The sequence below is a fragment of the Serinicoccus sediminis genome (genome assembly GCF_004153545.1).
Lineage (GTDB): Bacteria > Actinomycetota > Actinomycetes > Actinomycetales > Dermatophilaceae > Ornithinicoccus > Ornithinicoccus sediminis_A.
Window position 1 is genome coordinate 57672 of the sequence record NZ_SDVA01000011.1, and the last position, 57048, is coordinate 114719.

General features: G+C 73.8%; 53 protein-coding genes (2 of these 53 running past the window's edge). 12 read left to right on the top strand and 41 right to left on the bottom strand.

Annotated elements, in window-relative coordinates; genetic code table 11:
• Window positions 1–751, bottom strand: the beginning of a protein-coding gene (locus tag EUS26_RS11340; protein ID WP_130013953.1) for a glycosyltransferase. 1550 nt of this gene lie to the left of the window's left edge; the window shows 751 of its 2301 coding nt (coding positions 1–751); its start codon is at window positions 749–751; its stop codon lies beyond the left edge, outside the window.
• Window positions 752–815: 64 nt separating this feature from the next.
• Between EUS26_RS11340 and wecB the strand changes: the two genes are divergently transcribed.
• Entirely contained in the window at window positions 816–1886 is a 1071-nt protein-coding gene (gene wecB / locus EUS26_RS11345) for a non-hydrolyzing UDP-N-acetylglucosamine 2-epimerase (RefSeq protein ID WP_130013954.1), read from the top strand.
• A gap of 124 nt (window positions 1887–2010) precedes the next feature.
• On the opposite strand, the gene EUS26_RS11350 is transcribed toward wecB, so the two are convergent.
• Genes EUS26_RS11350 through EUS26_RS11360 form a run of 3 tightly spaced genes read right to left on the bottom strand, consistent with a single transcriptional unit; the run spans window position 2011 to window position 7371 of the window.
• Window positions 2011–3159, bottom strand: coding sequence for a glycosyltransferase family protein (locus EUS26_RS11350; RefSeq protein WP_238148948.1), 1149 nt, complete (start codon window positions 3157–3159; stop codon window positions 2011–2013).
• The gene (locus tag EUS26_RS11355; protein ID WP_130013955.1) at window positions 3152–5599 is read right to left on the bottom strand and encodes a glycosyltransferase; all 2448 of its coding nucleotides are present in this window, start codon (window positions 5597–5599) and stop codon (window positions 3152–3154) included. The genes EUS26_RS11350 and EUS26_RS11355 overlap by 8 nt, the downstream gene beginning before the upstream one ends.
• Entirely contained in the window at window positions 5596–7371 is a 1776-nt protein-coding gene (locus tag EUS26_RS11360) for an ABC transporter ATP-binding protein (RefSeq protein WP_130013956.1), read from the bottom strand. Before EUS26_RS11360 ends, EUS26_RS11355 begins: the two co-directional genes overlap by 4 nt.
• 40 nt (window positions 7372–7411) lie before the next feature.
• Here EUS26_RS11360 and EUS26_RS11365 point away from each other — a divergent pair, with 40 nt between their 5' ends.
• Complete coding sequence (locus tag EUS26_RS11365) at window positions 7412–8629, top strand: hypothetical protein (RefSeq protein ID WP_130013957.1); 1218 nt, start codon at window positions 7412–7414, stop codon at window positions 8627–8629.
• A 108-nt stretch (window positions 8630–8737) separates the two neighbouring features.
• Here EUS26_RS11365 and EUS26_RS11370 read toward each other — a convergent pair whose 3' ends face one another.
• From EUS26_RS11370 to EUS26_RS11390, 5 genes are all read right to left on the bottom strand, one after another.
• Entirely contained in the window at window positions 8738–9280 is a 543-nt protein-coding gene (locus tag EUS26_RS11370; protein ID WP_130013958.1) for a DnaJ family domain-containing protein, read from the bottom strand.
• A 53-nt stretch (window positions 9281–9333) separates the two neighbouring features.
• Window positions 9334–10698 carry a glycosyltransferase gene (locus tag EUS26_RS11375; RefSeq protein ID WP_238148949.1) on the bottom strand — a complete coding sequence of 455 codons (1365 nt, stop codon included), beginning with the start codon at window positions 10696–10698 and terminating at the stop codon, window positions 9334–9336.
• A 124-nt stretch (window positions 10699–10822) separates the two neighbouring features.
• Window positions 10823–11794, bottom strand: coding sequence for a Gfo/Idh/MocA family protein (locus tag EUS26_RS11380; protein WP_202865127.1), 972 nt, complete (start codon window positions 11792–11794; stop codon window positions 10823–10825).
• Window positions 11795–11829: 35 nt separating this feature from the next.
• Window positions 11830–12954, bottom strand: a complete 1125-nt coding sequence (locus tag EUS26_RS11385; RefSeq protein ID WP_130013960.1) for a DegT/DnrJ/EryC1/StrS family aminotransferase — start codon at window positions 12952–12954, stop codon at window positions 11830–11832.
• Window positions 12951–13565: an acyltransferase gene (locus EUS26_RS11390; RefSeq protein ID WP_130013961.1), complete on the bottom strand. Its 615-nt coding sequence runs from the start codon at window positions 13563–13565 to the stop codon at window positions 12951–12953. Before EUS26_RS11390 ends, EUS26_RS11385 begins: the two co-directional genes overlap by 4 nt.
• A 37-nt stretch (window positions 13566–13602) precedes the next feature.
• On the opposite strand from EUS26_RS11390, the gene EUS26_RS11395 reads away from it, so the two are divergent.
• A complete protein-coding gene (locus EUS26_RS11395; RefSeq protein ID WP_130013962.1) occupies window positions 13603–14286 on the top strand; it encodes a glycosyltransferase family 2 protein in 684 nt (227 codons plus the stop codon).
• A 48-nt stretch (window positions 14287–14334) separates the two neighbouring features.
• A complete protein-coding gene (locus EUS26_RS11400) occupies window positions 14335–14802 on the top strand; it encodes a DUF2304 domain-containing protein (RefSeq protein WP_130013963.1) in 468 nt (155 codons plus the stop codon).
• On the opposite strand, the gene EUS26_RS11405 is transcribed toward EUS26_RS11400, so the two are convergent.
• Window positions 14775–15557, bottom strand: a complete 783-nt coding sequence (locus EUS26_RS11405) for an inositol monophosphatase family protein (RefSeq protein WP_238148950.1) — start codon at window positions 15555–15557, stop codon at window positions 14775–14777. The two genes, EUS26_RS11400 and EUS26_RS11405, sit on opposite strands and share 28 nt — an antisense overlap.
• Before the next feature lie 103 nt (window positions 15558–15660).
• On the bottom strand, window positions 15661–16011 hold the full coding sequence (locus EUS26_RS11410) for a universal stress protein (protein WP_130013964.1): 351 nt from the start codon (window positions 16009–16011) through the stop codon (window positions 15661–15663).
• Window positions 16012–16147: 136 nt separating this feature from the next.
• Here EUS26_RS11410 and EUS26_RS11415 point away from each other — a divergent pair, with 136 nt between their 5' ends.
• The gene (locus EUS26_RS11415; protein WP_130013965.1) at window positions 16148–17785 is read left to right on the top strand and encodes a Na+/H+ antiporter NhaC family protein; all 1638 of its coding nucleotides are present in this window, start codon (window positions 16148–16150) and stop codon (window positions 17783–17785) included.
• An 18-nt stretch (window positions 17786–17803) separates the two neighbouring features.
• Here the strand turns inward: EUS26_RS11415 and EUS26_RS11420 are convergent, their stop codons facing one another.
• Window positions 17804–18124 (bottom strand): putative quinol monooxygenase, encoded by a 321-nt coding sequence (locus tag EUS26_RS11420; RefSeq protein WP_130013966.1) that lies wholly within the window; start codon window positions 18122–18124, stop codon window positions 17804–17806.
• 190 nt (window positions 18125–18314) lie between these two features.
• On the opposite strand from EUS26_RS11420, the gene EUS26_RS11425 reads away from it, so the two are divergent.
• Window positions 18315–19178 (top strand): serine protein kinase RIO, encoded by an 864-nt coding sequence (locus tag EUS26_RS11425; protein WP_130013967.1) that lies wholly within the window; start codon window positions 18315–18317, stop codon window positions 19176–19178.
• Window positions 19179–19184: 6 nt separating this feature from the next.
• On the opposite strand, the gene EUS26_RS11430 is transcribed toward EUS26_RS11425, so the two are convergent.
• The 8 genes from EUS26_RS11430 to EUS26_RS11465 all read right to left on the bottom strand — a co-directional run bounded on the left by EUS26_RS11430 (window position 19185) and on the right by EUS26_RS11465 (window position 26563).
• The gene (locus EUS26_RS11430; protein ID WP_130013968.1) at window positions 19185–19622 is read right to left on the bottom strand and encodes an ATP-binding protein; all 438 of its coding nucleotides are present in this window, start codon (window positions 19620–19622) and stop codon (window positions 19185–19187) included.
• Complete coding sequence (locus EUS26_RS11435) at window positions 19612–19938, bottom strand: STAS domain-containing protein (RefSeq protein ID WP_165368599.1); 327 nt, start codon at window positions 19936–19938, stop codon at window positions 19612–19614. The genes EUS26_RS11430 and EUS26_RS11435 overlap by 11 nt, the downstream gene beginning before the upstream one ends.
• Before the next feature lie 5 nt (window positions 19939–19943).
• Window positions 19944–21929, bottom strand: a complete 1986-nt coding sequence (locus EUS26_RS11440; RefSeq protein WP_130013970.1) for a glycosyltransferase family 2 protein — start codon at window positions 21927–21929, stop codon at window positions 19944–19946.
• Window positions 21929–23086 (bottom strand): PP2C family protein-serine/threonine phosphatase, encoded by a 1158-nt coding sequence (locus EUS26_RS11445; RefSeq protein WP_130013971.1) that lies wholly within the window; start codon window positions 23084–23086, stop codon window positions 21929–21931. The genes EUS26_RS11440 and EUS26_RS11445 overlap by 1 nt, the downstream gene beginning before the upstream one ends.
• A gap of 63 nt (window positions 23087–23149) precedes the next feature.
• On the bottom strand, window positions 23150–23569 hold the full coding sequence (locus EUS26_RS11450) for a DUF2256 and DUF3253 domain-containing protein (RefSeq protein WP_238148951.1): 420 nt from the start codon (window positions 23567–23569) through the stop codon (window positions 23150–23152).
• Window positions 23566–24399, bottom strand: a complete 834-nt coding sequence (locus EUS26_RS11455; RefSeq protein ID WP_130013972.1) for a carbohydrate ABC transporter permease — start codon at window positions 24397–24399, stop codon at window positions 23566–23568. Before EUS26_RS11455 ends, EUS26_RS11450 begins: the two co-directional genes overlap by 4 nt.
• Window positions 24396–25271 (bottom strand): carbohydrate ABC transporter permease, encoded by an 876-nt coding sequence (locus tag EUS26_RS11460; protein ID WP_130013973.1) that lies wholly within the window; start codon window positions 25269–25271, stop codon window positions 24396–24398. The genes EUS26_RS11455 and EUS26_RS11460 overlap by 4 nt, the downstream gene beginning before the upstream one ends.
• Window positions 25268–26563 carry an ABC transporter substrate-binding protein gene (locus tag EUS26_RS11465; protein ID WP_130013974.1) on the bottom strand — a complete coding sequence of 432 codons (1296 nt, stop codon included), beginning with the start codon at window positions 26561–26563 and terminating at the stop codon, window positions 25268–25270. The genes EUS26_RS11460 and EUS26_RS11465 overlap by 4 nt, the downstream gene beginning before the upstream one ends.
• A gap of 195 nt (window positions 26564–26758) precedes the next feature.
• On the opposite strand from EUS26_RS11465, the gene EUS26_RS11470 reads away from it, so the two are divergent.
• Window positions 26759–27604, top strand: coding sequence for an aldo/keto reductase (locus EUS26_RS11470; protein ID WP_130013975.1), 846 nt, complete (start codon window positions 26759–26761; stop codon window positions 27602–27604).
• A 51-nt stretch (window positions 27605–27655) separates the two neighbouring features.
• Here EUS26_RS11470 and EUS26_RS11475 read toward each other — a convergent pair whose 3' ends face one another.
• From EUS26_RS11475 to dxs, 3 genes are read right to left on the bottom strand one after another with little or no spacing between them, the layout of a single operon-like run.
• Window positions 27656–28687, bottom strand: coding sequence for a phosphatase domain-containing protein (locus EUS26_RS11475; protein ID WP_130013976.1), 1032 nt, complete (start codon window positions 28685–28687; stop codon window positions 27656–27658).
• Window positions 28630–29541, bottom strand: a complete 912-nt coding sequence (locus EUS26_RS16975) for a diacylglycerol/lipid kinase family protein (protein WP_165368596.1) — start codon at window positions 29539–29541, stop codon at window positions 28630–28632. The genes EUS26_RS11475 and EUS26_RS16975 overlap by 58 nt, the downstream gene beginning before the upstream one ends.
• An 11-nt stretch (window positions 29542–29552) precedes the next feature.
• Window positions 29553–31439, bottom strand: a complete 1887-nt coding sequence (dxs, locus tag EUS26_RS11485) for a 1-deoxy-D-xylulose-5-phosphate synthase (protein ID WP_130013978.1) — start codon at window positions 31437–31439, stop codon at window positions 29553–29555.
• Between the two features lie 135 nt (window positions 31440–31574).
• Between dxs and EUS26_RS11490 the strand changes: the two genes are divergently transcribed.
• Entirely contained in the window at window positions 31575–31958 is a 384-nt protein-coding gene (locus EUS26_RS11490; protein ID WP_130013979.1) for a hypothetical protein, read from the top strand.
• Window positions 31959–31986: 28 nt separating this feature from the next.
• Here the strand turns inward: EUS26_RS11490 and EUS26_RS11495 are convergent, their stop codons facing one another.
• Both EUS26_RS11495 and EUS26_RS11500 read right to left on the bottom strand, forming a co-directional pair.
• Entirely contained in the window at window positions 31987–32805 is an 819-nt protein-coding gene (locus EUS26_RS11495) for a PhzF family phenazine biosynthesis protein (protein ID WP_130013980.1), read from the bottom strand.
• 18 nt (window positions 32806–32823) lie between these two features.
• On the bottom strand, window positions 32824–33183 hold the full coding sequence (locus EUS26_RS11500) for a hypothetical protein (RefSeq protein WP_130013981.1): 360 nt from the start codon (window positions 33181–33183) through the stop codon (window positions 32824–32826).
• A gap of 125 nt (window positions 33184–33308) precedes the next feature.
• Here EUS26_RS11500 and ppk2 point away from each other — a divergent pair, with 125 nt between their 5' ends.
• The gene (gene ppk2 / locus EUS26_RS11505) at window positions 33309–34199 is read left to right on the top strand and encodes a polyphosphate kinase 2 (RefSeq protein ID WP_130013982.1); all 891 of its coding nucleotides are present in this window, start codon (window positions 33309–33311) and stop codon (window positions 34197–34199) included.
• 57 nt (window positions 34200–34256) lie between these two features.
• On the opposite strand, the gene EUS26_RS11510 is transcribed toward ppk2, so the two are convergent.
• The 11 genes from EUS26_RS11510 to EUS26_RS11560 all read right to left on the bottom strand — a co-directional run bounded on the left by EUS26_RS11510 (window position 34257) and on the right by EUS26_RS11560 (window position 47019).
• Window positions 34257–35489 (bottom strand): potassium/proton antiporter, encoded by a 1233-nt coding sequence (locus EUS26_RS11510; RefSeq protein ID WP_130013983.1) that lies wholly within the window; start codon window positions 35487–35489, stop codon window positions 34257–34259.
• 81 nt (window positions 35490–35570) lie between these two features.
• Window positions 35571–38393 carry an aconitate hydratase AcnA gene (gene acnA, locus EUS26_RS11515; protein ID WP_130013984.1) on the bottom strand — a complete coding sequence of 941 codons (2823 nt, stop codon included), beginning with the start codon at window positions 38391–38393 and terminating at the stop codon, window positions 35571–35573.
• Between the two features lie 142 nt (window positions 38394–38535).
• A complete protein-coding gene (locus tag EUS26_RS11520; RefSeq protein ID WP_130013985.1) occupies window positions 38536–40158 on the bottom strand; it encodes an LLM class flavin-dependent oxidoreductase in 1623 nt (540 codons plus the stop codon).
• A gap of 11 nt (window positions 40159–40169) precedes the next feature.
• On the bottom strand, window positions 40170–41567 hold the full coding sequence (locus EUS26_RS11525; protein ID WP_238148952.1) for a class I SAM-dependent RNA methyltransferase: 1398 nt from the start codon (window positions 41565–41567) through the stop codon (window positions 40170–40172).
• 1 nt (window position 41568) lies between these two features.
• Complete coding sequence (locus tag EUS26_RS11530; RefSeq protein ID WP_130013986.1) at window positions 41569–42306, bottom strand: DUF3159 domain-containing protein; 738 nt, start codon at window positions 42304–42306, stop codon at window positions 41569–41571.
• Window positions 42306–43217, bottom strand: a complete 912-nt coding sequence (locus tag EUS26_RS11535; protein WP_130013987.1) for a DUF3710 domain-containing protein — start codon at window positions 43215–43217, stop codon at window positions 42306–42308. Before EUS26_RS11535 ends, EUS26_RS11530 begins: the two co-directional genes overlap by 1 nt.
• Before the next feature lie 7 nt (window positions 43218–43224).
• Window positions 43225–43719, bottom strand: coding sequence for a dUTP diphosphatase (gene dut, locus EUS26_RS11540; protein ID WP_130013988.1), 495 nt, complete (start codon window positions 43717–43719; stop codon window positions 43225–43227).
• A gap of 52 nt (window positions 43720–43771) precedes the next feature.
• Window positions 43772–44071, bottom strand: a complete 300-nt coding sequence (locus EUS26_RS11545; RefSeq protein ID WP_058891338.1) for a DUF4193 domain-containing protein — start codon at window positions 44069–44071, stop codon at window positions 43772–43774.
• 142 nt (window positions 44072–44213) lie between these two features.
• A complete protein-coding gene (locus EUS26_RS11550; RefSeq protein WP_130013989.1) occupies window positions 44214–45101 on the bottom strand; it encodes an inositol monophosphatase family protein in 888 nt (295 codons plus the stop codon).
• A complete protein-coding gene (locus EUS26_RS11555) occupies window positions 45101–46348 on the bottom strand; it encodes a ferrochelatase (protein WP_130013990.1) in 1248 nt (415 codons plus the stop codon). The genes EUS26_RS11550 and EUS26_RS11555 overlap by 1 nt, the downstream gene beginning before the upstream one ends.
• Window positions 46345–47019 carry a trimeric intracellular cation channel family protein gene (locus EUS26_RS11560; RefSeq protein ID WP_130013991.1) on the bottom strand — a complete coding sequence of 225 codons (675 nt, stop codon included), beginning with the start codon at window positions 47017–47019 and terminating at the stop codon, window positions 46345–46347. Before EUS26_RS11560 ends, EUS26_RS11555 begins: the two co-directional genes overlap by 4 nt.
• 72 nt (window positions 47020–47091) lie before the next feature.
• On the opposite strand from EUS26_RS11560, the gene sepH reads away from it, so the two are divergent.
• The gene (gene sepH / locus EUS26_RS11565) at window positions 47092–48912 is read left to right on the top strand and encodes a septation protein SepH (protein ID WP_130013992.1); all 1821 of its coding nucleotides are present in this window, start codon (window positions 47092–47094) and stop codon (window positions 48910–48912) included.
• Between the two features lie 103 nt (window positions 48913–49015).
• Here the strand turns inward: sepH and EUS26_RS11570 are convergent, their stop codons facing one another.
• The 4 genes from EUS26_RS11570 to EUS26_RS11585 form a co-directional block, all read right to left on the bottom strand.
• Window positions 49016–49720 carry a thymidine kinase gene (locus EUS26_RS11570; protein ID WP_130013993.1) on the bottom strand — a complete coding sequence of 235 codons (705 nt, stop codon included), beginning with the start codon at window positions 49718–49720 and terminating at the stop codon, window positions 49016–49018.
• Between the two features lie 109 nt (window positions 49721–49829).
• Window positions 49830–51002 carry an alkaline phosphatase family protein gene (locus EUS26_RS11575; RefSeq protein ID WP_238148953.1) on the bottom strand — a complete coding sequence of 391 codons (1173 nt, stop codon included), beginning with the start codon at window positions 51000–51002 and terminating at the stop codon, window positions 49830–49832.
• Between the two features lie 65 nt (window positions 51003–51067).
• Window positions 51068–51646 (bottom strand): DUF5998 family protein, encoded by a 579-nt coding sequence (locus EUS26_RS11580; RefSeq protein WP_130013994.1) that lies wholly within the window; start codon window positions 51644–51646, stop codon window positions 51068–51070.
• 12 nt (window positions 51647–51658) lie between these two features.
• Complete coding sequence (locus tag EUS26_RS11585) at window positions 51659–54325, bottom strand: bifunctional acetate--CoA ligase family protein/GNAT family N-acetyltransferase (protein WP_130013995.1); 2667 nt, start codon at window positions 54323–54325, stop codon at window positions 51659–51661.
• Window positions 54326–54393: 68 nt separating this feature from the next.
• On the opposite strand from EUS26_RS11585, the gene EUS26_RS11590 reads away from it, so the two are divergent.
• Window positions 54394–55029 carry a nitroreductase family protein gene (locus EUS26_RS11590; RefSeq protein ID WP_130013996.1) on the top strand — a complete coding sequence of 212 codons (636 nt, stop codon included), beginning with the start codon at window positions 54394–54396 and terminating at the stop codon, window positions 55027–55029.
• A 10-nt stretch (window positions 55030–55039) separates the two neighbouring features.
• Here EUS26_RS11590 and EUS26_RS11595 read toward each other — a convergent pair whose 3' ends face one another.
• Entirely contained in the window at window positions 55040–56035 is a 996-nt protein-coding gene (locus EUS26_RS11595; protein WP_130013997.1) for a PfkB family carbohydrate kinase, read from the bottom strand.
• A 43-nt stretch (window positions 56036–56078) separates the two neighbouring features.
• On the opposite strand from EUS26_RS11595, the gene EUS26_RS11600 reads away from it, so the two are divergent.
• Window positions 56079–57048 carry the 5' portion of an amidohydrolase gene (locus EUS26_RS11600; RefSeq protein ID WP_165368597.1) on the top strand. The gene runs 299 nt beyond the window's last position, so 970 of the gene's 1269 nt are visible here — the first part of the coding sequence; its start codon is at window positions 56079–56081; the stop codon falls past the right edge of the window.

Consider the following 57048-nt stretch of genomic DNA (forward strand, 5'->3'; position numbering starts at 1 on the left):
CCAGCGGTACGCCGTGCGCCCGCGCCTCACGCTCGACCTCGTCCCGCAGCACCCCCGACCCCACCCAGGTGAGCCGGGCGTCGACGCCCCGTGCCCGCAGCTCGGCGGCCGCCCGCACCGCAGTCACCGGGTCCTTGCGCGGGATGAGCCCGCCCACGCCCACGAGCCGCAGCGGACCGCGGTCGCGCAGGTCGGCCGCCGGGTCGCGACGGGGCGCCAGGACGGCGCCCGGCGACGTGACGATGTTGGGGACGACGCGCACCGGGCCGCGTCGCAGCCGGCGCACCTCCCGGGCCAGGTCGGGCCCGACGACCGCGACGACGTCCGGTCGGGCGAGCGACGGGCGCACCGCGTGCCGGGCCAGCCGCAGCGGAACGGACAGGGTCTCCGGTGCCCCCAGCCCTGACCAGTGCTCGGTGTGCACCCACGGTCGCGCCGGTCGACGGGCGGCCAACGGCAGCAGCGACGAGACGGCCATGGTGTGGACGAGGTCGGCGCCGAGGTCCAGCCTGGCGATGCGTCGTGCGGCCCGGGCGACGTGGTCGGGCCGGCGCGGGTCCATCACCAGCTGCTCGACGGGTATGCCGTCCGGCAGCCCCGGTGCGCTCGCGCCCGCGAGGTGCGGCGCCACGAGGTGGAGCACCCGGACCTCGTGGCGCTCGGCGATTGCCGCGACGTCACGGGCGACGAAGACCCCGGTCGAGGGGGACGCCGCGGTCGGGAACCACGTGGTCACGACCAGGACGCGCATACCTGCACGCTATCCCGACCGGCGGTCACGGGACCCGGGCCGGGCGCTGGCTAGAGTCGACGGGGTGAAGATCCTCTCCGTCGTCGGGGCCCGCCCGCAGTTCGTCAAGCTCGCGCCGATCGCGCAGGAGTGTGCCGCCCGCGGGGTCGAGCACGTCATCGTGCACACCGGGCAGCACTACGACCCGATGCTCTCCGACGTCTTCTTCACCGACCTCGGCATCCCCGACCCGGACGTCCACCTGGGTGTGGGCTCCGGCAGCCACGGCGTGCAGACCGGGTCGATCCTCGGCGCGATGGACGCGGTGCTGGAGGAGCACCACCCGGACTGGGTGCTCGTCTACGGCGACACCAACTCCACCCTGGCCGGGGCGCTGTCGGCGGTGAAGCTGCACGTGCCCGTCGCCCACCTCGAGGCCGGGCTGCGGTCCTTCAACCGGCGCATGCCCGAGGAGCACAACCGGGTCCTCACCGACCACGCCGCCGACCTGCTGCTCGCCCCGACCCAGGTCGCCCGGGAGCACCTGGCCGCCGAGGGCCTCGGCGAGCGCACCGTCGTCGTCGGGGACGTCATGATCGACGTCCTGCACCGCGTGCGCGACGAGCTGGTGGACGCGGACGCGGTGGTGGACGAGCTCGGTATGCCGTCCGCGGGCTTCTCCCTCGCCACGATCCACCGGGCGGAGAACACCGACGACCCGGCGCGGCTCGGCGCGGTGGTCACCGCCCTGCAGGAGGTGGACCACCCGGTCGTGCTGCTCGCTCACCCGCGGCTGCGGGCCCGGGCGGCCGAGCACGGCCTGGACCTGGACGGCGGGTCGCTCACCACCCGCGAGCCCCTGGCCTACCCCCGGCTGGTGGGCGCGGTGAGCCGAGCGCGCGGCGTCATCACCGACTCCGGCGGCCTGCAGAAGGAGGCCTTCGCCCTGCGGACGCCCTGCACCACGGTGCGTACCGAGACCGAGTGGGTCGAGACCGTGGAGCTGGGCTGGAACGTCCTCGTCGAGCCCGGCCCCGCCCTGGCGCAGGCCGCCTCCCGGCCGGCGCCCGAGCCGACCGACGCGGCGCCCTACGGCGACGGCCACGCCGCGGCCGCGGTGCTGGACGCCCTGCTCGCCCCCCGACCCGGTTCGTGACCCCCGGCTCCACGGCCGCGGCGCGGGAGCGGGCGGCGCGCCGTGGGCTGCTGCTGGCGGTCTCCACGACGGACATGTTCGGCACCGGCGACGACGCCGCGCGCCCGGTCGGACGGGGTGCGCCTCAGCCGCCCACCCGGGCCGCGAGGGTGTCGACGGCACGCTCCCAGCCGCGCACCTGCTGCTCGGCGGACAGCTCGCCGGCGGCCGCGTGGGACGCCGCCTTGAAGCCCGCCACCTGCTCGGGGGTCAGCCCGTCGAGGGTGTCGGCCAGCGCCTGCGCGGTGAAGTCCGCGCTCACCACCCCCAGCCGGTGCCGCCGCACGAGCGCGGCCATCTCCGGGCTCGGGCCGACGACGAGCGCGAGCCGCCCCTGCACGAAGTCGAAGACCTTGTTGGGCAGCGCCCACAGGTGGTTGAACGACACCGGCGGCAGTACGTAGACCCCCACGTCGTAGGCGTTGAGCGTCGCGGGCAGCTCGTGCGGCGCGACCGGCGGGTTGATGCGCACCCGGTCCGAGGCGGCATACCGCTCCCGCAGCTGCGCGAGGTAGGCCTCGTCGTTGGGCATGAGGTAGAGGTCGAGGGTCAGCGGGGGGCGCACGAGGTCCATCGCCTCGAGGATGACGTCGAGCCGGTGCCGCTGCGCGTTGCCGGAGTGCACCAGCCGCAGCGGGTCGCCGACCGGCCCGGGCGCCAGGTCGACGTGCTGCGGGGCGTTGACGACGACGCCGGCGCGCAGCCCGAAGCGCAGGCGGTACTCCCGCGCGATGCCGTCGCCGACGGTGGTCACCGAGTCGGCCAGCGGGCCGTAGCGGCGCACGAGGTAGCGGTAGTAGGGCGCGACGAAGGCCCGCCACCGCCACGACTCCTCGTTCTGGCGCGGGTGGTACTCGTGCAGGTCGGCGTGCACGCCACCCGTCGGCGCCAGGTCGAGCGCGAGCGGCAGGGTGTCGATGTCGTCGGCGAGGACGACGGTGAAGCGCGGCTGCCCGGCCAGCAGCTCGGCCGCGGCGAGGGTGACCGGCGCCTGGCGGTATGCCGTCTCGAACCGCCGCTGGACGAGCAGCCGGCGGTCCTTGTGCCAGTGCACGACGTCGTCGGGCAGGCGCAGGTGCTCGACGACACCCTCCGGGGCCTCGCCGTATCCGAGGGTGGTGACCGCATAGCGCTGGGAGAACAGCGAGATCTGCCGCAGCACGCGGGCGTCGGAGCGCAGCGTGCTCCACGCCATGACGAGCAGCCGGGGCCGGGGGTCGCGCACGTCAGCCACGGTCCGCGACCCAGGCGCCGATGGCGTCCACCCACCGCCGGGACTGACGGGCGTCCGACAGCTCCGCGGCGGCGGCGTGCGAGGCCCGTTTCCAGGCCGCCACGTCGGAGCCGACCGCGGCCAGCACCGCGGCGCGCACGGCGGCCGCGTCGAACCCCTCGGTCACGAGGCCCAGACGGTGCTCGCGCACCAGGTCGGCCATGTCGGGGGTGGGGCCGACGACGACGCCGAGCCGGGCCTGGACGAAGTCGAAGATCTTGTTGGGCAGGGCGTTGGCGTAGTTGAAGTTGACCGGCGGCAGGACGAAGATCCCGATGTCGTAGCCGTTGAGCGTCGGCATGAGCTCGGCGTAGGGCACCGGGTCGTGCACCCGGACCACGCCGCCGGACTCCTGGGCCGAGGCCCGGAGCTCGGCCAGGTAGGGAGGGTCGTTCGACGTGAGGTAGAGGTCGAGGGTCACGTCCGCGCCGGACCGGGCGGCGGCCAGGACCCCCTCCACCATGACGTGGATCGCCCGGCTGCGCAGCCCGGCACCGGTGTGCACCAGCCGCAGCGGCGCGCCGACCGGGCCGGGGGCGAGCACGGCGTACGGGGTGGCGTTGGTGACCACCTCGACCCGGACGCCGAAGCGGCGGGCGTACTCCTGCGCGATGCGGTCGCTGACCGTCGTCACCGAGCGCGCCCTCGGCAGCTGGGTGCGGCAGATCCACTCCTGGTAGGGGCCGATGCGCGCCTTCCAGCCCGGGTACTCCTCGCGCCACAGCGGCCAGAACTCGTGGAGGTCGGCGTGCACGCCGAGCCGCGGTCGCAGCGCGTGCGCCAGCGGCAGGGTGTCGGTGTCGTTGGCCACGACGACGTCGGCCGACCCCGGCTCGATACGCCGACGCACCCAGCGCGTCGCCGACTGCGCCCAGTATGCGGCGCGGTAGGCGCGGGCGGTGATGAGCCGCCCGTCCAGCGCGTTCGTCGTCCCGGGAGGCACCTCGACGTGCGCCCTGACCCCGTCCGGCGCCGGCCCGTAGCCGCACGTCACGACCTCGGCCCCGGCCGCGACGAGGTGCCGGACCTGCTTGAGCACCCGCGCGTCGCCGGTGAGCGGGCTGAAGGCCAGCACCAGCACCCGGAGGCCCTCGAGCGGTCGTCCGCCGGTGGCGTCACCGGCGTGCGGCCGGGGGTCGGGCGCCGCGGCCCGGACGGCACGACGGAGGGCCGGGACCGCCCGGGACAGCGCCGCCGCGGCGTGCGCCCGGACGGTGGACTCCCGGTCGAGGTTGGCGAGCGGATCGGAGGTCAGGAGGATGTCGAGGCGGCCGGCCCCGCCGCGGCGCGCGGCGGCCGCCGCCAGGTCGTCGACGTCACGGGCCGCCGCGACGTCGCGCACCAGCGCCTCGTCGGCCCGGTGCAGGGCCCGCCCCACGTCGGGCGCCAGGTCGAGACAGCGGCGGACCAGGCCCTGGACGGTGCTCGCCTCGCCCGGCTCCCACAGCACCGGCGAGGTGCGGCGGCGGACCGCTCCCAGCACGTGGATCCGCAGGACCTTGACCGCCAGTGACCGGCGGACGTCCGCGGGGAGCGCGACCACCCAGGGCTCGTCGAGCAGGTGGGCCAGCGCGGTGAGCTCCACGGCGACCGGCCGGACCGCCTCGGTGATCCGGTCGGCCCCGTCGGTGCCGATGACGTACGCAGGCAGGTCCAGCCCGTAGTCGACCCGCAGCCCCGAGGTGCTCAGCCGCAGCGAGAGCAGGACGTCGCCACCGGTGCGCATGCCCGGGGTCAGCGGACCGGTCCCGTCACCGGGGAGCAGCCCCAGACCCTCGAGCGCCTCCCGTCGCAGGAGCCCGAGCGGCGCCGTGCGGTAGGCCAGCCGGTCGCGCACGAAGTCGAGCTGGGTGGTGCGCCCCGGCCGGACCCGCGGCGTCGCGACGTGCTCGCCGTCCTGGGTCTCCAGCCGGGCCATGAGCCAGTCGGAGCCCAGCCGGTCGGCGCGGGACACCCAGCTGCCGAGCGCTCCGGGGGCGAACCAGTCGTCGCTGCCGATGATGCACACGTACCGCCCGGTGGCGGCGGCGAGCCCCGCGTTGAACGGGCCCGAGGGGCTGCCCATCCCGTCCCGGACCTCGACGAACCGGGTGTGGGCGCCGACCGTGTCGGCGACGTCCTCGTCGAGGCGGCTGAGGACGGCGCGGCGCACCGCGTCGGCCTCGAGCTCGTGGCACATGACGCTCACCCGCACCCGGTGCCCGCCCGGGACCACGCCGGTCAGGTCCGCGCCTCGCAGGGCTGACGCGACGGCGCGCTCCACAGGCCGTGCGAGGTCGTGCACCGCCACCACCACGTCGACGTCGACGGCCGGGAGGGCCGCCGGGGAGGCCGAGACGGACGTGCCCGCCGGGTCGTGGCTCGACGAGGTGGTCGACGTGGCGACGCGGTCCGGGCTCATGCCAGCCCCGACAGCCGCGCCTGGGTGGCGAACTCCGGATGGGCCGCCACGACCTCGTCGAAGCTGCCCCGGGCCACGATGGTGCCGTCCTTCATGAAGCAGACCTGGTCGCTGTGCCGGACGGTGGAGAGCCGGTGCGCCACCGCGACCACCGTCACCTGGCCGTGCAGGTCGCGGATGGCCCGGGCGACGGCGTCCTCGGTGGCGGTGTCCAGCGCCGAGGTCGCCTCGTCGAGGACGAGGACGAGCGGGTCGGCATACAGGGCCCGGGCGATGCCGAGGCGCTGCCGCTGCCCGCCGGAGAGCGCGAGGCCGCGCTCGGCGACCCGGGTGGCGAGCCCGCCCCGCTCGTTCACCACGTCCATGAGCTGGGCCCGCTCCAGCGCGCGCGTCACCGCCGCCTCGTCGATGTCGTCGCCCCAGGTCAGCGCGACGTTCTGGGCGATGGTGCCGTCGAAGAGGTTGACCTCCTGCGGCACGTAGCCCACCCGTGCGCGCCACGCCCCGAGCACCTCCGGCAGCGGCCGGCCGTCGATGCGGATCTCACCCTCGGACGGGGTGAGCAGGCCGAGCAGCACGTCGACCAGCGTCGACTTGCCCGCCCCGGAGGCTCCCACCAGGGCGACCGAGGACCCGAGGGGCACGTCGAGGTCGACGGCCTGCAGCGCCGGCTCGGCCGACCCGGGGTAGGAGAAGGACACGTCGCGCAGCGACAGCAGCCGGGGCGCGTCCGGCAACGGCTCCCGGCCCAGCTGCTCGGCGGCGTCGACGTAGCCCTGCGCGTCCCGGATATCGGTGATGACGGCCTCGGCGTGCGGCAGCGTCGAGGCGGTCTGCGTGATGATCGACTGGAAGCGGTTGACGCTCGGGATCATCCGCATCCCGGCGACGGCGAACAGCGCGATCGCCTCGAAGGCCTGCTGCGCGCCGCCGAGCAGGTAGGCCACGCCGCCGACCAGCGCGAAGCCGAGCACCAGCCCGGTGTCGGTGACGAACTTAGGCACCGTGTTGAGGAACATCAGGTGCGAGCGGGCCCGCGTCGCGTGCACCCGGTTGGCGTGCACCTCGTCGGCGACCTCCTGCGCCTTGCCGCGCAGCGTCACCTCCTTGAGGGCGCCCATCATCTCGGTCATCAGCCCGGCCACGACGAAGGAGTAGTCGCGGCCCACCCGGCCGGCGACAACCGCGCGGGGCGAGATGACGGCATACATGAGCACGGCCAGACCGCCGAGGTAGGCGAAGGTCACGACCGCGGTCACCGGCTGCGCGACGAGGAGCACGACGAGCACCGCGGCGAAGGTCGCGAGCTCGGCCGGCAGAGACGCGGCCGGCAGCAGCAGCCCGGTGGTGGTGTTGGCGATGCCGACGTCGGCCAGGCGGACCAGCTGGGAGGTGTTGCGCTTGAGCCGCTCGGTCCACGGCGCGCGGATGTAGGCGCCGAAGAGCCGGTCGCCGATGACGAGGTCGTAGGCCGCGAGCCGCTTCGCCACCGCCCACTGCAGGGCCACCGTCGCGAGCCCCTTGACGACGACGAGCAGGCAGATGGCCCCGAGGAGCCAGGCGTAGCGGTCCGGGGGGACGGCGCCGACCACCGGCAGCTGCACCGGATCGCCCTGGATCATCGGCGCCAGGGTGAAGGCGAGCAGCGACAGCGCCAGGATGTCGACGACGGCGAGGACGCTGGAGGCCGCGGCATACCCGATGAGGAACCACCGGGTGCTCGGCGGCAGGAGGGGCAGGAGACGACGCAGCGCCCGCAGCAGACGGATCACGCGGGCGGCCTCCTCATGCGCCCCATCGTAGGCTGCGGGCGTGGTCTCCCCCGTCAACCGCCTGCGGCGCCTCGCCTGGCGCGGCCTGGCCGCGATGCCCGCACCGGTGCGCGAGCTGGCGAGCCTGCCGGTGCGGCGACGGGCCGACGCCGAGCTGCGGGCGCTCGCCCCGATGCCGGCGGCCGACCGCCGGCTCTACCTCGGGCCGTGGAACACCGCCGGCCAGGCGTATGCCTGGGCCCGTGCCGCCGAGCGACACCTTCCGGCTGTCGCGGCACAGAACCTGCACGCCCACCGCTCGGCGGCCGCGGGGACGTTCCGCTACCCCGCCGACCACGAGATGTCGCCGCTCGCGCAGCGCGGCCACGTCCGGGAGATCCACGGTGCGCGGGTGCTGCGGGAGGCCACGCACGTGCTCTTCGAGTCGGGGCGGCCGGTGCTCGGCGACCTGCACGCCGGCTCGATGCTGGCCGACGTGCCCGCGCTCGAGGCGGCCGGCATCCGGCACGCGGTGCTCTTCCACGGCAGCGAGATCCGGGACCTGCGGGCGCATGCGCAGGCCTACCCGCACAGCCCGTTCCACGGGCCGTGGGACGACTACCTCAGGACGCTGCAGTCCGTGGTCGACCGCAACGAGCGTGAGCTCGCGGGCTACCGAGGGCCGGTGCTCGTGTCGACCCCGGACCTGCTCGACGTGCTGCCGGGCGCCACGTGGCTGCCGCTGGTGGTCGAGGTCGAGCGTTTCGCGGGGGCGGCCGGGGCGCCGGCGCTGGAGCGCCCGCGCCCGGTGGTGCTGCACGCGCCGTCCAACCCGCGGCTCAAGGGCACCGAGGCGGTCGAACGGGTGCTGGAGGGTATGCAGTCCGCCGGCCTGGTGGAGTACCGACGCCTCACCGGGGTGCCGCACGCGCGGATGGCGTCGTTCGTGGGGGACGCGGACGTCGTCGTGGACCAGGTGGTGCTCGGCAACCCCGGGGTCCTGCTGGCCGAGACCCTCGCCGCGGGGCGGCTGGCGGTGGCGCACCTCTCGCCGGGGGTGCGCGAGCGGATGGCGCAGGCCGACCGGGAGCGGGGTGGTGACGGGGTCGTCCCGGTGCTCGACGCCGACCCCGACACCCTCGAGGACGTCCTCCTCGGGGTGCTCGCCGCGCGCGGGCGGCATACCGAGCTGGCGGCACGGGGTCCCGCCTGGGCACGGCGCCACCACGACGGCGCCCGCGCCGCGGAGGTCCTCGACCGGGTGCTGCTCTCGACCTGACCACCCCGCCGACCGGGGTTCTCACGCCCCGGCAGCAGAACCCCAGTCAGCTCGGGGCTCGGCCACCCCGCCGACCGGCGAATCCTGGCCCCGGCGGCAGGTCCACGGTCATTCGCCCGCGCGGGCGTCCCGCCAGGCCTGCACCATCTCCTCGACGTCGAGGCGCCCGACGACCGGCGGTGAGGTGGGGCCGACGTGCGGGCGCCGCCGGTCGGCGAGGACCCGCTCGTTGAAGTCCTCGACCCGCAGGCGGACCGCGGCCTCGTCGGGCAGGGCGAACAGGGCCTCGGGGTAGGTCGCCTTCTCCCGGCGCAGCTGCATGACCCCGGGCATGGCCCCGGAGAGGTCGAGCTGCTCGCGGCGGATGAGGTCCTTGACCCACCAGTCGGGGTCGGCGCGGGTGTCGACGTCGCGCAGCGGCTTGCCGGCGCCGGGCAGGTTGTCGAAGGCGCCCTGCCGCTGCGCCTGGTCGATGGTCTGGTCCACCCAGGACTGCACGGCGCGGGCGGTGGTCGACGCGGAGGGGCGGCGGCCCCGTCGGCCCTCCGGACCCGGTCGGCCCTGCTCCTCGTGGTCCGTGAGCTGCTCGCGCAGCTCCTCCTCCGCCCGCTGCGCACCCGGCCGCTCCCCCGGCCGACCCCATCTGCTCATCGTCCCGCTCCTTCCTGCGGCCGCCCGTGGGCGTCGCACGGGCGAGGACGACCTCAGCGTCTCACGTCGGTGGACCTCGGACCCACCTCGAGCGACCTCAGCACGACGTCCGCCGCACCCTCACCGGTGGCCGAGAGGCTGCGGTGCTCGTGCACCCACGCCACCCGCCGCTCCCGCTCGTGCTCGTCCGGCCCGGCCCGCAGCGCCCGGACCATCGCCTCGGCCACCGCGCCGGCGTCGTGCTCCACGGCCGCACCCAGCCGGTGCCGTCGCACGTCCTCGGCCGCCGGCCCGGGCCCGGCGAAGACCACCGGCGTCCCGCAGGCCAGGGCGGCGACCACCTTGGTGGGATAGGCGAAGTCGTAGCCGAGCCCCGGCCGGACGCTCACCAGCGCAGCGGCCGCACCGCGCAGCCAGGCGGCCGCCTCCTCCGGGGGGACCAGGGGGCGCAGCTCGAGCGCCCCGTCGGGCAGCTCGTCCGCGACGCGCCGCAGCGCCGGCCAGGACGAGCCCTGGCCGAGGAAGACCAGCCGCGCACCGGGCACCTCCCGCACGACCCGCCGCATCGCCTCGGCGAAGACCTCGGCGCCCTGCCACTCCGAGGCGGTCCCGGCATACACGAGGTATGCCGTGCCCGGCGCCTGCGCCGCGACCTCGCCGTCGGGGGTGAAGACGTCGGTGTCGATCCCGTTGGGCACGACCGTCACCCGGCTGCCCGGCCCGACCAGCGCGCGGACCCGCTCGGCCACGCCGTCGCTGACGGCGACCACGTCGCGGGCACCCCGCAGCGCGAACCGCTCGACGGACCGCATGAGCCGGACCACCGCCGCGGGAGCGCCCGTCGAGGCGGTGGCGTCGGACCAGACGTCCGCCGCGTAGTAGACGTAGGGGGTGCGCTCGCGCAGCAGGGAACGCAGCGCGAGCGCCACCCGGGTGACCGCGCCCGTCGTCGGCGGCGGCTCGACCACGACGACGTCGGGCCGCGGGCCGGCGAGCAGCCGCAGGGCGAGCGGCAGGTCGAAGGAGAGGTAGGGCAGGTAGCCGCGGACGTAGCCGGTCGCGTCCCGCAGCACCGGCCACCGGCGCACGTCGACCCCCTCGCCGGGAACTGCGGAGGACGCCTCCCGCCCGGGCGCCTCCATCCCGACCGAGCTTCGCGAATGGTTCCCCTCCACCCCGACCGAGCGCCGCCTGTGGTTCCCCTCCCCCCCGACCGAGCGTCGCGGATGGTTGCCCAGCACCCCACCGGACGTCGCCCGTGGTGGGCGCAGCGCCGGCGGAGGCGTGGTCGTGAGCACCCGCACGCGGGCGCGGCCGGCCAGGGAGCGCACGAGGGCACCGAGGCGGAAGGTCGCGGCCGCGGCCTCGGGCGCGTAGATCCGCGTGGCCAAGACCACCAGCGGTGGCTGGTTCGTCACCGGGCAACCATCCGCGACGCTCGGTGGGAGCCCGGGCAACCATCCGCGGCGCTCGGTGACGGCCTGGGCAACCATCCGCGACGCCCGGTGGGTCCCTGAGCAACCATCCGCGGCGCTCGGTCGGTCACAGGGTCCGGGTGTGCCCGGTGGCGGCGGAGTCGAGGATGGCCTCGACGACCTCGAGGGTGTGGACGCCCTCGTCCATGGACACGACGTCGGCCTCCCGGCCCCACAGGGCGTCGCGGAAGTTCTCCTGCTCCACCCGCAGCGGCTCGCGGCGGGCGATGGCATACCGGATCGAGTCGCCCTCGGAGACCCCGCGGAAGGTCGCCGCACGCTCCCACTCGCTGCGCACGTCACCGTTGGCGACGAAGGTCAGGTCGCCGTGCAGGGTGTCCGCGACGAACGCGCCCTTCTCCCCCGTCGCGACCGTCTCGCGCACCTTCAGCGGGCTCAACCAGTTCACCGTGTGCGACACGATCGTCCCGTTGCGCAGCCGTCCGGTCGCGACCACCATGTCCTCGTGCTCGCGGCCCGAGCGGTGCGTCACCTGTCCCGACACGCTCGCGTACTCCGACCGGGCGATCCACGCCGTCAGGTCGATGTCGTGCGTGGCCAGGTCCTTGACCACCCCCACGTCCGCGATCCGCGCCGGGAACGGGCCCTGCCGCGACGTCGTGATCTGGAAGACCTCGCCCAGCTCACCGGCCGCGATCCGCCGCCGCATCTCCAGCAGCGCCGGGTTGCACCGCTCCACGTACCCCACCGCACCGACCAGCCCGGCCTGCGCGAACGCCTCCGCGACCCGCCGCCCCGACTCCGCCGTCGCCGCGATCGGCTTCTCCACCATCGTGTGCACCCCGGCCTCCGCCAGCGCCAGCGCGACCTCCTCGTGCAGGTACGTCGGCACCGCGACCATCGCCGCGTCGATGCCCTCGGCGATCAACGCCTCCACGTCCGCCAGCACCGACAACGGACCCGCCACCCCGTGCTTGTCGCCCACCGGGTCGGCCACCGCCACCAGGTCCATCCCCTCCACCTCACGGATCACCCGCGCGTGGTGCCGACCCATCGAGCCCAGCCCGATCAGCCCCATCCGGACCGTCCGGCCCTCCTGCAGCAGCCGGGTGCTCACGCGCCCGCCCCCACCACGGCCGCCACGGCACCCGCGACCCGCTCCAGGTCCTGCGGCGTCAGCGACGGGTGCACCGGCAGGCTGATCACCTCGGCCGCCGCCCGCGCCGTCTGCGGCAGCTCCCAGTCCGGCGCGAACCGCGACAACGACACCAGCTCGTGGTTCGGCGTCGGGTAGTACACCCCGCACCCCACCGCGTGCTCCTCCCGCAGCGCCCGCACGACCTCGTCCCGCTGCGCCCCGGACGCGCCCTCGATCCGCACCGTGTACTGGTGGTACACGTGCGTGCACCCCTCACGCACCACCGGCACCACCACCCCCGGCACGCCCGACAGGTGCTCGTCCAGCCACGCCGCGTTCGCCTGCCGCGCCTGCGTCCACGCCCCGACCTTGCCCAGCTGCACCCGCCCGATCGCCGCGTGGATGTCGGTCATCCGGTTGTTCAACCCGATGACCTCGTTCGCGTACTGCCTCTCCATCCCCTGGTTGCGCAGCAACCGCACCCCCCGCGCGATCTCCTCGTCCGCGCACGCGACCATCCCGCCCTCGCCGGAGGTCATGTTCTTCGTCGGGTACAGGCTGAACATCGCGAACGACCCGAAGCTGCCCACCGGCGCGCCCTGGAACGTCGCCCCGTGCGCCTGCGCCGCGTCCTCGAACAGCTGCACGCCCGCCTCGGACGTCACCGCCCGCAACCCCTCCAGGTCCGCCGGGTGACCGTACAGGTGCACCGGCATCACCGCCGCCGTCCGGTCCGAGAGCACCTCGCGCACCGAGGCCGGGTCCAGGTTGAACGTGTCCGCGCTGATGTCCGCGAACACCGGCCGCGCCCCCGTCAACGCCACCGCGTTGGCCGTCGCCGCGAACGTGAACGACGGCACCACCACCTCGTCCCCCTCCCCGATCCCGCACGCCAGCAACCCCAGGTGCAACCCCGAGGTCCCCGAGTTCACCGCCACGCACGTGCGCCCACCCACCAGCTGCGCGCCGAACTCCTCCTCGAACGCCGCCACCTCCGGCCCCTGCGCCACCATCCCCGAGCGCAGCACCCGGTCCACCGCCGCCCGCTCGTCCTCCCCGATGAGCGGCTTGGCCGCGGGGATCATGGGCTGCTCGGTCATCGCTGTCCTCCGTCGGTCTCGGCACGGCGCAGTCCGCCGTCGCTCTCCCGGTATGTCGTCCCCTCCTGCGGGCAGCGCCACTCACCCGGTGCGCCGGTCGGCTCCAGCGGCCGGCCGGCGTGCCCGACCCAGCCGACCTGGCGGGCCGGGACGCCCACGACGAGGGCGTGGTCGGGGACGTCCTTGGTGACGACGGCACCGGCCGCCACGGTGGCCCAGGCGCCGACCCGCAGGGGCGCCACGCAGACGGCACGGGCGCCGATCGACGCGCCCTCGCCGATGGTGACCCCCACGGACTCCCAGTCGTCGGCCGACTTCAGCGAGCCGTCGGGGTTGACCGCGCGGGGGAAGGTGTCGTTGGTGAGCACCGCGGCCGGCCCGACGAAGACGCCGCGGCCGAGCTCGGCGGGCTCGTAGACCAGCGCGTAGTTCTGGACCTTGCAGTGGTCGCCCATCCGGACCCCCGTGCCCACGTAGGCGCCGCGACCGATGACGCAGCCCTCCCCCAGCACGGCGTCCTCACGCACCTGCGCGAGGTGCCAGACCGAGGTGCCGTCGCCGACGCTGGCGCTGGTCGCGACGTCGGCGCTGTCGACGATGCGTGTCGTCACGGGACTCCCATCAGGGGTGGTGGGGGACAATGCATGCATGACTCTAACGCCCGTGCAGGAGGACGCCTGGCTGGTGATCCCCCTCTTCGAGGAGGCGCGGGTCATCGAGGAGGTCCTGCGGGAGGCCCGGCAGGTCTTCCCCCACGTGGTCTGCGTCGACGACGCCTCGCGGGACGACTCGGCGGCGCGGGCCCGGGCGGCCGGCGCGGTCGTCGTGCAGCACCCGTTCAACCTCGGCCAGGGCGCCGCCCTGCAGACGGGCATGCGCTACGTGCTCGAGGCGACGGACGCGGCATACCTCGTCACCTTCGACGCCGACGGGCAGCACCGGCCGCAGGACGCCGCGGAGATGGTGCAGCGGGCCCGGCAGGAGCACCTGGCGGTGGTCTTCGGCTCCCGCTTCCTCGACCGGCGCACCCGGCCCGGGCTGGTGAAGAAGCTGGTCCTCAAGGCGGCCGTGTGGCTGACCAACCAGCAGACCGGCCTCAAGCTCACCGACGCCCACAACGGGCTGCGGGTCATCCGCCGCGACGCGGCGCAGCGCCTGGACCTGCGGCAGAACCGGATGGCGCACGCGACCGAGATCGTCCTGCAGCTGGGCCGGACCAGGCTGCCGTGGGCCGAGCACCCGGTGCACGTGCTCTACACCGACTACAGCCGCGCCAAGGGGCAGTCCCTCATCAACTCGGTCAACATCCTCGTCGACACCATCCTCAAGTGAGCCCCATGCCCGCGACACCACCGACCCCGCCCGAGCGGAGGCGCTGACGTGCTCGACCAACCCCTCATCAAGGTCGTCCTGCTGGTGAGCGTCGTCGTCGTCACGACGATGCTGACCCGCTCCACGGCCGGTGTCCGCCACCAGGCGGTGCGCCGGCTGCTGCTCGTGGCCTTCGTCCTGCTCGCGGCGATCGCCATCCTCTTCCCCCGGGTGATGACGCAGGTCGCGCAGCTGCTCGGGGTGGGTCGTGGCGCGGACCTGCTGCTCTACGGCCTCACCGTGGTCTTCCTCGGGTATGTCGCGGCGTCCTACCGGCGGATGCGCGAGCTCGAGCAGCAGGTCACCACGCTGGCCCGGGAGCTGGCGCTGCGGGCCGCGGTGCACGACACGACCGAGCACGACCTGACCGAGCCCGGGCAGCCGGGCTCAGGGCCGGTCAGACCGGAGACGCGCGGCGGCGACGACCCGGTCCCTCGACCCGCCCCCGGTCAGAGCTCGCGGCGCAACCCCTCGTAGAGCTCGGGGCCCGCCGTCGCCAGGATCCGGCGGGGGTCGGCCCGCGGGCCGTAGGTCTCGCCGTCACCGGTCCCGACGACCCCGCCGAGCTCGCTGACGATGAGGGCGCCGGGGACGTGGTCCCAGGGCCGGGTGCCCTGGTAGAGCAGGCCCTCGCACTCCCCCTCGGCCAGCTTCGGGTAGTCGATGCCGCAGCTGACCCAGCTCAGCTCCAGCGGCGGCAGAGCGCCCAGCCGGTCGCCCACCCGGCGCCGCGCCGAGGTGCGGACACGCCACCCCGTCGGGTCCGAGCCGGGGTCGAGGCGGTCCAGCGGGTCACCGTTGCGGGTGGCCCCTGCACCGACCTCGGCGACGTAGGCGAGCTCGTGCTGCGGCTGCCAGATCCAGGCCCGGACGGTCTGCCCGCCGCGGGTCTCGGCCACCATCACGGCGTGGTCCGGCGACCCGTGCACGAAGTTGCGGGTGCCGTCGACGGGGTCGACGGTGAAGGCGTGCTCGGCCCGCCGGAAGCCGGCGAGGCTGCTCTCGTCGTCGGCGAAGGCCTCCTCGCCCAGCACGACCGCCCCGGGGTATGCCGTCCGCAGCTCGCGGGTGATGAGCACCTCGGCCTCGCGGTCGGCGACCGTGACGAGGTCGCCGGGGTGGGACTTGGAGGAGATCTCGTCCTCGTCCAAGGACCGGAAGCGGGGGGTGATGACCTCGTCGGCCACCTCCTGGAGGAGGCGCAGGACGCGGTCGGTGGCCAGGCTCGTCACGGGACCAGCCTGTCACGGTCTCGTCCGTCGGGCCGCACCAGGCGGCGTGCTCCCGCGGCGGCAGGGCGTCGGGGCGTGCCCGCCCGGCTCGTGCACCGGTGCGTCAGCGTGGGGCCTTGACCGCCAGCACGGGGGCCGCCGCCTCGAGCAGGACCTGCTGGGCCGAGGAGCCCAGGATGAGCTTGCCGACCGCAGACCGGTGCCTGACGCCGATGACGATGAGGCTGGCGTCCTCCTCCGCGGCGATGTCGAGGAAGTCGCCCACGATGTCGCGGTCCCGCTCGTCGGGCTGGCGCACCCTCACCACCACCCCGTCGGCGGCGCGGACCTCCGGGCGTCCCTGCTGCACGGGCACGACGACCAGGTCGAGGGAGCGGCGACGCGCCTCGGCGACCGCCGCGTCCTGCGCGGCCCGTCCCTCCGGCGTCGACGTCCAGGCGAGCACGACGGTCATGAGGATCCCTCCTGGTGCTCAGGCGACGGTGTCCCGTGATGGTAGCGCCGCCCCCCGGACGGACACTCCGTCCAGGTCGAGGCGCGACCGGGTGGCGTGGGTCTACCCTAATCACCACCGCCGCCGAGGAGACATCATGACCGAGGACCTGCCGATCCTGACCCTCCTGCCGCCGATCATCGCGATCGCCCTCGTCATCGCGACGAAGAAGGTGCTGCTGAGCCTGGGCGCGGGCGTCCTCGCCAGCGCCCTGCTCGTGGCGGACTTCAACCCGCTGGAGACCCTGCGTCTCGTCGGGACCGGCTTCGCCGCCCTCTTCTGGGAGGAGGGAGCGGTCAACACCTACTACGTCTACATCCTGCTGTTCACGCTGGCGCTGGGCGTCATCGCCTCGCTCATCCTCATGTCCGGCGGCAGCCAGGCCTTCTCGGACTGGGCGATCCAGCGGATCCGCACCCGCCGGGGCGCCCAGGGCCTGGCCGCGGGGCTCGGCATCGCCATCTTCATCGACGACTACTTCAACGCCCTCGCCGTCGGTCAGGTGGCGCGCCCGGTCACCGACCGGCACCACGTCGCCCGCGCCAAGCTGGCCTACCTCATCGACTCGACCTCGGCCCCGGTCGCGGTGCTCGTGCCGTTCTCCAGCTGGGGCGCGAGCATCATCGGCATCATGGCCCCTCTCGTCGCCGCCTCGGCGCTGACGGTCAGCGACGTCGGCGCCTTCGTCGGGGCCGCCGGGATGAACTACTACGCCATCACGGCGGTGCTGCTGGTCTGGGTCGTCGTGGTCTTCGGCATCGACTTCGGCCCCATGCGCGGCCAGGAGCGGCGGGCCATCACCGACGGGGAGACCTACGACGCCAGCGAGGAGATCCCCGGGGAGATCGCCGAGGACCTGCCCGTCCACTCCCCCGGTCACAAGCGGGCGCTGGTCGTCCCGTTCCTGCTGCTCGTCATCGGGGTCCTGGGCGGCATCGTCTGGACCGGCTACCGCGGCACCGTCACCGCCGAGGACTACGAGGCGGGCAGCGGGGTCGGCGTCCTGGACGTCATGGCCTCGACGGACGTCACCCAGGCCCTCATCTACGGCGCGGTGCTGGGGCTGGCCTCGGCGTTCTACTACTACGTCCGCTACACGACCTCCAACCCCAAGTTCTCCGCGAGCACGCTGGGGCGCGGGGTCGTCAGCGGGCTGCAGTCGATGCTCCCGGCGGTCTACATCCTGCTGCTGGCCTGGGTCCTCGGGGGGCTTATCAGCGAGCTGGGCACCGGGGAGTACCTCGGCGGTCTGGTGGAGAGCGCCAACATGGCGCCGCAGTGGCTGGTGCCCGTCATGTTCGTGCTGGCCGGGGCCATGGCCTTCTCGACCGGCACCTCCTGGGGCTCCTTCGGCATCCTGCTGCCGATCGCCGGCGACATCATGAACAACGTCAGCGGGGGCGACGAGCTGCTGCTCGCCGCCTTCGGCGCGGTGCTCGCCGGGGCCGTCTGGGGCGACCACTGCTCGCCCATCAGCGACACGACGATCCTGTCGAGCACCGGCGCCAGCTGCAACGTCATCACCCACGTCACCACCCAGCTGCCCTACGCCATCTCCGGTGCGATCATCGCGCTGCTCGGCTACGTCACCTTCGCGGCGACGGGCAGCGGCTGGCTCGGCTTCGGGGTCCTGCTGGTGGGCGTGGTCGCCTTCGCCCTGCTCGGCAAGACGGTGCTGCAGCGGCTCGAGGACGAGATCCCCGACGAGGAGCAGGCCAGCCGCGCCGGCACCTGAGCCGCGGGGGCGACCCGCTCAGTCGATCTGCAGCTCGCCCATCGCGTCCCAGCCCTCGCCCTCGACCTGCCGCGAGATGATCTTCGGCGTCGCGGTCAGGTGGGGGCGCATCGCCTCGATGCCCTCGGTGAAGTGCGGGCTCTCGACGTGGGCGGCGGCCCCGTCGTCGGTGAACCCCTCGACGAGGACGAACTCGTGCGGGTCCTCCAGGCTGCGCGACCACTCGAAGAAGAGGTTGCCCTCCTCGGACCGCACGGCGGCGGTGTAGTCGGACACGATCTGCGGCCACTGCGACGAGGACTCGGCCTTGACGGGGAACTTCACGACGATGAGGTACATCCGCCCAGGCTCACCCTCGCGCCCGACGAGGTCAAGTCAGGAAAACCCGTTGCCGACGAGCACCCGGGGGCGCGATGCTTCCCGTGACGCGCACGACACCGGTCGTGCTCCCCGTGCGAGGAAGGAGGGACGACCATGGCCCGCTCGACCACCGCCGCCACCCCTCCCTCCCTGCGCACCAGGAGCACCAGTGCACTCATCCTCCCCCTCGGGTGACCTCGACCCGTTCTTCGTCTTCGACTACACCCCCCTCGACGCGCTCGACCACCTCCCCGCCGACCAGCGGACCACGACCTACTGGGACGTCGAGGCGGGTCACCGTGGCCCCGCCCCCGTCCCCGCCTGGGTCGTCCAGGACTCCGGCGCCGTCGACACCGAGCTCGGCGTCCTCAAGACCGGCAAGGAGGCCGACGTCTTCCTCCTCGAGCGCGCCGTCGTCCCCCCTGGTGGCAGCCCCGCCTCCTGCCTGCTGGCCGCCAAGCGCTACCGGGACACCGACCACCGCTCCTTCCACCGCAGCGCGGTGTATGCCGAGGGCCGCGGCGTGCGACGGTCCCGCGACCAGCGTGCCCTGGCCCGCGGCAGCGCCTACGGCCGCCAGATCGCGGCCGGACGCTGGGCCGGGGCCGAGTGGGAGGCGATGCGCGGGGCGTGGGAGCACGGCGTACCCGTCCCCTACCCGGTCTCCCTCGACGGCACCGAGCTGCTCATGGAGTTCGTCGGGGACCCCGCGGGGGTGGCCGCACCCCGGCTGGCCCAGACCGTGGCCGACCCGGCGCTCCTGCAGCACCTGTGGGAGCAGGCGGGCACTGTCGTGCTGCAGCTGGCCGAGCTGGGCTGGGCGCACGGCGACCTGTCCGCCTACAACCTGCTGGTGCACCACGAGGCGCTGACGGTCATCGACCTGCCTCAGGTCGTCGATGTGGTGGCCAACCCGCAGGGTCCGGCCCTGCTCCATCGGGACTGCGTCAACCTCGCCACCTGGTTCCGAGGGCACGGGGTCGACGCCGACGCCGAGGCGCTCTTCGCCGAGGCCGTGTCGCTGGCCCTGTGACGCCGGCTACGGCTGGGCGACCTCGCGGCGCAGCCGCACCATCGTCCACGAGTTGATGCCACCGGTGCGCTGGTAGTCGAGCTCGTCCAGGGCCACCGACGCCAGCGCCAGCCCGCGACCGTCCTCGGCGAAGGTGTCCTCGGGCATGGCCCACCGGCCGTCGGCCATCTGCTCCTCGTCGAGGTCGTAGGCCTGCCCGTCGTCGGACAGGACGGCCGCCAGCCGGTCCGGCAGCACCGCCAGGTCGAAGGTCCAGGCGACGTTGCCGTGCGGGCGTCCGTGCTCGACGACGTTGCCGGCGATCTCGATGACGGCGGTCTCGAAGAGCATGAGATCGGTGGCCTCGACGGACTCGTGCTCCTCGGCGACCTGCTGGAGCAGGTCGTGCAGCTGGTCCAGGCTCTCCGGCACGGAGAGCCCTCTCAGGGTGTAGTCACCACTCACGACTGGCGTCCTCCACCGTCGGGAACGGACGCAGCACGCGATGGAGGCTGGTCAGCGTCAGCACCGTCATGACCTGGTCGGAGACGGCGGCGAGCCGCAGGTCGCCGCCGGCCTGACGAGCGGTCTTGAGGCCTCCCACGAGTGCCCCCAGACCGGAGGAGTCCACGAAGGTGGTCCCTCCCAGGTCGACGACGATCTGCGGGGACCCGTGCGCGACGGTCTGCGCGAGGACCTCGCGCAGCTGGGGGGCGGCGGTCATGTTGAGCCGGGGCGGCCCGGTCACCACGGCCTGACGGCCCTCGGTCCGGACCTCGATGGTGCTCACGCGATCTGCTCCTTGCTGTTGGCGGACGAGTCGTGGGTGTCGTCGTCGACGGTGTCGGCGGGACGGTAGAGGGCGGCCTCGAAGATGACGCTGATGATGAGCAGGTCGTAGGCCACCCAGAGGACGTTGACCCCGGTGCCGATCTCGCTGGTCGCCGCACCGGTCCACAGCCGGACCAGCCCGGCCACCACCGCCACGGTCAGCACCACGCAGGCCAGCAGCTGCGGCCACACCAGCCGGAGGGGGAAGCGGCTGAGGCCCTGCTGGCGGGTCTTGGGCGTCACGACGAACCCGAGCGGCCGCTTGCCGAACACGTTCGCCGCGGCGGTGGCGCACGCGCGGATCCACAGCGGGAAGAGCGCCAGGCTGTACTGGTGGCCGCGCCACGTCTTCACCCCGTAGCCCACGACCATGAAGAGGATCTGGTTGGCCAGGAAGTAGGGGATGAAGCGCATGACGAAGTCGAGGCCGTAGGCGTGGACCGGCAGGACGCCGAAGACGAGGTAGAACACGGGCGCGGCCATGAAGACGACGGCCGCGAAGCCGGAGAGGTAGCTCCACATGGTGGCGAAGTACATGAGGCGCTGCCCGGCGGACAGGCCCTTCTGGACGAGCGGGTTCTCCCGCAGCAGCACCTGCAGGGTCCCCTGGGCCCAGCGCAGCCGTTGCTGGAGCATGGTGCCGAGGTCCTCCGGCGCGAGACCGGTCGCCAGGATCTCGTGGTGGTAGACCGAGCGCCACCCCTGCGCGTGCAGGCGCATGCACGTCGCCATGTCCTCGGTCACCGAGACCGTGGCCATCGGCATCATCGGCTGCGCCTCGTCGGCCCGGTCGACGTCCACGGCACGCAGCAGCTGGCGCACCGACTCGATGGCGGCCAGCGGCGACAGCTCGCGCTCGCTGAGCAGGGTCAGCGCCTCGTCGTCGACGAGCAGGGCTCCCGTCTGCTCGTCGACGTCGATGGCGGGCGGCAGCTCGGCCAGGTCGGCCCGGATCTGCTCGAGGTCGCTCTGGACCAGGCTGCGGCTGGCGCGGTCGGCAGCGCTCTGGAAGGCGTAGGTCACCTCGCCCACCGGCTCCCCGCGCCGCAGCGCCACCGACGCCTGCTGGGCGGCTGAGCGCAGCTCGGTGACCGCGGCGACCGCCGCCGGCCCGTGCTGGCGTGCCGAGCGAGCAGCCCTGGCCAGGATGCGGCGCGAGGCACCCAGGGCGTCGCGCACACCGTCCTCGACCTCACGGACGTACCCCACGATGCCGAGCTGCATGAGGGCGTCCCGGCGCAGGACCGCGTTGGAGCCGCAGAAGAACGCGGCGTTCCAGCCGTCCTTGCCCTGCTGGATCGGCCCGTAGAACAAGGGCGCCTGGCTGCCCAGGGGGTCGGAGTCGGTCACGTTGCTGAACCACTGCGGCGTCTGCACCAGCGCGACCTCGGGGTCGCGGAACCAGCCCAGCGTGCGGTCCAGGATCTCCGGCGCCGGGATCTGGTCGGCGTCCAGGATGAGCAGGAACTCACCCTCGGTGAGGAAGAGGGCGTTGTTGAGGTTGCCGGCCTTGGCGTGCCGCGGCCGGTCGGCCCAGTCCTCGGTCCGCGTGAGGTAGCCGACACCCAGCCGGTCGGCCGCCTGGCGCATCTCGGGCCGGTCGCCGTCGTCGAGGATCCAGGTCTGGTGCGGGTGGCGGATGTCGAGGGCGGCGCGGGCGGTGGCGACGACCATCTCCACCGGCTCGTTGTAGGTGGTGATGAGCACGTCGACGGTGGCGTCCTCGGGAGGCTCCGGGGCCTCGCCACGCCGCTTCATCCGCCAGACGGTGGCACCGAACAGGTAGGAGTCGACAAGGGCGTAGGTCTCCGCCATGACGAGCGGGACCGCGATCCACCAGTTCTCCCAGCGGACCGAGAAGAACCACCGCCACCCGACGTAGGACGTGCCGAGCACGAGGGTCAGCACCACGAGCACCCGCACGAGGAGCTGCTTGCCCATCAGAGGTTCCTCCGGACGACGAGAGCGGTCACGTCGTCGCTGACCACGTGGTGGGCCGCGCGGGCGAGGATCTCGTCCACCAGGTCCTGCGCGGTGGCGCAGACACCGGACAGCTCCCGCCCCGTCTCCACCGCGTCCCAGGGCTCGTCGAAGAGGTCGAGGATGCCGTCGCTGACCACGGCCAGCGTCTCCCCCGGGGCGAGCACCTCGTGATGGCTCTGCCAGGTGTCGTCGTCGATCGCCCCGATCGGCAGGTCCTCGGAGTTGAGCTGGCGCGCGGTGGACGCGGTCGCGTCGATGATGACCGCCAGCCCGTGCCCGGCGTCCACCCACTCCAGCGCACCGGTCTCGGGGTCGAGACGGGCGGCGAACATCGTGACGAAGCTGCCGGTCTCGTCGAGGTCGGCGGTCATGCTGGCGGCCACCCGTTGCAAGGCGATGGGGAGCGGGTTGTACCGCGACGCCCCCCGCAGCACCGCTCGCAGGCCCGCCGCCAGGATGGCGGCGGTCAGGCCCTTGCCCATGACGTCGGCGAGGACGACCTGGAACCCGTCGGGGAGCTCGTGCCAGTCGTAGAAGTCACCGCTGACCGAGCGCGCGGGGGCACCGCCCCCGGCGACGTCGTAGCCCTCCAGCCCGAGGGGACGCCGCGGCACGAGGCGGCGCTGCACCTGCTCCGCCTCGAGCCGCTCGTCGGAGCGCACCAGCTCCTCCTCCACCCAGCTCGCCAGGTCCCCGAGCAGGCGCTGCTCCAGCGCCGAGAACTCACGGGGCCGGCTCCCGGCCAGGCACAGGGAGCCGATCGCCTGGCCGCCCGGCGCGTGCAACGGGTGCCCGGCGTAGAAGCGCACGTGCGGATCACCCGCCACCAGGGCGGTGTGCGCGAACCGGGGGTCGAGCGAGGCGTCCGGCACGACGAAGGTCGAGCTCTGCTGCACGGTGTGGGCGCAGAACGAGTCCGCCCGGGGCACCGAGTCGCACTCCATCCCCACGGCGGCGATGGTGTGCTGGGCCCGCGCGTCGACCATGTTCACGGCCACGACCGGGACGTCGAAGAGCTGCTGGGCCAGCCGGATCACCCGGTCGAAGCGGCCCTCGGTCGGCGAGTCGAGGACGTCGAGACGCTGCAACGCCCCCACCCGGTCGTCCTCGGTCACCAGAGTCGATCCCTCCCCATCCACGCGCTGACCTGTCCTTTCCGCGCTCCCGACGATGCGCCCTCAGACTAGCCGGTAACCACCGCCGGCGCGCGAGGCGCGGCGGATGCGGATCGGCCCGCGCGCCGTCGACGGGTCCACCACCCGGCCGCCCTGGACGATCTCGACCTCGCCGGCGGCCACCAGCCGGCGCGCGGCCCGGCGTGCCGGTTCCATGAGGTCGCGCCACTCCTGGAGGTCACGGTCGTCGGCCACCCGGCGAGCCGCCTCCGACGGGCAGATGGTCGCGTCGCGGGCCCGTTGGTCGAGCAGCGCGCCGATGGCCGCCTCCAGGGCCCGGTCGACATCGCCCACCCCTCGTCTCCGGCAGGCCGTGGAGCAGTAGCGCACCTGGTCCCAGTCCCGTTCCCACTTCTTGCGCCAGGTGATGGTCCGGCCGCAGGCCTCGCAGACCTTCTCCGCCGGCCCGCCTCCCCGGCTCACCGCAGCCCGCTGCGGGAGAAGCCCTGCACGAACCAGCGCTGCGCCAGGAGGAAGACCAGCACCATCGGCGTGACGGTGATGAGGGCGAAGGCCATGGTCGCACCGTAGTCCGGGCCGAACTGGCCCTGCAGGAAGAGCAACCCCACCGGCAGCGTGTAGAGCGCGTTCTCCCGCAGCGCGATGAGCGGCCAGGCGAAGTCGTTCCACACCTGCAGCATGCTCATGAAGAAGAGCACCGCGATGAGCGGACGCGACAGCGGCAGCACGATGCGCCAGAAGATCTGCAGGTGCGTCGCGCCGTCGATCCGGGCCGCCTCGATGAGCTCGCGCGGGATGGTGAGGATGAACTGCCGGGCCAGGAAGACGCCGAACGCGGACGCCGCGGTCGGCAGGATGACCGCCCAATAGCTGCCGTAGAGCCCGAGGTCGGTGACGAGGCGGAACAACCCCACCATGATGACCTGCACCGGCAGCATGAGCGTGGACAGCGCGACCAGCAGCAGGACGCCGGAGCCGGGGAAGCGGAGGTGCGCGAAGGCATACCCGGCCAGCAGGTTGATGAGCACGATGATGACCGAGGTCACCAGGGCGATCGCCACCGAGTTGCCGAACCAGGTGAGCACCGGGAAGGAGTCGAGGACACGCCGGAAGTTGTCCAGCGTCGCCTGCTCGGGCCACAGCCGCAGCCCTCCCCCGGACAGCGAGGACCGGGTGGAGAAGGCGACGACCACCATCCAGTAGAGCGGGAAGAGGATGACCCCGGCGGCGAGGACGGCCGCCAGCAGACGCAGCCCCGCGGCCGTGCGGCGGCGGGTGACGTGGCTGCTCACTCGGTCTCCTCCCGCCGGCGCTGCGCTCGCCACCGCAGGGCGGTGACCACGAGGGTGACGGCCAGCAGCACGACGCCGATGGCCGCGGCGTACCCCTGGTCCCGGGTGACGAACCCGGTGTCGTAGGCGTAGGTGACCAGCACCGTCGTGGCGCGCTCCGGGCCGCCGCCGGTCATGACGAAGACGATGTCGAAGACCTGGAAGGAGTAGATGATGTTGAGGATGACCAGGAAGAACGACTGGTTGCTCAGCTGCGGGACGGTGACGTGGCGCAGCCGCTGCCAGGCGTTGGCGCCGTCCAGGCGGGCCGCCTCGTAGAGCTCGTGGGCCACCCCCTGCAGCCCGGCGAGGTAGATGAGCATGTTGAAGCCCACCCGCCACCACAGGGTCATGATGACGACCGAGGCGAACGCGGCCGGTCCGTGGGTCTGCCAGTCGACCTGCGGCAGGCCCATCGCCCGCGCCACCTCGGTGAGGAAGCCGCTGTTCTCGTCGAAGATCAGCACGCCCATCAGCGCGGTCGCCACCCCGGAGATCGCCATCGGCAGGATGAGCACCGAGCGCAGGGCGCCGCGGGCCGGGAGCGCGGAGTCCAGCAGCAGGGCCAGACCCAGGCCGATCGCCATCGCGGCCGGCGTCACCAGCACCGTGTAGAGCGCCGTGTTCAGGGTGGCGCGCCAGAAGACGGGGTCCTGCACGAGGCGCTGGTAGTTGTCCAGGCCGACGAAGGTGCCGTCGCCGAACCCGTTGGTCTCCTGCAGGCTGATGACCATCGCCCCGCCCAGCGGCAGCAGGACGAAGACCCCGAGCAGCAGCAGCGTGGGCGCGGCGAAGGCGTAGCCCGCCCACGCCTCCCGGGCGCGCGCCGTCACTGCGTCGCAGCCTCGATGCCGTCGGAGAGGGTGGCCAGGGTCGTCTCGACGTCGGCGTCCCCGAGGAAGCTGGCCTCCAGCCCGTCCTGCAGCACGGTGATGATGGAGGACATGTCCGGTGAGGCCACCTGACCGGAGTCCTGCGGCAGGACCGCGCTGGACTGCTGCAGGAAGACCGGCGAGAGCTCGGGCCGGACGTCGAACTCGATGCCCTCCTCCACCAGGTCCGCGCGCGTGGGCAGCAGGGAGGACCCGGCGCAGAACTCGCGCATCTGCTCGGCCTCCGTGACGAACTCCAGGAACCGCGCGACCAGCTCGGGCTGCTCGGTCTGGGCGGTGCCCACCAGCGCGTTGCCGCCGAAGTCACCGGCCGATCGCTCGTCGCGGGGCGGGAAGGTGGCCGCCCACTCCCGTTCGTAGGTCGCCTCGGCGTCGGGGATGAGGAAGGCCCCGGCGAAGACCATGGGCACGGTGCCGGCGAACCAGCTGTCCGCGGCATACGTCGAGGAGCTGATCGAGTTGTTGCGCGGCACCAGCCCGTCCCGGAAGAAGCTCGTGGTGAACTCCACCGCCGCCGCCCCGGCGTCGGAGTCGATCGCCGGCGTCACGAGGTCCTCCTCGAGGAACCGCCCGTCCGCCTCGAAGAGCCAGCTGAGCCAGCGGGTCACCCCGTTGCCCTGCCAGTTGTAGGCGAACGGGGACTGGTCCGAGGGCAGCGACTCCTTGAGCCGGCGCGCGACGTCGGCGAACTCCTCCCAGGTCCAGGCCTCCTCCAGGGTCTGCGGCACGGAGTCGATGCCGGCGTCGGCCAGGGCCTGCACGTCGTAGAGGATGACCGAGGTGTCGGTGTGGTGGGGCACGCCGTAGGGCGAGCCGCCGTTCTGCACCGCGGCCCAGGCCTGCGGGGTGAACCGGTCGGCGAACCCGTCGCTCAGGTGCGGCGTCAGGTCGAGCAGCTGGTCGCGTCCGGCGTAGCTGCCGAAGGTGTAGTACGGCACGCGGAAGACGTCCGGCGGGTTGCCCGCCTGCAGCTGGGCGTCGATGTTGGTGAACATCTGCTCGTAGGGCACCGCGTTGAGCTCGACACTCGCGCCGTCGTTGGCGGCCTCGAAGGCCGAGATGGCCGACCGCAGGGCCGCGAGCTCGGCGTCGGTCCCCCAGGTGGTGAAGGACAGCGTGCCCTCCGCCGTGGAGGAGCCGGACCCGGTCGAGAAGCCGGCGCAACCACCGAGGGCCGCAGGGGTCGCGGCTGCCCCCAGGGCAGCGAGGAAAGAACGTCTGGACAGGCGCATGGTGACTCCGTGGGTGAGAAGGGACGTGACGGGTCGCCGTGCGGGGAGCGGCTGCGACGAGCCTAACCGCGCCGGAGGGACCCGTCCTGTCGGCGACGTCTCCGGGGCACGGAGGACGCCCACCTGCCCCGGTGAGTCCGGCCACCCGGGTGCCGACCGGGAATGCCGCGCGGGGGGCTCGTCGCTGGAGGGGGTATGACTGTTCCGACACTCAAGCTCCACGACGGCACGACCATCCCCCAGCTCGGCTTCGGGGTCTTCCAGATCCCGCCGCAGGAGACCAAGCAGGCGGTGCTGCAGGCCTTCGAGTTCGGCTACCGCCACATCGACACCGCGCAGATGTACCAGAACGAGGCGGGTGTCGGGGAGGCGATCGCCGAGTCCGGGCTCTCCCGGGACGAGATCTACGTCACCACCAAGCTCAACAACGGGTTCCACCGTCCCGAGGACGCCCGGCGCTCGCTGGACGAGTCGCTCGACCGCCTCGGCCTGGACCAGGTCGACCTGTTCCTCATCCACTGGCCGCTGCCCACGCGCTACGACGGCGACTACGTCTCCACCTGGGAGACCATGCTGGAGCTGCAGCGGGCCGGCAAGACCCGCTCGGCCGGTGTCTCCAACTTCGAGCCCGACCACCTCCAGCGCATCGTGGACGCCACCGGCAGCGCCCCGGTGGTGAACCAGATCGAGGTGCACCCCTACTTCTCCAACGCCGCGGCCCGGAAGGCCACGCACCAGCACGGGGGTCTGGTCGAGGCCTGGTCGCCCATCGCCCAGGGCGCGATCCTGGACGACGCCGTGCTGCTCGGGATCTCCGAGGCCCACGGGCGCACCCCGGCCCAGGTGGCGCTCCGCTGGCACCTCCAGCGCGGCGACATCATCTTCCCCAAGTCGGTGACGCCGGGCCGGATGCAGCAGAACATCGAGGTCTTCGACTTCGAGCTCACGGACGAGCAGATGAGCGCCGTCGACGGGCTGGACAAGGGCGAGAACGGCCGCCGGGGCCCGCACCCCGACGAGATGGACGTCATCCCCGAGTGAGTCTCCGGTGCCACCGGGCAGCGCCCGGTGACACCCCCGACCGACGCCCCGTCAGCCCGCTGGCGGGGCGTCGGTCGCGTCCAGGGCCGCCAGGTCTGCCAGGTCCGCCTCGAGCAGGGCGGTGACCCGTGCCGTCTGCTCCTCCTCCAGCTCCACCGCCTCGAGCTCGGTCCGCACCGCCGTCGCCACGGCATACGCCTGCTCGGGCCGCAGCAGCCCCAGCCGGACCGCGTGCACCGCAGCCCCCACGTAGGTGTCGAAGACGTGCACGCCCTGCTCGGCCCACGTCGCCCGCGCCGCGTCGTCCAGCCCGGTCACGTCGTGCAGGAGGGTGCCGACCACGTGGTCGTGCGGGCGGGCAGCCATTTGCGCACCGACGTCGCCGTCGGCCTGGCCGCTGTCGCCGATGAAGACCATGCGGCACTCGGGGAAGAGCAGGTGGTCGCGCTCCATGTTCTGCAGCTTGCGCTCGGCGATGGCGTTCTTGGTGTGCAGGTTGAGCAGCGAGCCCCCGAGCACGGTGTGGGTCGGCATCCCCAGCTCGGAGAGGTCGTCGCGGGTGTACTGCTCCACGAGTCCCAAGGGACCGCCGGGTCGGGCCGTGACGAAGGTCAGGTCGCCGACCCGGCCGGGGTCGGCCGTGGCGCCGCGGTCCAGCTGGGTGAGCAGCTCGACCACGCCGGGGTAGACCGTGCCGCGCGGGAAGCGCTCGTCGTGGATGGCGCTCTGGACCGTGTCGTCGATGTCGCACAGGACCCGCAGGTCGGACGCCGGCTCCTCGCCCGCCTGCGCGGCGATGTGCTCGAGCAGGACCTCCTGGAGGTCCTCGTCCAGGTGGTCGAAGACGAGGTGCTCGAGGTCGTGGTGGTCGCCGGTGGCGTTGAGGCGGTACTTCAGGTCTCGGAACGGCGCGCCCTCCAGCGCCGTCATCGTGTCGACGATGGCCTCCTGGTCCTCACGGGTCACCCGCCCCCGGTGCAGGGGCCCGATGAGCCGGGCCAGCAGCGCGGTGGGCACGGTGGCCGTCACCGGCGCCGCGTCGCGGTCACCATCCGGACGGCCGCCGGCAGGAGCTCCATGCATGCCCGCACGATATCGGGCACCACGTCGCCGTCGACCTGGACCGGCCCCGGACCGGGCAGCTCGACCTGCAGCCGGCGCACCACCCGGCGGTCCAGCGACGGGTGGGGCCGGGCGCCCCGGTAGCCGGCCGCGGCGATCCGTCCCCAGTCGCCCACGTGCCGCGGCCGCACCAGGACCACGTGCAGCAGCCCGTCGTCCGGGCGGGCGTCCGGCGCGAGACGGGCCCCCAGCGGCAGCCGGGCGGCACTGACGGCCAGCACGCTCCAGGCCCCGGCGGGTTCGGCGTCCCCGTCGTCGAGGCGGATGCGCAGGTCGGCGCCGGGGCGGCGCAGGTGGCGCAGTCCCGGCAGCACGTACGCAGGCCACCCCAGCCGGCTCTTGTCGCCCGGGTCCAGCGCGGCGAGGATCTGCGCGTCGTGACCGACCCCCACGACGACCAGGAAGGGCAGGGTCCGCGAGGCCCCGTGGAGCGGGTGGAGGGTGACGAGGCCCAGGTCGACCGGCTGTCCCTCTCCTCCGACCGCGAGGCGCGCGGCCGGCCCTGGGCGGCCCAGCGGCAGCCCCAGCGTGCGGGCGACCAGGTTGGCCGTGCCGCAGGGCACCACGCCCACCGTCGCGCTCCGGCCGACGGCCCCGACGACGTCCCGCACCGTGCCGTCCCCCCCGGCCACCACGACCCGTCCGGCGCCGCCCGCCACGGCCTCCAGGGCCTGCGCCGCCCCCGGCTCCTCGGGCGTGGTGCACAGCACCCGAGGGGTCCCGGCCCCGGCGTCCCGGCACGCCTGCTCGACCGCCCGGCGGGCGGCGTCGGCGCCCCGGGCGACCGGGTTGAGGACGAGCGCGACCGTGTCCACGGCCGGACCCGTCAGCCCAGCTTGGCCGACAGCGAGGTCGCCACCACGTCCGGCGTGAGGCCGATCCGCTCCAGCACCTGGTCCCGGGAGCCGTGGTCCAGGAACTCCTGGGGTATGCCGTAGCCGTGCACCGGCACGTCGACCCCGGCCTCGTCGAAGGCCCGGGTGACCGCGCTGGCGATCCCGCCACCGACGATGTTGTCCTCGACGACCGCGACCCGGCCGGCGCCGCGCGCCAGCTCGAGCAGGTCCTCGCTGACCGGCAGCACCCAGCGCGGGTCGACCACCATGACCCGGCGGCCCTCCGCGTGGAGCTTGTCGGCGACCTGCAGCGCGGTGCCGGCCATCGAGCCGACACCCACGAGCAGCAGCTCGGGGGCCTCGTGCGTCGCGGACCCCTCGTCCGGCAGGTCGCGCAGGACGTCGAGGGTGCCGATCCGGCGGACCGCCTCGATGGGCGGCCCCACGCTCCCCTTCGGGAAGCGCACGACCGACGGGCCGTCGTCGATGTCCACCGACTCGCGCAGCGCCAGCGCCACCTGCTGGCCGTCGCGGGGCGCGGCGACGCGGACGCCAGGCACGATGCCGACGAGGGTGAGGTCCCACATGCCGTTGTGGCTGGCGCCGTCCGAGCCGGTGATCCCGGCCCGGTCGAGCACGAAGGTCACCCCCTGCCGGTGCAGCGCGCAGTCCATGAGCAGCTGGTCGAAGGCCCGGTTGAGGAAGGTGGCGTAGATGCAGACCACCGGGTGCATCCCCGCGAAGGAGAGGCCGGAGGCCATCGCGACCGCGTGCTGCTCGGCGATGCCGACGTCGAAGACCCGGTCGGGGTAGCGCTCGGCGAAGGGCTGCAGGCCCACCGGGATGAGCATGGCGGCGGTGAGCGCGACGATGTCGTCGCGCTCCTTGGCGAGCTGCACCAGCTCGTCGCTGAACTCGTCGGTCCAGGACCGGCCGGAGACCTCGAGCGGCAACCCGGTCTCGGGGTTGATCTTGCCGACGGCGTGGAAGCGGTCCGCCTCGTCCGCGGTGGCCGGGTCGTAGCCGTGGCCCTTCTCGGTGAGCACGTGCACCAGGACCACGCCGCCGAAGTCGTGCGCCCGGCGCAGCGCGGTCTCCATCGCCTCGACGTCGTGGCCGTCGACCGGTCCGAGGTACTTCAGCCCGAGGTCCTCGAACATGCCCTGCGGGCTGACGATGTCCTTGAGCCCCTTCTTCATGCCGTGCAGCGTGTCGTAGACCTGCCGGCCGACCATGGGGGTGCGCGCCAGCTGCCGCTTGCCCCAGGACAGCACGTGCTCGTACTCCCGGGTGGCCCGCAGCGAGGCGAGGTAGTCGGCCATCCCGCCGCGGGTCGGGGCGTAGGAGCGCTCGTTGTCGTTGATGACGATGATGAGCGGCAGGTCCGGCTGGTCGGCGATGTTGTTGAGGGCCTCCCACACCATGCCGCCGGTCAGCGCCCCGTCGCCGATGACGGCCACCGTGTGCCGGTCGGTCTCCCCCCGCAGCTTGCGGCCGGTGGCGATGCCGATGGCCCAGGACAGCGAGGAGCTGGCGTGGGAGTTCTCCACGACGTCGTGGTCGGACTCGGCGCGGCTCGGGTAGCCCGACAGGCCCCCCTGCTTGCGCAGCGTCGACAGGTCGTGGCGCCCGGTGAGCAGCTTGTGCACGTAGGAGATGTGGCCGGTGTCGAAGAGCAGCGTGTCGCGCGGGGAGTCGAAGACCCGGTGCAGGGCGAGCGAGAGCTCCACCACCCCGAGGTTGGGGCCGAGGTGCCCGCCGGTCTGGGAGACCGAGGAGATGAGGTATGCCCGGATCTCCTCCGCGAGGGACACCACCTGACCTTGCGTCAGCCTCTTCAGGTCGGACGGTCCGGTGATCGTGCGCATGAGGGCCACGGGACTCCTCCGGTGTCGGCGGCATTGCGGTCGCGTCGGCCAGTCTACGCGGCCGGGGCTGAGACGCCGCTGGGTCCGCCACCGTGTCGGCCGGCAGCAGGAGGGGCCGTGCGACGAGGCGGCTACGCTGCGGGGATGACCGAGCGCCCCGCCCCTGTCGTCATCGGCGTCTACGACGCCGACGGAGGGGTGCTGGGCGAGGCGGCATACCTGTGGGGCAGGGTGCGCGGCACCGCCCACTGCTCCCTGTGCGACATCACCCACTCGCCGGTGCGCCGCAAGAAGGAGTGGGACGCCCTCGTCGCCCGGCTCGGCGCGAGGGTCGAGCTCCGGCACCGCAACGAGCTCACCACCGCCCAGCGCGAGGTCGCGCTGGGCGCCGGGCTCCCGGTCGTGCTGGTCGCCGACCTCGAGCGGCAGGGCTACGACGTGCTCGTCGACGCGGATGAGCTCGCGCGCACAGGCGGGGACGTCACCGCCTTCGGCGAGCTGCTGCAGGCCAGGCTGGCGGCGCGCTGAGCGCGGCCGGACCGCCGGACCGGCCCGGTCAGAGGTGCACGGTGCCGCTCACGACGGCGACGACCCGGCCGCCGACCCACAGCCGGTCCCCCTCGCGCCTCACCTCGATGCGGGCGTCCCGGCCCAGCGCACCGCCCTGCCGGGCGGTGTAGCGCGTCCACGCCTCGTCGCGTCCGGCCAGCAGCTGGGCGACCGCGGCGTTGAGGCTGCCGGTGGCCGGGTCCTCGCGGCGGCCGGTCTGGTCGGGGAAGAAGGCGCGGACCTCGTAGCCGTCGGCCAGGTCGCCGCCGAACACCCCGAGGTAGGTCTGGTCGCCGTCGGCGAAACCGGGGCTCAGGGCCCGGACGGCGGCGGCGTCCGGCAGCTCGGCGACGACCCACCCGGGGCCGTTGTCGCCCCACTGCACGCTCAGCGGCTGCTGACCCAGGATGTCGGCGACGTGGGCGGCCGTGGGCGCGTCCACCGACCCCGAGCGCAGCAGCGGCGGCGCCACGAAGGACAGCACCTCCCCCTCGGACCGGAGGGTGACCAGCCCCAGCCCGCACTCCTGGACGACCGTGCCCGGGGTGCGGGGCCTCGCGCCCGTGTCCAGCCAGGCCCGGCAGCTGCCGAGCGTCGGGTGCCCCGCGAAGGGCAGCTCGGTCGTCGGGGTGAAGATCCGCACCCGGTAGTCCGCGGCCGGGTCCGTCGGGCGCAGCAGGAAGGTGGTCTCCGAGAGGTTGGTCCACGCGGCGAACCGTTGCATCGTGGCGGTGTCGAGGTCGTCGGCGTCGTGGACCACCGCGAGCGGGTTGCCGTCCCCGGCGCGGGTCGAGAAGACGTCGTACTGGCTGAACCCGTGCGGCATCCGGTCAGGCTAGACGAGTCACGCGATCGGCGCGCGCAGGCGCAGCGCCTCCAGCAGCAGGCCGGCCGCCCGGTGGTTGGCGCGCAGCCGCAGACCCTCCCGGGCCAGCGACTCCAGCACGTCGCCGATGGTGCCGGGCGGCAGCGCCGGCCCCAGCTCGGGACGGACGTCGCGCCACGCCCCCCGCATGGCCTCGAGCTGGGCCTCCAGGTGCCGGGTCGCCACCCAGGCCAGCGCGGCGGGGTGCCGGCGCCACGCGGCATACGCCCGGTAGTCGGCCGGGCACTGGTCGAGCAGCCAGGAGACGGCGGCCTGCTCCCACCCGGGCACCCCGGCCGGGGGGACCCGGTCGGGCCATCCAGGTGGTCCGCTGCTCATACGAACAAGTGTACGACCACGGACCCTCCGGCGGTGCACGCCCGGCAGGACCTGTGGGCGAACCCGTGCATCCACCTGCGCGGCAGGCCCTTCCCGGGGGGCCCCCGCGCTGGCACGATGACCGGATGGCCAAGACCTCAGGGGAGAAGACCTCCGGCACGACACCCAAGAGCACCGTCCCCCGGCTCGACAAGAAGGTGTACGAGGCCGAGCTGCTGCGTCTGCAGGAGCAGCTCGTCGAGATGCAGACGTGGTTCAAGGAGTCCGGCCACCGGCTGGTCGTCGTCTTCGAGGGTCGCGACGCGGCCGGCAAGGGCGGCGCGATCAAGCGGGTCACCGAGTACCTCTCCCCCCGGCAGGCGCAGATCGTGGCGCTGCCGACGCCGACCGAGCGGGAGAAGACGCAGTGGTACTTCCAGCGGTACGTGGAGCACCTGCCGGCCGCCGGCGAGATCCGGCTCTTCGACCGCTCCTGGTACAACCGGGGTGGCGTGGAGCGGGTCATGGGCTACTGCACCCCCGAGCAGCACCGACGCTGGCTGCAGCAGACCCCCATCTTCGAGCGGATGCTCATGGAGGACGGCATCATGCTGCGCAAGTACTGGTTCTCCGTCTCCGACGCCGAGCAGGAGCTGCGCTTCCGCTCCCGCCTGGAGGACCCCATGCGCCGCTGGAAGCTCTCCCCCACCGACCTGGAGTCGCTGACCCGCTGGGAGGACTACAGCCGGGCCAAGGACGAGATGTTCGTGCACACCGACATCCCCGAGGCCCGGTGGAACGTCGTGCCCTCCGACGACAAGCGCTCGGCCCGCATCAACATGATCGCCCACCTGGTCTCCTCCGTCCCCTACGAGAAGGTGGAGCAGAGCGAGCTGGAGCTGCCCGAGCGGCCCGGGTCGACGGGCTACCAGCGCACCGCTCGGTCGCTGCAGCACCCGGTGCCCGACCACGCCGCCAAGGTCGCCAAGGCGGCCGGCAAGCCGGTCAAGCGCCCCCGCCCCCAGGGCGTCAGCTGAGCGCGGCGCCCGACTGCGCCCCGGGGCGCCGCGGACCGGTATGACGGCCCGCCCGGCTCAGGGCGCCGGCTCGCCCGCCTCCCGGGACTGCTCGATCCCCAGCCGGCGCCCCACCGGCCCGAGGGTCATGCCCTGCACGAGGACGGAGACGACGACGAGGAAGAAGACCAGCCCGAAGACGTCGTCGGCCTCTGCGAGCCCGAAGGTGGCGGGGAAGGTGGCGAGCACGATCGGGACGGCGCCGCGCAGCCCGGCCCACGACACGTAGGCGGACTCACGGGCCGAGAACCCGAACGGCAGCAGGCACGCGAAGACGCTGACCGGCCGTGCCAGGAACATCAGGACGAGGGCCAGCGTGATGCCGACCGGGGCGGCCGCGAGCAGGGTCGAGGGGAAGACGAGCAGGCCCATCGTGATGAACATCGCGATCTGCGCCAGCCAGGACAGCGCGTCGCTGACCTGGATGATGAGCCGCCGGTGCGACCGCACCCGGTTGCCCAGGACGAGGCCGCACAGGTAGACCGCGAGGAAGCCGTTGCCCTCCAGCGCCTGGGCGAGGCCGTAGGTCGACAGCGCCACCCCCAGGCACAGCACGGGGTAGAGGCCGGGGATGGAGAGGCGCAGGGCGTCGACGCCGAGCGCCGACGCCACACCGAGCAGCAGCCCGGCCGCCGCGCCGACGACGATGCCGAGGAGCACCCCGGCGAGCGCGTCGACCAGGCTCGTCTCACCGCGGGTGACGATCCCCAGCAGCGTGACGGTGAGGATGACGGCCATCGGGTCGTTGGTCCCCGACTCCACCTCCAGCAGCGAGCGCAGCCGCCGGTGGGGTGGGGTGCGCCCGGAGCGGAAGAGGCCGAAGATCGCCGCGGCGTCGGTCGAGGAGACGATCGCGGCCACCAGCAGGCCCTCGGTCCAGGTGATCCCGCCGCCCCCGGGCCGGAGCTCGGAGAACGACCCGAGCAGCCACCACGCCGCGGTGCCGAGGACGAGGGTGCTCACCACGACGCCCACGGTCGCCAGCACCAGCCCGGACGCCACCACCGAGCGCACCGACGCCCAGGCGGTGTCGAGGCCCCCCGCGAAGAGGATGATGACGAGGCAGACCGTGCCGACCTGCTGCGCCAGGTCGGGCGAGTCGAAGGCGACGCCGCCGGGCCCCTCCGAGCCGGCGGCCATGCCCAGCCCGAGGAAGAGGAGCAGCACCGGGATGCGCAGCCGCTCGGACACCCGGGCCGAGAGCACCGCGAGGATCAGCAACGCTCCGGCCGCCAGGATCAGCAGGTCCATGTCACCTCCTCCTCGATGTGCGAGCACCCCGCCGGCCGGGCCGACGGGGTGCTACGCGCTGGGGATGCCGTCTAGGCCACCTCAGGCGGCCGCGAGCGAGCGCAGGACGTACTGGAGGATGCCCCCACCGCGGTAGTAGTCCGCCTCCCCGGGGGTGTCGATGCGCACCACCGCGTCGAAGGTGACCGGCTCGCCGCCCTCCTTGGTCGCGGTGACCTCGACCGTCTTCGGCGTGGACCCGTCGTTCAGCGCGGTGACCCCGCTGATGTCGAAGGTCTCGGTGCCGTTCAGGCCCAGGCTCTCCGCGCTCTCGCCCTGGGGGAACTGGAGCGGCAGCACGCCCATACCGATGAGGTTGGAGCGGTGGATGCGCTCGTAGGACTCGGCGATGACCGCCTTGACCCCGAGGAGCCGGGTGCCCTTGGCCGCCCAGTCGCGCGAGGACCCGGAGCCGTACTCCTTGCCGGCGAGGACGACCAGCGGCGTGCCCTGCTCGGCGTAGGCCTGGGCGGCGTCGTAGATCGTCGTCTGCTCGCCGCCGTTGGTGAAGTCGCGGGTGAAGCCACCCTCGACACCGTCGAGCAGCTGGTTCTTCAGCCGGATGTTGGCGAAGGTGCCGCGGATCATCACCTCGTGGTTGCCGCGACGGGAGCCGTAGGAGTTGAAGTCCTTGCGGTCGATGCCGTGCTCGGACAGGTACTTCCCCGCCGGGCTGTCGGCCTTGATCGACCCGGCCGGGCTGATGTGGTCGGTCGTGACCGAGTCGCCCAGCAGCGCCAGGACGCGGGCACCGGAGATGTCCTCCACCGGCTCGGGCTCGGCGCCCATGCCCTCGAAGTACGGCGGCTTGCGCACGTAGGTCGACTCGTCGGCCCACTCGAAGGTGTCGCCGTCCGGGGTGTCCAGGCTCTGCCACCGCTCGTCGCCGGCGAACACGTCGCTGTAGTCCTCGGTGAACATGTCGCGGCTGATGGACTCGGAGATCGTGCGCTCCACGTCCTCCGGCGCCGGCCAGATGTCCTCCAGGTAGACGTCGTTGCCGTCGGCGTCCTGCCCCAGCGGCTCGGACGCGAAGTCGAAGTCCATGGTCCCGGCGAGCGCGTAGGCGATGACCAGCGGCGGGGACGCCAGGTAGTTCATCTTGACGTCCGGGTTGATCCGGCCCTCGAAGTTCCGGTTGCCCGAGAGCACCGAGGTGACCGCGAGGTCGTTGTCGTTGATCGCCTGGCTGATCTCCTCGACGAGCGGGCCGGAGTTGCCGATGCAGGTGGTGCAGCCGTAGCCGACGAGGTGGAAGCCGAGCTCCTCGAGGTAGGGCCACATGCCGGCCTTGTCGAAATAGCCGGTGACGACCTTGGACCCCGGGGCCATCGACGTCTTGACCCACGGGGCGACGGTCAGCCCCTTGTCGACAGCGTTCTTGGCCAGCATCGCCGCGGCCATCATCACCGAGGGGTTGGAGGTGTTGGTGCACGAGGTGATCGACGCGATCGCCACGATGCCGTGGTCGATCTCGAAGGTCTCCCCGTCCATCGTCACCTGGACCGGCTTGGAGGCGCGCCGGGTGCCGCCGTCCTTGGGGCGGCCCGAGCGGACCGGCCGGGCCGCCTCGGTGTCGGCGTCGCTGGCGTCGTGGGAGGGGGCGTCCGAGGCGGGGAAGGTGTCCTCCAGCTCGTGGTCGACCCCGGTGAGCTGCGTCTGCTCGGCGTAGTTCTCCAGGTCGGAGCAGAACTGCTCCTTGGCCCGGGACACCTCGATCCGGTCCTGCGGGCGCTTCGGCCCGGCGATGGAGGGCACGACGGTCGACAGGTCGAGCTCGAGGTACTCGCTGTAGCGGGCCTCCTTCTGCGGGTCGGCCCACATGCCCTGCTCCTTGGCGTAGGCCTCCACCAGCGCGACCTGATCGTCGGGGCGACCGGTGAGCCGCAGGTAGTCCAGGGTCACGTCGTCGATCGGGAAGATCGCGCAGGTGGAGCCGAACTCCGGGCTCATGTTGCCGATGGTGGCGCGGTTGGCCAGCGGCACCTGGGTGACGCCATCGCCGTAGAACTCGACGAACTTGCCCACCACCCCGTGATCGCGCAGCATCTCGGTGATGGTGAGCACGACGTCGGTCGCGGTCGCGCCCGGGGGCACGGCGCCGGTGAGCTTGAAGCCGACCACCCGCGGGATGAGCATGGACACCGGCTGGCCGAGCATCGCGGCCTCGGCCTCGATGCCGCCGACGCCCCAGCCGAGCACCCCGAGCCCGTTGACCATGGTGGTGTGCGAGTCGGTGCCGACGCAGGTGTCGGGGTAGGCCTGGAGCGCGCCGTCGGTGCCGGACTCCCGGGTCATCACGGTGCGGGCCAGGTGCTCGATGTTGACCTGGTGCACGATGCCGGTGCCGGGCGGGACGACCTTGAAGTCCTCGAACGCCGTCTGCCCCCAGCGCAGGAACTGGTAGCGCTCCTCGTTGCGCTCGTACTCGATCGCGACGTTGCGCTCGAAGGCGTCCGGGCGGCCGAAGACGTCGATGATGACCGAGTGGTCGATGACCAGCTCGGCCGGCGCCAGCGGGTTGATCTTGGTCGGGTCGCCGCCCAGGTCACCCATGGCCTCGCGCATGGTGGCCAGGTCGACGATGCACGGCACGCCGGTGAAGTCCTGCATGATGACGCGCGCCGGCGTGAACTGGATCTCGGTGTCCGGCTCGGCCTCGGCGTCCCACCCCGCCAGGGCGTTGATGTGGTCGGCGGTGATGTTGGCGCCGTCCTCGGTGCGCAGGAGGTTCTCCAGCAGCACCTTGAGCGAGTAGGGCAGGCTGTCGACCCCCTCCAGCTGGTTGATCCGGTAGATCTCGTAGCTGGCTCCCCCCACCTCCAGCGTGCCCTGGGCATCGAAGCTGTTCGGATTGGTGCTCAACGTGATCGCTCCTTCGCTGGCTGGCTATTTATCTTGACATCAAGATATATCACCGCGGGTGCACGCCGCAACGCGACGCGCCGGGCCCGGTCCTCCCATCCTGCCGCACCACCCAGCCCGGCGTCAGGTGGGGGCGACGGGCTCAGGACAGGCCGTGCCGGCTGAGCGGTCCGACGAGCTCGCGCTCCTCGTAGGCCAGGTGCGACAGCAGGGTGTCGGTGAGCAGGTCGAGCGAGGTCTGCACACCGTCCAGCACCCCCTGCCCCGCCCGGCCGGTGCCGTCCTCGGTGACCAGCCGGACCAACGCCCGGTCGAACTGCTCCAGCACGTCGTGGATGACGACGTGCTCCTCCTCGAGCCGGTCCAGCACCGGGCCGAGGTCGGGCTCGGCCCGGCGCAGGTGCGGGAAGACGCTGCGGTCCTCGAGCGTGTGGTGGCCGGTGACGATGCGGCAGTAGGACTCGCAGTACGCGCCCAGGGTCCAGTTGTTCTGGCGCATGGTCATCGTGTTGACGACCGAGCGGGCCGCCCCGACCGTGGTGTGGCCGCGCCGCACCTGGTCGAGCACGTCGCGCACCTGCGCCAGCTCCCCGCGCAGCCCGTCGTGGATGTCCTTGAGGTGCTGCGCCTGCTCCGGGTGGGCACCAGAGGCACCGCCAGGGGCGGCCGGCCGGCTCGGCTCGTCCCACGGCATCGACGGCGACAGGCGCCGCCCGTCGTCCGGCGTCGGTTCGACGGTATGCCGTCCGCTCCCCTCCGCGTGGTCCGCGCCACCGGGCCCCGGGGGGTCCGCGTCGGTCGTGGCGGTCGCCGGGGCCGGCTGGTTCGCCGGCCGGGCAGGGTCGTCGTGCTGCGGACCCGCCCCCGGTGGCGTCGCCCGCGCCCGCCGGGCCCGCTCCCGCTCGACGAGCTCGCGCGTCGCGGGCGCGACCTCGGCGGCGAAGCGGCGCACCAGGTCGAGGTCGTCGGCGGCCAGGACGTACCTGCTCATGCCCACGGTCAGGGTGAGCTCGGCGAGCTGCTCGGCCCAGTCGGCGGGGGTGCCCCGCAGGAAGCCGCTGCCGGTGCCGAACCGCCCGTTGACGTTGTAGATCCGCTGCACCGACGCGGGCGACCGGCCCGCCTCCAGCGCCGCCTCGTCGACCACCGCCGCGAGAGCGGCGAGGTCGGGTGGGTCGGCATACCCCATGCTCGGGACCCACGCGTCCGCGACGCGGCCGGTGAGCCGCAGCATGCGCGGCTTGTAGGCGCCCAGCCAGATCGGGATGTCGTGGGCGGGGACGGGGCCGGCGTGCAGGCCGTGCGCCTCGTAGTGCTGGCCGCGGAACCGCACGGTGCCACCGGCCCAGCAGGCCCGGATGAGCTCGACCGCCTCGGCGAGTGCGTCGACCGCCTCGCCCGGCGAGCGGCGCGGACCACCGGCGGCGACGACGCCGTCCCAGAAGGCCCCGGCCCCGAGCCCGAGTTCCACCCGGCCGTCGGTCAGCAGGTCGAGCGAGGCGGCCGCCTTGGCCAGCACCACCGGCGGGCGCAGCGGCAGGCTCGCGACATTGGGGGCGAGACGGATCGTGGTGGTGCGGGCGCCGAGCACGGACAGCAGGGTCCAGGTGTCGAGGAAGGCGTCCTGGTAGGGGTGGTCCTGCACCGAGACGAGGTCCAGCCCTTCGACCTCGGCGGTCTGCACGAGCGCGAGCAGCTCCGGTATGCGCGCGGCCGCCGGGGTGGGGAAGATGCCGAACTCCAGCTGCTGGTCGAGGTCGGGCACGGTGTCCTCCGTCAGCTCGGGGTCGCGACCGGGCGCAGCAGCGCCAGGCACTCGACGTGGTGGGTCATGGGGAAGGCGTCCAGCACGCGGAGGGCGGCGAGCTCCAGGCCCTCCTCGCGGGCGGTCGCGAGGTCGCGGGCCAGCGCGGCCGGGTCGCAGGCGACGTAGACGACGGCGCGGGGACGCAGCGCCGCGACGGCCCGGACGACCTCGGCCCCGGCCCCGCTGCGCGGCGGGTCGAGCACCACGACGTCGGCGGACCCGCCGGACGCGACCAGACCGGAGAGCACCTGCTCGGTGGGCTCGGCCCGGGCGTCGGCCCAGGGGTAGGGCTCCAGGTGTCGCCGGGCGGCGTCCGCGGCCTCCGCGTCCGCCTCGACCGCGAGGACCTGACCGGAGTCGCCCACCGCCTCGGCGAGCGGGACGGCGAAGAGGCCGACACCGGCATACAGGTCCAGCGCCCGCTCCCCCGGGCGCGGGTCGAGCCAGCGCAGCACCTGCGTCGTGAACTCCGGCGCTGCGCCCGGGTGCACCTGCCAGAACCCGCGGGCGGAGAGCCGGAACGCGTGGTCCCCGACGGTCTCGACGACCTCGGGGACCGGCCCGACGGGCGCGGGGGTGGTGCGGGTCCCGCGGCGCCGGGCGGGTCGTCGACCGCGGCCCCGGTGGGCCGGCTCCCCCGGTGCCACGAGCGGGACGACGACCGGGTCACCGGCACCGGGTGCGACGACGTCGAGGGCGGCCACCCGGGACGGGGTCCGACCCTGCCGGACCGGCACGCGCGCGGTGTCGGCGAACGGCCGGGGGTCGGCGAACACCCCGGTCCCGACCACGCCGGGCGCGGCGATGAGGCAGTCGTCCACCGGCACCACCCGGTGCGAGCGGTGGGCCCGGAGCCCGGCGGCGACGCCGTCACCGTCCCGGGTGATCGCCACCTCGACCCGGGTGCGCCAGCGCAGGCCCTCCTGGTCGCCGGGCAGCGCCTCGCACACGAGGCCCTCGGGGCCGGTGGCCCGGGCCAGCTCGCGCTCCGTGCAGCCGCCGACGCGGACCAGCTGCTCGCGGACGACGTCGGCCTTGAGCCGGCGCTGGGCGGCCAGGTCGGCGTGCTGCCAGTCGCACCCGCCGCAGCGGCCCGGGCCGGCGAACGGGCACGGAGGCACCACCCGGTCCGGCGAGGCCTCGTGCACCTTTACGGCGTCCGCGCGCAGGAACCGGCCCCCACCGCCGCTGCCGGTGACCTCGACGGTGACCCGCTCCCCGGGCAGCGCGTGCCGTACGAAGACCACGAGCCCGTCCTCGACGTCCCCGACGCGGGCCACGCAGTGGCCGCCGTGCGCCACCGGGCCGACGTGCAGGTCGAGCATGTCCCCGACCACGGGTGCCGGACCGGCAGCCGCGCCGGACACCTCAGCGGCCCTGCGTGGGGTCGATCGCCGCGGTCCCGCTCTCGTCGTCCTGCGGCTGCGCCGGCGTCCTCCCCGTCGCCAGCATCCAGCCCATGACGACGACCGCGAGCAGGTAGGCCGGCCAGCTCAGCGCGATCTTGGTGACGCCGAGCCAGGCCACCTCACCGGCGAGGTAGAGGGGCAGCATGACCGCGACCCGCAGCGCGAAGAGGGCGACGAGGACCCACGTGAGCCGGGCGCAGACGGCCACCAGTCCGGGGTCGCGTCGCCATGCCGTCGGTCGCTCGGCGAACTGCGGGTCGCCCACCGCCACGATGAAGCCGACCAGCGGCCAGCGCAGCAGGATGCTCGCCAGGGCGCCCACGCCGTAGAGGCCGCTCACGAGGATGCCGGGCAGGAAGGCGTCCTGGGCCTCCCCCGAGCGCAGGGCGAAGAACGCCGCGACGGCGGTGGCGAAGATGGCCGAGCCGAGGAAGCGCCACGAGCCGCCGACGAAGCCCCGGACGACCGTGAGCACGACGAGCAGCCCGGCGGCCGCGACGACCGCCGGGCGCACGGCATCGGTGATGAGCCACGTCGTGACGAACGCGACGGTCGGGAGGGCGGTCTCCAGGGAGCCGTACCAGCCGCCGAGCGCGTCGCTGATCCGTCGGCGGATCACCTGCTCGACGGTCTCCTCCACCGAGCCGTCGGCGGGCACCTGCCCGTCGGGGCCCTGCGGCCCGGAGGACGCGCTCATCAGGTGAAGTCGGGGTTGCGCGGCGCCTGCGGGGCGTCCGTGGGGGCCGGCTCGGGCGCCCGGTGCCGGGCGGGCTCGGCCGCTCCCTCGGCGGCTCCGGTGGCCAGACCGACCCCGGCGACCGACGTCGCGTCGGTCGACCCGCCTGCGGTGGGGGCCTTGCGCAGGGCGTCGGCCGCCGCGGCCCGTCGGGCCTGCGCCTGCTGCTCGCGGCGGGCCTCGGCCTCCTTGGCCACCGCCTCGGCGAAGCCCTTGGGCGGGGTCAGCGTGAGGACCTCGCGGGGCGGGCGCGGCTCGTCGCCGCGGTCCACGACGATGCGCCGCACGTAGGCGAGGATGCCGCGGGCCTGGTTGTCGTCGGAGGCCGCCGGGCCACCGACCACGACCCGGAGGAACCAGCGGGGGCCGTCGATGCCGAGGAACCGGGCCGGCTGGTAGGCGACCCGCCCGTCCGGCGCGCGCCCGGGCATCCGCGCCCGCAGCTCCTTGCCCATGCGTCCCTCGACGGTCTCGGCCGCGCCACCGGAGTCGACCAGGCCGCGGGCGATCTCGGCGCGCAGCTCGTCCCAGATGCCCTCGGTGCGCGGTGCGGCGAAGACCTGGACCTGCGCCTGCGAGGCGCCGAAGCCCAGGGTGGTGCCGATGACCCGACCGGAGCTCTGCTCGATGTCGAGGCGCATCTGCATCCCCTTGACCGACGGGATGCGCAGGGCACCCAGGTCGATGCGGCCGTCCAGCTCGCGCCACTCGGAGATGTCGTAGGGGCCGTCCTCAGGCCGCACCCAGTCCCGGTCCACCCCCGGCTCGCCCTCGGCCGGCTCCGGCCGCACGACGACGTCGTCACGGTCCTCGAGGTCGAGCAGCTCCTCGTCGCTGAGGCGGGCGGTCTTGCGTCGGCCAAAGAGTGCCACTGGTGGCTCAGTCCTTCAGGGTCGGCCCGGCCGCGGCCGGGAGGGTGGTGGAGGTGCCGGTGTGCCCGTGCCCGCCGGCCCCGCGCGCGGACTCCACCAGGTCGTCGACCACCGTGAAGACGGGGCGGGCGACCTGCTGGAGCACGAGCTGGGCGACGCGGTCGCCGCGGCGCAGCTGGACCGGCTCGCGGGCGTCGGTGTTGAGCAGGTTCACGAGGATCTCGCCGCGGTACCCGGAGTCGACCGTGCCGGGGGCGTTGACGATGGTCAGACCGTGCCGGGCCGCCAGCCCCGAGCGCGGGTGCACGAACGCGGCATACCCCTCCGGGACCGCGACGGCGACCCCGGTGCCGACCAGGACGCGGGCGCCCGGCTCGATCCGTACGTCCTCGCGGAGGTGCAGGTCGACGCCGGCGTCGCCCGGGCGGGCCTGGACCGGGACGGGCAGGTCCGGGTCCAGGCGTCGCAGGGCGACGTCCACGGTCTGGGGCTCGGGCGGCATGGTCACCGAGGGTAGTCCCCGGCCCGCACCGACCTGGACGGGCGCACGGGTCTCAGGCCGCGCACTCGGTGCAGACCGGCAGCCCGCCGACCTCCTTGGCCAGCTGGCTGCGGTGGTGCACCAGGAAGCACCGTGAGCAGGTGAACTCGTCCTGCTGGCGGGGCAGCACGTGCACCGACAGCTCCTCGTTGGACAGGTCCGCCCCCGGGAGCTCGAAGCCCTCGGCCTGCTCGGTCTCGTCGACGTCGACGCTGCCCGAGGACTTGTCGTTGCGTCGGGCCTTCAGCTCCTCGAGCGAGTCCTCGTTGAGCTCGTCGTCGTTCTTGCGTGGGGCGTCGTAATCAGTCGCCATCTCGCCTCTTTCACCTCTGCGGTCTCTCTCGTCGTGCGTGAACGCTGCCGCCTGCGATTTTGTGCCCGGTCCACCACGGCCGCCAGCGTTCGTCGCGCGGATTCTGCCCTATCGCCGTGGGCGACCGCGAAGGGGTATGCCGTCAGTCGCGGTCGCCGCTGGTCAGGCGGGCGATCTCGGCCCGCAGGACGGGCTGCAGGGCCGGGTTGGCCGCGACGACGAGCTCGGTCGACGCGGGGCTGCCGGCCTCCGCGCCGGAGGCCACGCCACCCGCCTCCCCCAGGACGACGAGGCCGGCGGCGACGTCCCAGGGCGCCGTCCCGCGCTCCCAGTAGCCGTCGACCCGTCCGGCGGCGACGTGGCACAGGTCGAGCGCCGCCGCGCCCATGCGGCGGATGTCGCGCACCCGCGGCAGCAGGTCGGCCACGACGGCCGACTGGAGCCGGCGCACCTGCCGGTCGTAGGAGAAGCCGGTCGCGAGCAGGGCGCCGTCCAGCGTGGGCTGGGTGGCGACGGCGAGCGGCCGGCTCACCCCCCGGGAGGTGAGCCGCGCCCCGCCGCCCAGGTGGGCGTGGAAGACCTCGTCCGTGCGCGGGTTGACGACCGCCCCGGCGACCGGGGCCCAGGCCCCGGGGGTGGTGGGGTCGCCGACGACGACGGCGACGGACACGGCATACGCCGGCAGGTCGTAGAGGTAGTTGACGGTGCCGTCGATCGGGTCGACCACCCAGCTGAGCCCGGACGTGCCCCCGGTCAGCCCGTCCTCCTCGCCCAGGACGCCGTCGTCGGGGCGCACGGCGGCCAGCCGCTCGCGCAGCAGCGCCTCGGCGCGGGTGTCCATCTCGGTGACGACGTCGAGCTCGGTGCTCTTGGTGTGCGCGACCCCGAGGCCGTCCGGCCGCTCGTCGCGGATGAGCGCCCCGGCCTCACCGACCAGGGCCACCGCGAGCTCCTCGAGGGCGGCCCGCTCGTCGGCGCCCACCCAGGACGGATCGGGGGTGTGCGCCCCTGGCGCGGCCGCCCCGCTCATCAGTCGCTCCCGCAGGCGGCCGGCTTGGCGACCCGCAGGTTCGGGCAGCACCCGGGCCGGCAGATCGCCGGGCGCACCTCGCCGCCGGGCCAGACGGGGGTCGCCGCGTCCTCGCCGCGCGCCTGCGCCGCGCGCTCCAGGGCGAGGTCGACCAGGCCGACGACGAACTCGGTGTCGGTGCCCACGGTCGGCACCCGCAGCACGTCCATCCCGAGCTCCTCGGCGGTCTCGGCCGCCTCGGTGTCGAGGTCGAAGACGACCTCCATGTGGTCGGAGACGAAACCGATGGGGGCCAGCACGACGTGCTCCACGCCCCGCTCCTTGAGCGCCCGCAGGTGGTCGTTGACGTCCGGCTCGAGCCAGGGCTGGCTGGGCGGGCCGGAGCGCGAGCAGTAGGTGAGGTCGTGCTCGACCTCGGTGCCGAGGGTGGCCGCGGTCTCGGCGGCGATGGCGGCGGACAGCTCGAGGTGCTGGCGCGAGTACAGGTTGCCCTCGTCGTCGCCGGGTCCGGAGGTGTCGTCCATCGAGGTCGGCAGCGAGTGCGTCACGAAGACGAGGTGGGGCACGACACCGGTGGACTCGTAGCGCTGCCGGGCGGCCTCCCCGACGATCCGGGCGTTGGCGCCGGCGAAACCGGGGTGGTTCCAGTACTGCCGGACCTTGTCGACGGCCACCTCCTTGCCCTCCTCACGCAGCTCGATCTGGGCGGCGGCGATGTCCTCGCGGTACTGCCGGCAGGAGGAGTAGCAGGAGTAGGCGCTGGTCGTCACCGACAGCAGCCGGGTCATGCCCTCGGCGTGGGCCTCCCGGAAGGCGTCGGCCAGGAACGGCTCCGAGTTCCGGTTGCCGAAGAGCACCGGGATCGGCAGCTCACGCCGGGCCAGCTCGGCACGCATCGCCTCGATGAGGTCGCGGTTGAGGTCGTTGATGGGGCTCTTGCCGCCGAAGTGCAGGTAGTGCTCGGCCACCTCCTCCAACCGCTCGTCCGGGATGCCCCGGCCGCCGGTGACGCGGCGCAGGAACGGCATGACCTCCTCGGGGGCCTCCGGCCCGCCGAAGGAGGTCAGGACGATGGCCTGGTAGGGGAACAGGTCGTGCTCCTCGGACTCCTCGAGGGACTCCTCCAGCTCGGCGACCACGTCGTCGGTGCCCTCGGGCTCGACCGTCCCGTCGGGGGCGGAGGAGTCCGGCGCCGAGGCGACGGAGGTGTCGGCGGGGTCGGTGGGGTCGGCGAGCGGGTTGCTCATGCGGCTTCTCCTCGGGAGGGGATGGGGGTCGGGGCGTGCAGGTCGAAGACGATCGCGGCCACGCGGATGCCCAGCACCAGCAGCAGCGTGCCCCAGATGACGAGGTAGGACAACCCGCCCAGCTCGGCCGCCACCACGACCACGGCAGCACCGAGCAGGGCGGGAACGGCATACAGGTCGCGGCGCAGGACCTCGGGCACCTGGCCGACGAGGACGTCGCGGATCATGCCGCCCCCGACCGCGGTGATGCCGCCGACGAAGATCGCGGCGAGCGGCGGGGCACCGAGCATGACGGCCTTGAGCGCACCCGCGACGGCGAAGGTCGCCAGGCCCACGGCGTCGAGGTACTTCACCGCCTGGCTGATCCGGTGCAGGCGCAGCTTGGGGCGGTGCCGGGAGAGGTCGACGAAGGCGCCGTGGAAGGCGAAGACGACGAGGCCGGCGGCGAGGACGGTGACGACGTACCAGGGGTTGCTGATGCCGTCCGGCGGCACGTCGCCGAGGAAGACGTCACGGATGATGCCGCCACCCAGCCCGCTGACCCAGGCCAGCACCGCGACGCCGAAGAGGTCCAGGCGGGCGCGCACGGCGACGAGGCCGCCGGAGAGCGCGAAGACGAAGATGCCGACGAGGTCGAGGGCGAGGCGCACATCGGCGGAGGCGGCGATCATGACCGTGCCAGGGTATCGGGCGCGGCGCGCCCTCCCTCGTGCGGTCCGGGCGGGGTGGCAGAGTGGTCGACCATGCAGCAGCTCCAGTTCGTCGAGCTCGACGAGGGTGGTCGCCTGGTCCTCACCGACGACGCCGGGCGGGAGTATGCCGTCGCGGTGGACGACCGCCTGCGGGCCGCCCTGCGCCCGCGCCCGAGGTGGGCGGGTGGCGACCGCGCCGCCGGCCGGTCGGTGTCGCCGCGGGACGTGCAGGCGATGATCCGCGCCGGCCAGCCGGCGGAGGACGTCGCGGCCTCGACCGGGTGGGAGCTCGAGCGGGTGCGCCGCTTCGAGGGGCCGGTCGTCGCCGAGCGGGAGCACGTCGTCGGACTGGCCCAGCGGGCCCCGGTGCGCGCCAGCGGCCGCACCGACGGGTCGCACACGCTGGACCGCCGTGTGCGGGAGCGGTTGCAGAGCCGCGGCGTCGACCTCACCGCCGTCAGCTGGGACGCCGCCCGCGGCGAGGCGCACGAGCCGTGGACGGTCATCGTGGCGTTCATGGCCGGGGGCCGCGAGCGGCGGGCGGCCTGGCACTACGACGTGCGCTCGCGCTGGGTCGAGGCGCTGGACGACGAGGCGCGCTGGCTGAGCGAGGACGAGCAGTCCCTGCCCGGCGGCCTGTCCGGGCACCCGCTGCTCGGCGGCCACCACGGCGAGGACGAGGCGGCCGCCGACCTCATGGCCACCATGCGCGAGCGTCGGCAGCGGCGGGCCAAGGGCCGTCGTGGGGGCCGGCAGACCGCGGAGGACCCGAGCCACGTGCCCGGGCAGCAGGACATGCCGGACGAGGTGCTGCCGCTGGAGGACCTCCCCTACGACCCCGAGACCATGGGCGACCCGCCGGCCGCGCACCCGCGCGGGTCGGCACCCGAGGCCGCCGCACCCGTGGGCCCCGACGAGGACGAGGTCGCCACGGGCGGCCCGGACTCGCTGGGCGACGGTGTCGTCCAGGACGAGCTCCTCGGGGGGATGCAGGGCGAGTCCGTCGAGGGAGAGGACGAGGACCAGCCCCCTCAGGCGGCCCAGGACGAGTCCCCGGAGGAGGGGGTCGGGTCGGCGCCGCCCGTCGCTCCTGGTGGGCGTCGAGCCAGGGGTCGAGCCGCCCGCCGGGCCGCCGGCGAGCCCGGGGCCGCCGAGCCCGAGCCGGAGGTCGCGCCGGAGCCCATGTCGCCGGAGGAGGCGCAGCGCGCCGTCGGCCGGTCCCCCGGACGCAAGCGGCGTCGGCTGCGGCTGCCCTCCTTGAGCACGGACGAGCCGCAGGAGTCGACGGAGTCCGAGGTGTTGTTCGCGCGCACCCGTCACGACCCTCGCGAGGTGACCTTCGACGAGTTCTTCGGCATGGAGGACGAGGACGAGGACTACCCGCCCCAGGGCATCTACACGCGCGGGGTCTCCCCCGCGACGGACGATCCCGCCGACGAGGCGATGCCCGTCGACGCCGTCTCCGAGGTCGAAGACGCCCCCTCCGACGACGCCGACGCCGATCCGTCGGACAGCACGGACGACGCCGACACCGACCAGCACGACAGCGACGCGGAGACCGTGGTCGACGCGGACGCGGACGCAGCTGACGAGGCGGCGCTGGTCCACAGCGGGACGGACGACGATCCCGGTAGCGCCACGCCCTCCGATGCCGACCCGGGCGAGGACGCCGAGGACGACCAGGAGGTGGAGGAGGTCGAGGACGGCGACCCGGTCGACGAGCGTGCCGACACCCCTGAGTCCACCGACGCCCCCGACACCCCGTCCGCCCCGACCGACGAGCAGCCCACGAAGGCGTCCGGCCGCAAGGGACGCACGAGCGTGCCCAGCTGGGACGACATCATGTTCGGCTCACGACCGCCCCGCCGCTGACGCCCGACCGCGGGACGACGGCCCCGGCGACACCTCCACGGTCATCCCGGCCACCGGCATACACCGTGACCGTGGAACCACGGGCACGGCGACACGTGCACGGTCAGGGCTGGGCCTGGATCCCCTCGGTCACGGGCAGCGGGCACAGGTCGAGGTCGAAGGGCAGCAGCTCGGGCGAGAGGGAGGCCGAGCGGGCGGCGGCGGAGTTCATCCGGCGCATGTAGTGGCGGCGGCAGAGCACCTCGTACTCCACGACGCTGGCCGTGCCGTCCTCGGCACCGCTCACGTCCCCCACGACGACCTGCTCCCCCTCGACGACCATGTGGCCGTCGACGACGCGCGCGTTGACGGTGGCCGGTTTCCCGCACCAGCACAACGCCCTGACCTGCAGCTGCTCGGTGCGGTCGGCGAGCTCGATGAGGCGGCGCGACCCCGGGAAGAGCTCGGTGCGGAAGTCGGCGGTGATGCCGAAGGCGTAGACGTCGATGCCCATCTCGTCGACGAGCCGGGCCAGCTGCTCGATCTGCTCCGGACGGTAGAACTGGGCCTCGTCGCAGATGAGGTAGTCGATCGCCCGCCCGTTGGTGCGCTGCTGCACGACGAGCTCCCAGAAGTCCAGGTCGTCGTTCACCTCGAGGGCACCCTTGGTCAGCCCCAGCCGCGAGGAGAGCACTGCCTCGCCGGAGCGGTCGTGCTGGGTGAAGAGCAGCCCTCCGCGTCCGCGCTGGTGGTGCGTGTGGTCCATCTGCAGCGCGAGGGTCGACTTGCCGCAGTCCATCGTTCCGGTGAAGAAGACGAGCTCGGCCACCCCGGCAGTCTACGGAACCACCGGGCGGCCTCGACCGGCCGCACCCGCGTCGCCGTGCGTGTCGCGACGACGGACGAGGTCTGCCGCGTCCCGACGCCGTGGAACGGCCTCAGGTCGTGGCGACGAGCAGGGGGACGGCGGTCTCGGCCTCGGTGACCGAGCCGTGGTGGCCGCGCAGCCGCAGGACCTCGGGCCGCAGGGCGCGCGAGTCGAGCAGCGTGGCCTGACCGAGCATCGCCACGACGACCTCGCCGATGCGGGTGTCGTAGCCGTCGCGGACCGGCCCGAACCACCCCGCCTCGACCGCCTCCTCGCGGGACAGCACGACGGCCGACTCCCCCAGCTCCTCCCGCCACGCCGCGACGACGTCGCCCACGGCGCCGGGCCGGCACCAGGCCTGCGGGGCCCGCGGCTCCCCCGCCAGCAGCTCCACGCCCTCGCCGAGCTCCGGCTCGAGCGCCAGGTCGCGGCGGAGCGCGTGCGGCGCCTCGATCATGCCGTGGTCGGCAGTGACGACGACCACGGTGTCCTCCGGCACCTGGCCGAGCAGCCCGGCGACCCAGGCGTCGAAGGTCTCGACGGCCTCGCCCCACTCCAGGGAGTCCGGGCCGTGCACGTGGCCGGCCTTGTCGATCTCGTCCCAGTAGGCGTACACGAGGGCGCGACCGCGCCGCCCGGCCTGCGCCAGCCCCTGCAGCACCCCCTGCGTGCGCTCGGCGTGGTCCGCGGCGCCGAGGAAGGCTCCCCCGCGCAGCGAGGCCCGGGTGAGCCCGGACCCGGAGTAGGCCGGTCTGGACACCGTGGTCATGGAGACGTCCCGGCGGCCCGCGTGCTGCAGCAGGGTGGGGGCGGGCTGGTGGCTGTGCGGGTCGGGCCCGTCCCTCCACGCCAGGTGGTTGAAGAGGCGGCCGCGGTAGTTGGTCTGCCAGCCGACGATGCCGTGACCGCCCGCCGGCAGCCCGGTGCCGAGCGAGGTCAGGCTGGTCGCCGTCGTCGAGGGGAACCCGCACGCGAAGCCGCCCGGCCCGGGCAGGTCGGGGGACGACAGCCTGCTCAGCGTCCGCGCGTGCCCGCTACCCCGCCGCAGCTGGTGGGCGCCCAGCCCGTCGGCGAGGACGACGACGACCCGCCGGCTCTCCGGCAGCGACCACCCCGCGGATGCCACCCCGTCGGGCAGGTCCTCGACCCCGAGGGCCCGCAGGGCGGCCGGCAGCACGGAGTCGAGCCCGGTGCCGGGCGCCGGTGGTCGGTATGCCGCCGCCGCCGCGACCGCGGACGACACACCGGCCGGCGCCTCCGCCTCGCCCCCCGTCCGGTCGTCAGGTCGACCCGGCGCCCCCGCCGCCGTCATCGACCCAGGCGGGCGGACAGCTCGCTGGAGAAGATGAGCGCCTGCTCGAGCCGCTCGACGCCGTGCGTCTCGGCGGCGATGCGCAGCGAGAGGTCGTCGCTGGAGACGGTGCCCTCGTAGCCGTGGTCACCCTCGCACTGCGGGTCCTCGCAGACCGCCGGCAGCAGGTCGACGCGCGCCACGGCGCCCCACCCCAGGGTGAGCGTGATGCCCCGGCCGGCCAGGCTGCCGTCGTAGTGCTCGGGGTCGGGCAGGGTGTGGGTGAGCATGACGCCGCGGACCGAGCGCAGCGGCACCGTCTCGCTGGTGGCCGTGGCCATCCGCTGCCCCTCCGGGCCCTCGTGGTCGTCGGCGTGCGCGATGACGAGGCGGCGCTCGGTCAGCACCAGCACGGTGAGGTGGTTGCGCACCGCCATCTCGTCGAAGGTGGTCTCGTCGTGGACCAGGTGGGTGACGACGTGGTCCTTGCCGACGGCCGTGACGACGACGTCGTGGACCACGGCGGGGAGGTATCCCGCCGCGTCGATGTCGGCGACGAGCGAATCGGGCAGCGGCGACCTCGTACGACGGACCATGGGCCCATCGTCTCAGACGTCGGCGAGCAGGGTCCGCCGCTCGGCGTCGGCGCGGGTCGGGGCGGGCGCGACCCGGATGCTGGCGCCGAGCACCTCGATGCCGTCCTGGTGCGCCATCACCGGGTTGAGCCGCACGTGCGCGAGCTCGGGGTGGTCGTCCGCGAGGACCGACACCCGGGCCACGAGGTCGTGCAGCGCGCGCTGGTTGACCGGCATGGCGCCGCGATAGCCGTCCAGCAGCGGCGCCGCCTTGATCGAGGTGGTCAGCTCGGCGATGTCGACGTCGGTGAGGGGCGGGAAGCGGTGCGCCTCGTCGCCCAGCAGGTCGATCGGCAGGCCGGCCACGCCGAAGCCGACGACCGGCCCGAAGAGCGGGTCCTCGACCGAGTTGACCTCGATGGGCACGCCCTCCGGCGCCATCTGCTGCAGCGCGATGCCCCCGGCCCCGAGCGGGTCGATGAGCGCCTCCAGGTCGCGGTATGCCGCGCCGACCGCCTTGGGGTGCCGCAGACCGGTGCGCACCCAGCCCCGCCCGGGCTGGTGCTGGAGCAGCGGGGAGGTCGCCTTGAGCACCACGGTGCCGCGTTGCTGCTGATAGACCCGGACCGCCTCGGCGTCCGAGTGCACCGGGACGGAGGGCCAGACCTGGATGCCGTAGGCGCCCAGCACCTCCTCCACCTCCTCCCGCGACAGCTCGCCGCCGCGCGGCTCCCGCGCCAGGGCCGCCTCGAGCACGGCCGAGGCCCGCGAGCGGTCGAGGCCGTCCAGCCGCACCCGTTCGCCCGGGTCGCGGCGCCGCCACTGGGCGTAGCGGACCGCAGCCGCGAGGGCGCGGACGGCGTCCTCGGGCATCGGGTAGGTCGGGACACCGGCCCCGGGGGTGACGCCGCGCATACCGAGGAAGGTGGCGACGCAGGGCTTCTCGTGCCCCGCGACGGCCTCCCCGACGGCATGGACCACCTCCGGGTCGATGTCGGCGACGGGCGGGATGAAGCAGGCGACGAGGGCGTCCACCTCCTCCTGCGCCAGGGCGTGCTCGACGACCTCCCGGAACTCCTCGGTCAGCGCCTCCGCGGAGACCGTCACCGGGCCGTGGACGACGTGCAGCCCGCGCGCCGTCGCGGCGTCGGCGGCCAGCGCGCCCAGGGCGTTGTTGTTGGTGACCACCGCCACCCGGTCCCCGCGGGGCAGCGGCTGGGAGACGAGCAGCTGGGCGACGTCGAAGAGCTGGTGGGCGTTGTCGACCCGGATGACGCCCGACTGGCGCAGCATCTGGCCGAAGGTCTCGGGTCGCTCGTGGGTGGGCCGCACCCGGTGGCCCTGCGGGATGGCGTACTGCCCGGCGCCGGACTTGACCACGATCACGGGCTTGCTCAGCGCCAGCTTGCGGGCGATCCGGGTGAACTTGCGCGGGTTGCCCATGGTCTCGAGGTAGAGCCCGACGACGGTGGTGTTCTCGTCCTCGGTCCAGTACTGCATGAGGTCGTTGCCCGAGATGTCGACCCGGTTGCCGGCCGAGGCGAAGGTGGAGATGCCCAGCCCGCGCCGGCGGGCCGAGGCGAGCAGCGCGATGCCGAGCCCGCCGGACTGGCTGAACAGCCCCAGCCGACCGAACTCGGGCAGGTGCTCGGCGGCGGCGATCGAGGCGTTGAGCCGGGTCTGCGGGTCGTTGTTGATGAGCCCGAAGCTGGTCGGCCCCAGGACCCGCATGCCGTAGTGCCGGGCCCGCACCAGCAGCTCGTGCTGCAGCGCCCGCCCCTCGGGGCCGGTCTCGGCGAAGCCCTCGGAGGCGACGACGAGCGCCTTGACCCCGGCGTCGGCGCACTCGTCGACGATGCCGAGGACCTCGTGCGCCACCACCGCGACGACCGCGAGGTCGACGCCGCCCTCGATGTCGCGGACCGAGGCGACCGCGGGGTGGCCGTTGATGAGGGTGCCCGGGTCGGCCGCGTTGTTGACGGGGTAGACGCGACCGGTGAAGCCGCCGGCGACGATGTCGTCGAAGAAGGCGCGGCCGATGGTCGCGGGCCGACGGCTCACCCCCACGACGGCGACCGACTCCGGGTGCAGCACGGCCCGCATCGACCGGACCTCGGAGCGGTGCTCGCGCGACATCCGCACGGCGCGGGAGGCCTCGGTCGGCTCGATGTCGAAGGAGACCGCGATGACGCCGTCGTCGAACTCGTGGGAGACCTCGAAGCCGGCGTCCCGGAAGACCCCGATCATCTTGCGGTTCTGCGGCAGGACGTCGGCGACGAAGCGGGTCACCCCGCCCTCGCGGCCGATGTCGGCGAGGTGCTCGAGCAGGACCGAGCCGATGCCCCGGCCCTGGTGGTGGTCGGAGACGTTGAAGGCGACCTCCGCCACCGCGCCGCCCGGGGTGAGCCGGTCGAACCGGCCGATCCCGGCCAGGTCGTCGCGGACGTACATGACCAGCGCCACGCGGTCGGAGTAGTCGACGTGGGTGAAACGGTGGACGTCCTTGTCGGAGAGCCGCTTGATCGGGGCGAAGAAGCGCAGGTAGATCGACTGCTCGGACTGCGCGGCGTGGAAGCGGTGGATGGCCTCGGTGTCGTCGGGGCGGATGGGCCGGACGTGGGCCACCATGCCGTCGGACAGCACGACGTCGGCCTCCCACTCGTGCGGATAGCCCGGGGGCAGCTCCACGTCATGGCTCATGGCCCCACTATCCCATCGGGCGCGTCGCCCGTCCGGGATCTGTCGGTGGCCCGTGCCACGATCGGCGTATGGAGTTCGGCGAGGTGGTGCGGCGGCGGCGGATGGTGCGGTCCTACGACCCGGACCGGCCGGTGCCCGACGAGGTGGTCACCCGTGCCCTGGAGCACGCGACCCGCGCCCCCAGCGCCGGCTTCTCCCAGGGCTGGGACTTCGTGGTGCTCTGCACGCTCCAGGAGCGCGAGCGCTTCTGGGCGGCCGCGACCGAGCCCGCGGCCCGCGCGCGGATGGACCCGTGGCTGCGCGGGGTCAGCAGCGCCCCCTGCCTCGTCGTCTGCCTGTCCGACAAGCAGGCCTACCTGGAGCGCTACGCCGAGCCGGACAAGGGCCGCACCGACCGCGACGAGACGCGGTGGCCGGTGCCCTACTGGGACGTCGACACCGGCATGGCGGCCCTGCTCATGCTGCTGACGGCCGTCGACGAGGGGCTGGGGGGGCTCTTCTTCGGGGTCCCTGCCGAGCGGGTGGGGCCGACCCTGGACGCGCTGGGCGCGCCCGCCGGCCGACGCGTCGTGGGGGTGGTCGCCCTGGGCTACCCGGCGGCGGACCGGCGCTCGCCCTCCCTGCGGCGCGGGCGACGGCCGGTGTCGCAGGTGGCCCACCGGGGGCAGTTCGGGACGCCGTGGGAGGGGGTCGACGAAGGCTGACCGGGGAGGGTCAGCCGCGCTCCTCCAGGAAGGCGTCGACCTCGGCGGCGGTGGGGGCGGTCGCGGGCCCGCGCCGGGTCACCTTGACCGCTGCCCCGGCGTTGGCGCGGCGCGCGGCCTCGGGGAACGGCATACCGGTCGCGACCCCGGCGCAGAGCACCCCGGTGTGCGTGTCGCCGGCCCCGTTGGTGTCGACGGGGGTCTGCGGGAAGCCGGGCACGGTCACGGACTCGCCCTCCGCCAGGACGACGCAGCCCCGCGGGCCGTCGCGCACGACCACCACCGCCCCGGGCGCGAGCCGTGCGGCGACGCCCTCGGCCAGCGCCACGAGGTCCGCCCCGGTCACGGCGCCCTCCTCTCCCCCGGGAGCCTCTGCCCGGTCGGGCTCGCCCGCTGCGGGCCCCCCGACGAGGTCGAGCGCCTCGGCGGCGTTGGACGTCCACACCGTGGTGCGGGCGAGCACCCGCTCCACGACGGCCGGTGCGAACCCGGCGAACGGCGCCCCCGGGTCCAGCACGACCTCGACCCCCTCGGGCAGCCCCTCCAGCCAGCCCAGGAGCGGGTCGCGGGTGGGCGGCAGCAGGGTGTAGCCGGAGACGCAGACGAGGTCCCCTCCCGCCGGGGCGCTCGTGGCGAGCGACTCGGGGGTGATGCGGCGCTCCGCCGCCCGGGTGGTGACGAAGGTGCGCTCGGCGCTCGGCTCGACGAGCACGACGCACTCCCCGGTGTCGAGGTCCTCCACGGCGGGCGCGCTGGCCTCGACCCCCTCGGCGGCCAGCACCTCGCGGACCAGGTCACCGTTCGGCCCGGTGCCGACCGCACCGGCCAGCACCGCGGGCGCCCCGGACCGGGCGGCCGCCACGACGATGGTCACCGCGCCGCCGGCGTACCGGGTGGCGCTGTCGGCCATGACGTTGCCCCCTCGTACGGGCAGGGTGCCCACCTCCAGCACGAGGTCGACCATGGCCTGACCGGTGTGGATGACCCTGCGGGCGGGCGTCGTCATGGGACGTACCCTGCCACGCCGCGCGACCGCATACCCTCACCGCATGAGCACCGCCACCACCGCCGTCCTCCAGCCGCTGCCCACGATCCGTCCCTGGCTGGAGGACGTCTACCGCCACCTGCACGCCCACCCCGAGCTGTCGATGGCCGAGCACGCCACCGCCGCCCGCGTCGTGGAGGAGGTGTCGGGGATGCCCGGCGCGGCCGACCTGGAGGTGCACACCGGGATCGGGGGCACCGGCGTGGCCGTGGTCGCCCGCAACGGCGACGGGCCGACCGTGCTGCTGCGCGCGGACATGGACGGGCTGCCGGTCGCCGAGGACACCGGGCTCGACTACGCCTCGACCGTACGGGTCGCCAACGCGGCCGGCGAGCAGGTGCCCGTCATGCACGCCTGCGGCCACGACACCCACGTGGCGACGCTGCTGGCGTCCCTGCGGCTGCTGCTGGAGGGGCGCGAGCACTGGGCGGGGACCGTGGTGGCGGTCTTCCAGCCGGCCGAGGAGCAGTTCAACGGTGCCGAGGCGATGGTCGCCGACGGTCTGGTGGACCTGCTGCCGCGGCCGGACGTCGCGCTCGGCCAGCACGTGCTGCCCGGGCCCGCCGGGTCGGTGCAGGTGGCGCCCGGACCGATCATGGCCAGCTGCGACGACTTCCGCATCACCCTGCACGGCAAGGGCGGGCACGGGTCGGCCCCGCACACCGCGATCGACCCCGTCGTCATGGCCGCCTCGCTGGTGATGCGCCTGCAGACGGTGGTCGCGCGGCAGGTGTCGCCGCAGGCGACGGCGGTGGTGACCGTGGGCCGGATCGCGGCCGGCACCAAGACCAACATCATCCCGGCCCAGGCGGTGCTCGAGGGCACCGTGCGCACCTACGACGGCGCCGTGGCCGCCCACTGCCTCGAGGTCATCGAGCGCACCGCCCGCGCGGAGGCCCTGGCCTGGGGCGCCCCGGAGCCGGGCTTCGAGACCTTCGACCACCTCCCGGTGACCGACAACGACCCGGGAGCGA

Bases quoted from the DNA above. Each gene is read 5' to 3' on its own strand.
- EUS26_RS11355 (WP_130013955.1), bottom strand. From the start codon at position 5,599: ATGAGCCCGGACCGCGTCGCCACGTCGACCACCTCGTCGAGCCACGAC.
- EUS26_RS11370 (WP_130013958.1), bottom strand. From the start codon at position 9,280: ATGAGCAGATGGGGTCGGCCGGGGGAGCGGCCGGGTGCGCAGCGGGCG.
- EUS26_RS11380 (WP_202865127.1), bottom strand. From the start codon at position 11,794: ATGGGGCTGATCGGGCTGGGCTCGATGGGTCGGCACCACGCGCGGGTG.
- EUS26_RS11385 (WP_130013960.1), bottom strand. From the start codon at position 12,954: ATGACCGAGCAGCCCATGATCCCCGCGGCCAAGCCGCTCATCGGGGAG.
- EUS26_RS11395 (WP_130013962.1), top strand. From the start codon at position 13,603: ATGACTCTAACGCCCGTGCAGGAGGACGCCTGGCTGGTGATCCCCCTC.
- EUS26_RS11410 (WP_130013964.1), bottom strand. From the start codon at position 16,011: ATGACCGTCGTGCTCGCCTGGACGTCGACGCCGGAGGGACGGGCCGCG.
- EUS26_RS11415 (WP_130013965.1), top strand. From the start codon at position 16,148: ATGACCGAGGACCTGCCGATCCTGACCCTCCTGCCGCCGATCATCGCG.
- EUS26_RS11420 (WP_130013966.1), bottom strand. From the start codon at position 18,124: ATGTACCTCATCGTCGTGAAGTTCCCCGTCAAGGCCGAGTCCTCGTCG.
- EUS26_RS11440 (WP_130013970.1), bottom strand. From the start codon at position 21,929: ATGGGCAAGCAGCTCCTCGTGCGGGTGCTCGTGGTGCTGACCCTCGTG.
- EUS26_RS11465 (WP_130013974.1), bottom strand. From the start codon at position 26,563: ATGCGCCTGTCCAGACGTTCTTTCCTCGCTGCCCTGGGGGCAGCCGCG.
- EUS26_RS11470 (WP_130013975.1), top strand. From the start codon at position 26,759: ATGACTGTTCCGACACTCAAGCTCCACGACGGCACGACCATCCCCCAG.
- EUS26_RS11475 (WP_130013976.1), bottom strand. From the start codon at position 28,687: ATGCATGGAGCTCCTGCCGGCGGCCGTCCGGATGGTGACCGCGACGCG.
- EUS26_RS11490 (WP_130013979.1), top strand. From the start codon at position 31,575: ATGACCGAGCGCCCCGCCCCTGTCGTCATCGGCGTCTACGACGCCGAC.
- EUS26_RS11495 (WP_130013980.1), bottom strand. From the start codon at position 32,805: ATGCCGCACGGGTTCAGCCAGTACGACGTCTTCTCGACCCGCGCCGGG.
- EUS26_RS11500 (WP_130013981.1), bottom strand. From the start codon at position 33,183: ATGAGCAGCGGACCACCTGGATGGCCCGACCGGGTCCCCCCGGCCGGG.
- ppk2 (WP_130013982.1), top strand. From the start codon at position 33,309: ATGGCCAAGACCTCAGGGGAGAAGACCTCCGGCACGACACCCAAGAGC.
- EUS26_RS11510 (WP_130013983.1), bottom strand. From the start codon at position 35,489: ATGGACCTGCTGATCCTGGCGGCCGGAGCGTTGCTGATCCTCGCGGTG.
- EUS26_RS11530 (WP_130013986.1), bottom strand. From the start codon at position 42,306: ATGAGCGCGTCCTCCGGGCCGCAGGGCCCCGACGGGCAGGTGCCCGCC.
- dut (WP_130013988.1), bottom strand. From the start codon at position 43,719: ATGCCGCCCGAGCCCCAGACCGTGGACGTCGCCCTGCGACGCCTGGAC.
- EUS26_RS11545 (WP_058891338.1), bottom strand. From the start codon at position 44,071: ATGGCGACTGATTACGACGCCCCACGCAAGAACGACGACGAGCTCAAC.
- EUS26_RS11550 (WP_130013989.1), bottom strand. From the start codon at position 45,101: ATGAGCGGGGCGGCCGCGCCAGGGGCGCACACCCCCGATCCGTCCTGG.
- EUS26_RS11555 (WP_130013990.1), bottom strand. From the start codon at position 46,348: ATGAGCAACCCGCTCGCCGACCCCACCGACCCCGCCGACACCTCCGTC.
- EUS26_RS11560 (WP_130013991.1), bottom strand. From the start codon at position 47,019: ATGATCGCCGCCTCCGCCGATGTGCGCCTCGCCCTCGACCTCGTCGGC.
- sepH (WP_130013992.1), top strand. From the start codon at position 47,092: ATGCAGCAGCTCCAGTTCGTCGAGCTCGACGAGGGTGGTCGCCTGGTC.
- EUS26_RS11580 (WP_130013994.1), bottom strand. From the start codon at position 51,646: ATGGTCCGTCGTACGAGGTCGCCGCTGCCCGATTCGCTCGTCGCCGAC.
- EUS26_RS11585 (WP_130013995.1), bottom strand. From the start codon at position 54,325: ATGAGCCATGACGTGGAGCTGCCCCCGGGCTATCCGCACGAGTGGGAG.
- EUS26_RS11590 (WP_130013996.1), top strand. From the start codon at position 54,394: ATGGAGTTCGGCGAGGTGGTGCGGCGGCGGCGGATGGTGCGGTCCTAC.
- EUS26_RS11595 (WP_130013997.1), bottom strand. From the start codon at position 56,035: ATGACGACGCCCGCCCGCAGGGTCATCCACACCGGTCAGGCCATGGTC.